The organism is Roseburia faecis, assembly GCF_001406815.1.
Lineage (GTDB): Bacteria > Bacillota > Clostridia > Lachnospirales > Lachnospiraceae > Roseburia > Roseburia faecis.
In genome coordinates, this window is the sequence record NZ_CVRR01000005.1 from 57672 (window position 1) to 115342 (window position 57671).

Below are 57671 nucleotides of genomic sequence, written 5' to 3' on the forward strand. Positions count from 1 at the left end.
TCCAGCTAAAAAATAATCTTTTGACGGGTAGCGAATATGCTCGATCACTCCGGTCTCATCGGCTCTCTTCTGCTGATATTTTTCCGGAATGCTTTGTGCATTCACATGTACCTTGCCGTTTTCCTGTGCGATCGCCTTTTGGATCATTTCCTCACTGTGTCCCATTTTCTCCTCCTTTCCCAATACCTCATTTTCGAATCATCATTTCTAATAGATCCGGTAATTTCCCGATAAAGCAAGCATCGCAAACATATACAAAAAATTGTCGTAATACCGTCTCTCACCGGTTCTAAGAGGTGTGTTCCAGAATTTGTCAACACATTGTTTCGCATAAGTTCCGTCCGCAGCCAGTGCACTTTCGGCATTGACCGCAATGATGGCTACCGGATGCAGTGCTTTCTCCTCCAGTCTGGTTCCGTCGGTCAAAAAGACGCCGTCCCAGTGATCCTTCTGATCCTCGCAGTAGAATTTCTGGAATTTCTCTGCAATCTGCACCTGCCACGGGTCCTTGTCAAACCACAGATGATCCATCGCGATATTTGCGATCGTGCGATAGGCATCACTGTAATACCAGTCGTGGCGGCCGAAGATCTCCTGATGCGCGCTGTGCGGGGTTCCGTCATAATCCGCATACTCTGCCGACAATCCGGTATCCGGATGACAGGCTTTATGCAGGTAGGCCCGGCTTGCTTCGGCAGCGCCTTTCCAGAACTTACGATCCTCCTCATCGGCATATTCCGCAAAAAGCTCGTAAAAATGCGGCAGATGATACGATGGATCACTAAAATCCAGTCCCGGGACAAATTTGATCAGTTTGTTGGAAGGCTCCCACATCGGATCGCCCGGATGTCCCGGTTCTCCCTTATGCACACACTCATGCAGGATCGCTTTTGCCTCCCTGCTGTAATTAAAAATGCCCTCTCCGTCTCCCCATCTTCTTGATGCAAAGAACAATGCCATAGCAAAATACTCTTCCCCGTCCGGTGCCGGTCCGTCCGCATTTCTTGTGCCGTCCAAAGCGCAGGACCATGCAAAATAATTCTTTCCCGGTCCTTCATCCATATACATATAAGTTCTTGTCCACTTCCACAGACGGTCAAATTCCTCTTTCTTATCCAGCTGTACACAGACCATCATGCCATACGACATGCCCTCGGTCCGCGCATCATGATTGCCGGTATCTTCCATAAATCCCATATCCTCCCCGGCTTCATGGTAAAAGCGCTCCTCTTCGCTGCCATGAAAAATCGTCTCAAATGTCTCCTGTACTCTTTTTTCGATTTCTTCTTCCGAATAACCATACTCCGCAAATACATTGCGGTACTGTTTTGTTTCATAAGCTCCTGCCATATTTTTCTCCTTCCTCTTTCGGTCAGCCCTTGCCAAATTTCCTTTCCGCAAATGGACTGACATGCTCCTCACTGTATTGATATATGATCAGCTCCTGCACCGATACGTTTCTGTCGGTCCAAGATAGGCTTCTGCCAGTTTGTTTCCATGGGGATAGATCACGATCTTCTCAAGCACAAAGCCCGGCGTGACCGGATAGACCCTGATCGTATTGATTCCCTGTTCCAATTGCACCGGTACACTCCGGCACCGGATCTGATCCAGCACACCGCGCGCCCACACAGGCTGATGATCTCCGATCTTAAAATCATCCGTAACGGCATCCAAAATCTGCATTTGAACACCGTTCACGGACACTGCATACTGCAATCGGTTCTCTGTTGTCACAGGATTTGACGGCTGCATATAAAATTCCGCTTCATAATCCCCCGCCTGCTTTGTCACGATGCTGTATTCGATATACGGTGCCCCATTCTCTGCATCTGCGTAGGAATCCGTCGGAAATGCTTTCATCGCAGATAAAGTCTTTCCGTAGCCGGCAAGACATTTCCATTGCATCGGTTGTCCTTCCCGATCAAAACCGTCCTTGCATCTGCTGTAATGTTCCGCCTCGATTGCGATCCATCCCTGTGTATCCACAAACGTATTGTTTCCATATTCATACGTTGACCGGTCGACCGGCACGCTGATCTTGCAGATACCCGCCGGCAATTCCAGCCGGATCATTCCCTGCGTCCTTCCATCGGTGAGTGCCATCGCAAGCGCACTCTCGTCCACTGTGACATCAATGGTGAGTCTCTTGTGCTCTTCACCGTCAAGCGTTCCATCCATTGCGGACAGTACGATCCATTCGGCCTTTTCGATCACCCGAAACGATGCTGGAAGTTCGCTTCTGCTGTACAGGCTGATCGAAGCACATCTGCATTCCGGATTCAGAAAATCCGAAATCGTCATTCTCTGATTCAGCCACGGACTGCCTTCCACATGCTGCACAGTACCGTCCACCGTCGCTATAATCGTCGGCTTTTGCAGCGGTAACACCTGCATCAGAAGCGGGTTCTTACACTCATCCTCATTCCAATTCGTAAACCCGATATGCTGTGACAGTCCCATTCCGTACCAGCGCGCATCATCCGACCGATGATACTGCTCTATGATCTTTTGGTCTGCATCCAGACATGCCTTTGCCTCTTTCGCATAATCATTGGCACTGAGTGCACCGATTTCTGCCAGATAATGATTCATTCCTGACAACAGCTGAAGCTTCAGCACATTCATCGTTCCCATCGCCGGATACCAGACGAGCGCAACATAAGCGGGAAGTATTTCGGGCGCATCACGCTCCAGCTCATCGTACAAATCCTGTGCGGTCTGCATCACCCGCCCGACCTCCGCAAGCACCCGTGAGCCTTCACGATAATTTGCTGCATGATAGGTTTCCGGTCTTAACGCCTCCGGTCTGCATTTGTGTATCATCCTTGTATAATCTGTCAGGATATCCGCAATCTGCGCCTGCTGCACTTCCGACAGCCTGCCAAATTGCCGCTTTACCCACAGTCTGGTATAGGCATCCGTCGTATTTGGTGCAGTCGTTCCCCAACGCTCAAAATCATACGCCAGGTCCATAAAAAACGATAACGGAAATTCCTGCGTTGCAATGTCTCCCACATTGACGATCCAGAGTTTTTGTACTCCGAAATCATATGCCTGCGTCATCTGTTCCCAGATTTTCGGAAGATAGGAACTGTTGATCCACTCATAGGAGGTCGGCCACCCATGATAATCGAAATGATAATACATACCGTATCCGCCCGGATGCTTACGCATCTCCTCCGTCGGAAGCGTTCTTAAGTTTCCGTAATTGTCATCGCAAAGCATCAGGATCACATCATAAAGCTCCTTGGATCCGATCAACCCCTGCGTCGTCTCATCCCCGTAGAAGAAAGCCTCCACCTCCTTGTACAAAGCGATCATTCTCGGAACTTTGGACAGATCTTCATTGACATTCTCCCGGATCAGCTTTCGCTGCGTTCTGAGCACGTCCCTGAGCAGTTCAATATTATCCGCAAGCGTTGCCCCTTTTCCCATGATCGCGGTGTCCGCTTCTCCACGCATACCAACCGTGATCACATTCTCAAATTTACCGCTCCGCTTCAGACCATCTTCCCAGAATCTTATGATTCCTTCCCGGTTCGTCTTGAAATTCCACGCATCTCCGTAAATACTGTCTTTTCCGCGCAGATATTTGTATTCCTCACCCTGCCGCAGACACGGCTCATGATGCGACATTCCCATGATCACGCCGTACTCATCCGCAAGTTCTGCGTTCAGAAGTCCCGGACCGTCATCCTCAAACCGTGCACTCCACATCGCCGGCCAGAGATAATTTCCTTTCAGGCGAAGAAGCAGTTCAAAGATCGGCTCGTATGCCTTCGCATTCGGTCCCCCGAAATGGTACTCACTCCAGGTACCGAAAGCAGGCCACTCATCATTGATAAAGAATCCCCTGTATTCCACCGATGGTTCCTTTGCGATACATGCCATATCCGTGCTCAGCCGGATTTCATCCCGATGCACCGGCACCACATGACACCAGTTCACAAACGGGGATACACCAAAGACCTCCGACAAATGAAACAGTCCGTATATTGTTCCCCGCTTATCGCTTCCGACAATGACAAGCAGTCTCTCCCGCAAGGTTTCATCCGGAAAAACCCAGCCATAACATTCCCGCTTGCCTTTCAACGCTTCCGTCGGGATATTTTTCTGTGCATCCAGCCACCGACTATGTCCCATCGTTGCGACAATGATCGTCAGTTCACGGGCTGCACTGCTTCTTACCTCTTCAAGATCGATCGTTTCGACAACACGGATTTCCGGCAGCGTGCCGGTCACAAGTTCCATGTCATGTGCAACTTTTCCTGCGATCTTCAAAACCCCGGAATATGCACTCTGTTCTATGATAAATTTCATGTTGCGCTCCCTTTTCCCCCTTTTCCACTATTTTTATTCTTATCCGTATAAATCGTGATTACCGGCTGTCCTTCCACAACCGTAAGGGTTCCATGCATAGATGCCGTTTCCATCCATTTCAGTGCAATACTGTCCGTATAGATGACCGGTCTGGTAATCGTTTCACCGTCATACATGATTCCGTTATTTTCGATAAATATCCGGCATCCGCGCCCCGTATGATCTATTCCCTGCACTAGATAACGAGCCGATAATTTTGATGGCTGATCCTTATAATAAATCTGCGTATCCACACCGCCCGGAAGGATCTCTCCTCTGAAATAATCTCCATCGCACCTTCCGTCAAACGAAATCATCTGTACGGTAGCGCATTCAGATTCCACCTTCTCGCAGCCATTCACATGAATATACAATTTCAGCACTTCCATTTACTTCTCCCCATCTGCCTGTCCTTTCATTGCTCAGCGTAAATAAAAATCCCCATCCGTGTACGATCAAAAATATCGCACTATGAATGAGGATTTTATTTCTATCACTTATATCACATAATTGTCGTATTATTGAAGAATCTGATCCACATGCCTCTGCAGGATATCGAAATAGTCCTGTGGATTGCATTCCTGATATGCAGCCATATATGCATCCCATGTCGATGCAAAGTCATCGCTCATGATCACCTGCGGTAACCAGCTTCTCTTGACCGCGTCTATTTCATCACGAATCATGCCGCCTTTGGATTTTGATGACAAAGACTGTGTATACGAATACATCGGATACCATGCGCCGGGCGCTTCATTTGTTCCCAGCAGCTCGACATAATTTTGTACACCATACGCTTCAAAACACTCCCGTATGTCGGGCTTTAGGCTTTTCATAAACTCCACCGGCTGATACTCCATCGAAAATGCATTGATTCCGTCGTCAAGCAGACCTTCTACTCGTGGAAAATACGAATAGGGACAAAAATGAGATTCATTCAGCACGCTGTCTCCGTGACGTTTTCCCTGTTCACTATTCATATAGAACATACCGTTTTCGTCCACCGAATAGTCCAGGTCTTTTTCTCCCCAGAATCGAAGCTTCGTAATATCGGAATCCAGCAGATCATTTACAAACTGAAGTGCCCCCTGCACATCTTCACAGGATGTGGTAATCGAAAGTCCGCTCGATGTATCCATCTCTGCATTCCGGCTTGTATGCCACTGGTTTGACGTACCTTTGTCCATTGTAATCGGAAGCGGAACATAATCGCACCCCAGATCACTCAGTCCGTTTGTCTCATAAGGCTCTGCCAGATTGTAATAGAACTGCCACCATTGGTCAACCATTCCGAGAACAGCACCGGTTCCTAATTTATCCAGATATTCTTCGTATGTACTGGTAAACGACTGCGGATCAAAAATACCCTTGCGGTACTCTTCGTTCAGCTTCTGAAAATACCGTCTGGCAGTCTCCGTCGTATTATAATCAATGACCTGATCATTCCCGGGATCAACCATACAACTTCCGTCATTGGGATATCCATCCAGAAACTGCGGCACATTCTCCAGACAGAAGAATCTCCAGTCATCGCACAACATGGTAAACGGAACATTTTTTGTTCCGCCCGGCATGACCGGATTCGCCTGCACATAAGCTTCGATCAGATCAAAATATTCATCCACCGTTGTAATCTTCGGATATCCGGCCCATTTTAAAACGCGCGTCTGTATCCAGAATGCCTCGCCCGTATGCGTCACTTCAACATTCTCTCCCTGAGACACACAAAACGGTGGAATCCAGTAAATATGTCCGTCTTCCTGCCGGAAGTGCTCCCATTGCTCATCGGAAAGATAATTTCTGAGATTCGGATAATCATCCCAGTATTCATCAATCGGGATCAAAGCATCTGCCTCCAGTAATGCTTTCTCTCCAAGAATAAAATCCGGATATTCTCCCGAAGCAATGTACGAATTGAGCACCTCTTCCTTGGATTGTCCAACCAGCCAGTTCTCCTCGCAGTCTGCTCCGATCTTGTCAGCAATGATTTCCTTTATATCGTTCTGCATTCCCAGTGGTCTGCCCGTAACACTGAAAAAAGCGGTAAAATGTTTAATTTCCGGTTTCTGCCTATATTGAACGTTGTAACTGTATCCCCCAAGTACAATAAGCAATCCAATCACAACTAAAGTTGATACGATTTTCTTTTTCATATAACTCTACCTTCTCCTCAAAAGCTTTCTTTTATTATAGCTTTTTTTCTGTCAAAGGACAAGCAATCGCATCCGCAAGCACGGTTAAAGTGATATATTCTCTCCTCTTAATCCATTAAATGCACCCTTGATGGCAGCCTCCTCATGTGCGATCAGCCACTTGTTTTTCGCGGTCATAAGTTTGTCCTCACCATCTGCTGCAAGGGTAAAATCAATCGGTGTGTTTGTACCCTTCGGCAAGATCACAACACACTTAAATCCACCGTCTGCTGCGTTGCACGGTGCATAATGAAGTGTCGTCTCATACATTTCAACGACCGTTCCTGCCGGAACCTTAAAAGCCTCGATTTTTGCTGTATCATAAGTAAATTCATCCGTTACATCCGGCAGCCATCCCAATAAAAGGATCATATCCGTTACCGCAATGTTGATTTCGGAATTTCTATGATATTCTACCGCGTTTAACTTGTGATTGTTTCCGTTGCAGTAACCAATCTGGATTGGAAGTCCGCCAAAGACACGCTCGCTGAATGTCTTTGCTTCCGGAACCGCTTCAAGCTCCTCGACTGACGGCACATAAATAACATCCTCCGGAAGCGGTGTGTGCTCCATCCCCTTTATCAGTTTTGTGCATTCGATGTTATTCCAAACCTTACCGTATTTACGGAATTTTTCATCATTAACAGAAAAAATCTCCATGATTACCTCCTCATACTCATTTTTTCTGAGTATAACAGTTTGGTAGCCATGGAGACATGCCTTTCTTTGTCTTTACAATGTCACTTTTTTGTCTTTTTCCAGCAATGCCCGATGATGGGCATATGATTCCCTCTGCTTTTTCTTAACAAGCTGCTTTCGGTATTCACTCGTCAGCATTCCATACCGCTTGCGAAACAGATTGGTAAACGCTTTACTATTGGCAAATCCATGATCAAATGCAATATCCACGATCTGCTTATCCGTATTTTCCAAATCCTTTACCGCATGTTCTAACCGGATATTTTGCAGATAATCCTTATAATTGATGCCCGCATAGCGTGCAAACATTTTTGACAGATAAGACGGCGAATATCCAAATATTCCCGCCAGTTTTCCAAGCGAAATATCTTCCATATAATGATCCTTGAGATAGGATGTAATCATACCGAGCCGGTTCAGCTGCTGATTGCTTTTGAGCAATTCATCCTGCACATCCAGCTTCCTGTATTTCTTTACCAGAATATGTAATAGTTGATAAAACATACTTAAAATTTCAAAATCATAGCCATCTGTCTGCATCCGATACACCTTATACATCCGAAAGATCAGACATGCCACCTGCTCATCGTATGTCCGTTCACTATGCGAAAACCAGATAAACTGCTCGCCCGTAAAGTACGACGCGAACTGATTCAGCGGAATCTGCAGCACAATTGTGTGATTCGGCCTGTTCGCATGGATCGCATGCACCTCGTTGCTGTTGACAATGATGAACTCGCCTTCTCCGAGATGATAATGCGTTGTGTCAAGAATAAAATCAAGTTCTCCTTCCTGCACTGCAAAAATCTCAATCGACCGGTGCCAGTGTTTCTCCCTGATATATTTTCCGCTGTGTCCCTCGAATAAAAAAAGTTTAAACGGAAAGCCTTTGTCCGGCACAATAACCTCATGTTGATACTGCTGCTCTGTCATATGCTCCCACATAACTATCACATATTTCTTGACTAGACATTAAATCTGAAAAGAATCACATCGCCGTCTTTAACCACATAATCCTTTCCTTCCATGCCAACGATTCCTTTTTCTCTGGCTGCCGCAAGGCTTCCGTTATCCAGCAGATCCTGATAGTTGACAACCTCTGCCTTGATAAATCCACGTTCAAAATCCGTATGAATCTTTCCGGCTGCCTGTGGTGCTTTGGTTCCTTTTTTGATGGTCCATGCACGGCACTCATCTTCGCCGGCTGTCAGGAAACTGATCAGTCCCAGCAGACTGTAACTTGCCGCTACCAGCTTATCCAGACCACTGGATGAAACGCCGAGGTCATCAAGATATTCCTTTTTCTCTTCATCGGAAAGTTCGGAAAGTTCCTGCTCGATCTGTGCACAGATAACAAACACTTCTGCACCTTCTTCTTTTGCCAGTTCACGCACTTTTGCCACATGCGGATTGGAAGCTCCGTCATCGACGAGATCATCCTCTGCTACGTTTGCCGCATAGATGGTAGGCTTTGCCGTGAGGAGGTTGTATCCCTTAAACCAGATCTGTGCGTCATCATCATCCGGCACCTCAAAGGTTCTCGCCATCTTTCCATCTTCCAGATGTGCCTTGACTGCCTCAACAAGTTCTAACTCCTTGGCAAGTGTCTTGTCCATTCTTGCCTGCTTGGCAATCTTTGCAATTCTTCTGTCGAGAATCTCAATATCCGAAAAGATCAGTTCCAGATTGATAGTCTCGATATCACGCGCCGGATCAATGGAACCGTCGACGTGGATAATATTGGTATCCTCGAAACAGCGCACTACATGTACAATCGCATCGACCTCCCGGATATTGGCAAGGAACTGGTTTCCGAGTCCCTCTCCCTTGCTGGCACCCTTTACAAGTCCTGCAATATCAACAAATTCGATCGTGGCAGGTGTCACCTTTTTTGTATGATAAAGTTCACCGAGCTTTACGATTCTCTCATCCGGAACCGAAACGATTCCTTCGTTTGGATCGATGGTCGCAAACGGATAGTTCGCAGACAGTGCACCTGCTTTGGTCAGTGAATTGAATAATGTACTTTTTCCCACGTTTGGGAGTCCGACAATGCCGAGTTTCATGATATATATTTCTCCTTTGAAAAGTATTGTAAGCTAATAAAAACAATATATAGTGTACCACATTAATGCTTAATTGTACAATTATTTATTCCCCAGCTGCCAGAATGCCACGGCGCTTGCCGCCGCTACATTGAGTGAATCCACGCCATGTGACATCGGAATACAGACCGTATAATCGCAGTCCGCAATCGTATGTCCTGCCAGGCCATCCCCTTCCGTGCCAAGCACAACCGCCAGCTTTTCTTCTGCAGCAAGTGCCGGATCATCAATTCCAACCGAATCTTCGGAAAGTGCCATGGCTGCCACACGAAATCCCATTCGGTGCAGATGTCCAATATCTGCTCCTGCCGCCTGACTGGGTGGATTTTTTACTCCATTTTCCGTCTGCAGGTATGTCCACGGAATCTGAAATACGGTTCCCATGCTCACCCGGATGGCGCGCCGGTACAGCGGATCACTGCAGCCCGGCGTCAGAAGCACCGCATCCATATGAAGCGCAGCCGCCGAACGGAAAATAGCACCGACGTTGGTTGGATTTACCACGTTTTCGAGTACTGCAATGCGTCTGGCTTTGGCACAAATCTGCTCCGGTTCCTGCAGTTTCGGCCGGTACATGGCACAAAGTGCCCCTCTGGTCAGGGCAAAACCGGTCAGCTTTGTCAGCACATCAAATTCTGCCGTATACACCGGAATATCCCCGCATCTTTCGATCATTTCTTTTGCTTCTCCCTGAACATGTTTTGTTTCCATAAGCAAAGACACCGGTATGCATCCCGCATCCAGTGCCCGCTCAATCACCTTTGGACTTTCGGCAATAAACATTCCTTCTTCCGGATGCGCACGGTTCAGCAGCTGATTTTCCGTCAGCCGCGCGTACACATCCAGCTCCGGTGCCAAAAAGTCCGTAATTTCTATCCTATTTTCCATATCTGCACCTGCCTTTTGTTCAACTTTTTTTATTATCCCAAAACAGCGGTGCTTTTTCAAGTCTATTCGTAGTCTTTTACATTGCTGCTGTCCACTTTTTCAAATGGAACCCATACATACAGTCCATCTTTGGTTGCTCCTTCGAGTTTTGTCACATCCGAACCGTTTACAATTGCAATTGCTGTTTCTATAGCCATTTTTCCCTGTCCGGTGCCTGACTGATACACGGTAAACGCCATATCTCCAGACTCGATTGCCGCACATCCGCCGGCTGTTGCATCAATTCCGAGAATCGGCATGCCGTTTATTCCTGCCTCTTTGCATGCATCGACAATTCCCATCGCCATGGAATCGTTGTTACATGCCACAACATCACAGGACTGTCCGGTCTTTAAGAAAAGTTCAAACATCTTCTGTGCCGTTGCCTGATCCCAGTCTGCATTATCCTCAAATACATAATTGATTTTCTTGCCGGACGCATTCAATGTATCCTTCAATGCACCCGTACGTCCTTTCGTTGCCGAATGGTTCTTTGGTCCCTTGAAGATTGCCACATTGATTTCATCCGAAGAAGAAAACTTATCAAGAATATACTCTGCCTGATACTTTCCCGCTACATTTTCATCGGAACCTACATACATATATTTTCCGGCCTCCAGATACGATGCATCCGGACAACTGTTATAAAAGATAACAGGAATTCCGTCTGCAAGTGATTCCAGTTCCAGCGCGGTATCTGCATTAACCGGTCCACATAAAATCACATCGTATTTTTCTTTTACTGCCTGTTTGATATGTTCCACCTGACTCTCCAGTGAACCATCCTCATCATAGACATCCAGTGTTGCACCTTTTTCCTGTGCTGTCTTTTTTGCCTGTTCCACAATCGTGTTACGGAAATCATCTCCCTGTGACAACGACATCATGATTTTGATTCCGTTTCCACTGCCGGATTTGCCTCCGGTACTGCCGCATCCTGCCATGCAGCCCACAAGAAGCAGGGCGCATATCATACAACTGATTCCTTTCTTCATGACCTTTTACCCTCCCTATATCTGAAACTGCTTGACCTGATCCGCCAGCTGGTCTGCAGATTCTGCCAGATTTCCGGCTTCCTCTTCGACCTGTTCACTATTCTTGGAAATACTCTTTGCCTGCTGGAGCATGGATTCCGAAGTGGCAAGAATTTCATCCGAACTTGCCGCCTGTTCTTCGGAAATTGCGGCAACATTGGTTGCCACCTGATCCACCTGGTTGATTTTTTCTACCACACCCTCTATCAGATGGCTGGTTTCCTGGATATTCTGGAAAATCTGGTCAAATGTATCCACCGCTGTATGAATCAGATCCGCACTGCTTTCGATATCGCTGGCACTGCTTCTGCCTTGTTTGACGGCATCATCCACAAGTCCGTTGATTTCATTGATGAGTGATGTAATATGCGCTACCGAATCCGCACTGTTTTTTGCAAGTACCCCAATCTGTGAGGCAACTACCGCAAATCCACGTCCGGCTTCCCCTGCACGCGCTGCTTCAATCGATGCATTTAAGGAGAGCAGGTTGGTTTCCTCCGCAATATCCCCGATCAGTTTTATAATATCTACGATTTCTCCGGAAGCCGTACCCACTTTATCAACCGCTTCTTCGAGGTTATGTATGGAAATTTCGATATTATGAAGCGCATTTCCAACACTCTCCATATCGGCTTTTCCTTTTTCTGATACTTCCACAGTGGTACGCATCTTATCTTCTACTTTATCGCTGTCCTCTTTGGTATCCGCAACAACACCGGCAAGCTGGGTTGCGTTCTGTGCGATTTCATTGACGGAAACCGACAGCTGATCAACCGTTGCATTCAGCTCCGTCATGGACTGTGACTGGATATTTGCAGCAGAATTCATTTCACCCGAAACATTCTTGCTTGATCCAGCCTGTTTTTCCAGGCGGTCGGAAACATGTCCCATCTGCCGGATCATTTCCTTCATTGATGCAATAAAATGTTCCACGCTGCGCCCCATCACAGCAATCTCATCATTTCCTTTCACCTTCATGGATACGGTAAAGTCACCGGATGCCATGCTGGTAATTACCCTTGTCATCTCCTTCACCGGACGAATCACCACATGCGTCACACGTTCGATCAGCACACATAATACAAGGATCGAAATAATGCTGAAAATGATCATAAGATTCCGCAATCCTACCAGATCCGCAAGTACAACACGCGTAGGAACATAAGAAACCAGCAGCCAGTTGGTTCCGTTTACTTCCTTAAATACTGTCATATTTCCATCAAGTGTACAGAAATCATACGATTTGCCGGAAACCTTTTTCTCCACATCTTTATAAAATGCACTCTGTCCGTCTGCCCCCAGTGTCTTGGAAATCAGATCGGAATCCCTGCTTGCAAGGATCACGCTGCTGTCCTTGTCCACAAGAAATGCCTCTGCATCGTGCATTTCGATAAAAGAATTTACAATCACGGAAATACGGTCCAATGTCATATCGGCTGCAATTACACGCACGGTATCTAAACCGTCATTCAAAAGTCCGGATGCACTGACAACATTCGTTCCGTCCGGATTCTGGTGTGCAGAACCGACTGCCATATTAACTCTTGTCATTCCTTCCTGATACCACATACTCTCTTTCGGATTTGGCTCCTGCTTTTTGGAGTCTGTACCTTTTAAAAAGCTGCCATTGGCATCTGCAAGGAAAAGACCATCCGGATAATTTTCACTGTATCCGCAGGATGCATCCAAAATAGTCTGCAGCTGCGCCTCATCCGGGTGCAATTTTTCAATCATGGTCTTTGCCATCTGCATGGAAGCCAGATTTTCCTCAAGCCATGCCTCAATTTTTGATGCCTGACTGTTTACCGAAGATTCCAGTAAATTTTTGGAATAACTCTCGATAATTCCGGATGATACATGATATGCGGTAAACACCAGAATCAGTATAATCGCAATTACTACCGGAATAATAATTCCAAGTAATTTTGCTTTAATAGAAATGTTACTCTTCTTTTTCACAAACAATTCCCTCCCTCTTTTGCTTCTGTCCCTATTATAATTTTTTACGCCTGTATCGTCAATGTTTTGCACTTTTTAAATTTTTTCTACTTTTTTCGGATACATGCACAAAATGAGAGAGACCTTACGATCTCTCTCAAATAAGAAGAAAAAATTGAAGTATGTAAAACAAAAATTTGATATTGTCAATTATAATATCCGGATACTACTTCTGTACGTTAAATGCTCCCATACCCGGATAAACAGCTGCTGCGCCAAGTTCTTCTTCGATACGGAGTAACTGGTTGTATTTTGCCACACGCTCTGTTCTGCTCGGAGCTCCAGTCTTGATCTGACAGGTATTTAATGCGACCGCCAGATCTGCGATTGTGGTATCTTCTGTCTCTCCGGAACGGTGAGAAGAAATGGCTGTATATCCGGCTTTGTGTGCCATCTTGATTGCCTCTAAAGTTTCGGAAACGGAACCGATCTGGTTTAACTTGATCAGAATGGAGTTTCCGCAGCCAAGGCTGATTCCCTTTGCCAGACGTTCGGTATTGGTAACAAAAAGGTCATCACCGACAAGCTGTACTTTGTCCCCCAGCTCGGCGGTAAGCTTCTGCCATCCTTCCCAGTCCTCTTCATCCAGTGCATCCTCTATGGAAATGATCGGATATTTCTCCACAAGCTTTTTCCAATGCTCAATCAGCTGTTCAGAAGTATATACGGTTCCGGCCTTTGGCAGTTTGTACTCGCCCTTCTTTCCTGTCTTCCACTCGGAAGAAGCGGCATCCATTGCAATCTTAAAGTCCTTCCCCGGCTCATATCCGGCTTTCTTTACCGCCTCAAGAATGGTCTCGATTGCTTCCTCATCCGATTTCAGTGCCGGTGCAAAACCACCCTCATCCCCAACGGATGTGGCAAGTCCTCTGTCCTTTAAAATAGAAGCCAGTGCATGGAATACTTCCGCACACCATCTGAGACATTCTTTAAAGGAAGGTGCTCCTACCGGCATAATCATAAATTCCTGTACATCCAGTCCGGAAGACAGTGCGTGGCATCCACCGTTTACGATATTCATCATCGGAACCGGAAGACGGTTTCCAAAAGCCCCGCCAAGAAAACGGTAAAGCGGAATATCCAGTGAAATTGCTGCCGCTCTGGCACATGCGATGGAAACGGCAAGAATTGCATTTGCTCCGAGTTTTGACTTGTCCTTTGTTCCGTCCGCATCGATCATTGCCTTGTCAATTGCATAGGTATCGGATGCATCCATTCCCTGCAGTGTCCCATTGATCACGGTGTTTATGTTTTCAACGGCTTTCTGCACGCCCTTTCCAAGGTAACGGCTCTTGTCTCCGTCGCGAAGTTCTAATGCTTCAAACTCACCGGTGGATGCACCGCTTGGTGCCATACCTCTTCCGATTGTACCATCTATCAATGTAACCTCTGCCTCAACAGTAGGGTTTCCTCTTGAATCCAAAATTTCTCTTCCAACTACTTTTTCAATCTCCAGATCATTCATTTTTCTGTTCTCCTTTCGATATGCGAAGAACTCCTTCCGGAAGCGGTAATGGCGTCGTCTGTACTTCCGTTAAACACACTCAGCAGTTATGTGTTCGCGAAGGAGTCTTCAAATGATTTACACAAGGAAGTTAGTTGTATCTAACCCAAGAAAGATTATATCTGACATATTGAAAAATAGCAAGCATTTTTTCTGATAGTTTTTATCAGCTAATTTAAGTTAGTTGTATCGTACAGTATGGCTTATATTTTCATATCGTGCCTGCATTGTCCTTTTCTTTTTAAATCTGGCGGATGAGATTTACCATCTCCACAGCACCCAGTGCACAATCATATCCCTTATTCCCGGCTTTACTTCCCGCGCGCTCAATCGCCTGCTCGATATTTTCCGTCGTGACCACGCCAAACATAACCGGAATTTCACTCTCCAGTGAAACTGCTGCCACTCCCTTGGATACTTCATTGCAGACATAATCGTAATGGCTTGTACTTCCGCGGATCACGGCACCCAGACAGATCACGGCATCGTATTTTTTGCTCATTGCCATCTTCTTTGCGATCAATGGGATTTCAAATGCCCCCGGCACCCATGCCACCGTAATGTCCTCTTCCTTCACATCATGACGCAGCAGGCCATCCATGGCACCGCCCAGCAGTTTGTTAGTGATAAATTCGTTGAACCGTGCGACGACGATTCCTACCTTCATATTGTTTGCTACTAATTTTCCTTCCAATGTACTCATAATGTTCATTCTCCTTTTCTTCATTTTAAAAGTTTAATACATGTCCCATACGATTCTGCTTCGTTTTTAAGTAAAACAGGTCATACGGTGTGGCCTGCATCTGGATCGGCACGCGCTCTGTGATGGAAATTCCAAACTCTCCGAGCTGGTATACTTTGTCGGGATTGTTGGTTAAAAGCCGCATGCTGTGCACGCCCAGATCCTTTAAGATCTGTGCGCCGATGTAATATTCGCGCTCATCCCCGGCAAATCCAAGAGCAAGATTGGCATCTAAAGTGTCCATTCCCTGTTCCTGCAGTTCATATGCACGCAGTTTGTTGATCAGTCCGATACCGCGGCCTTCCTGCCGCATGTAAAGTAAAATCCCGCGACCTTCCCTTTCAATCTGTGTCATGGCAGCGGCAAACTGCTGTCCACAGTCGCACCGCAGGGAGCCAAAGGTATCTCCGGTGAGGCACTCGGAATGTACACGGCAGAGTACATTTTCTCCGTCCCCGATTTCTCCTTTGACTAATGCCACATGATGTTCACCATTTAAACGGTTCACATAACCGTATGCCCGAAACTTTCCATACTTCGTCGGCATCTTTGTCACAGCCACACAGTCCACCAGCTTTTCATGGCATTTGCGGTATTCCTGGAGTGCGGCAATGGTAATCATTTTTATACCGTGCCTTTTTGCAAGTGCAAGCAGTTCCGTTGTGCGCATCATGGTGCCATCCTCGCGCATGATCTCACAGCAGAGCCCACATTCTTTTAAGCCTGCCAGGCGGCACAGATCCACGGTTGCTTCCGTATGCCCGTTTCTCTCCAGCACCCCGTTCTTCTTTGCCAGAAGCGGAAACATATGTCCCGGACGCCGGAAATCCTCCGGTTTTGCATCCTCTGCCACACAGCGCATGGCTGTCATGGAACGCTCGGCAGCGGAAATGCCTGTGGTTGTTTCCACATAATCCACGGAAACCGTAAACGCGGTTTCATGATTGTCCGTATTGTTTTCCACCATCTGCGGAAAATGCAGCTTTTTTACATATTCAGCGGACATTGGCATACAGATCAGCCCTTTTCCATGCATTGCCATAAAATTGATGTTTTCCGTTGTGGCAAATTCCGCAGCACATATAAAATCGCCCTCATTTTCGCGATCCTCGTCATCGGTGACAAGAATCAGTTTTCCGTTTCGTAATTCCTCAAGTGCTTCCTCAACGGTTGCAAATCCTTCCATTGTTCATTCCTCCTGTTATTTTTTCTCTTTTTATATCCATGGTGTTTTAGAATCCACAGTTTTCCAGAAATTCCCGGGTGATACGGCTTTCTTTTTTTTCTTCCTGTGGATGCAGCAGTTTTTCCACATATTTTCCTATGATATCCGTTTCTAAATTTACAATATCTCCCTCTTTTTTGTTTCCAAGCGTTGTCACCTCCGCTGTATGTGGGATCACGGACACGGAAAAGTCATGTGCCGTCACAGCGGCGACCGTAAGGCTGATTCCATCTATGGTAACCGAGCCTTTCTCCACCACATACCGAAGCACTTCCGGTGGTGCCTCCACCCGTATCCACACGGCATTGTCATCCCGTTTTTTTTCGGCGATCTGTCCGGTTCCATCCACATGTCCTGCCACAATATGCCCGCCAAACCTTCCGTTTGCCGGCATGGCACGCTCCAGATTCACGGGACTTTTCCGCTTACACTGTGCCAGTGACGACCGGTTTAATGTTTCATGCATCACATCTGCGGTAAATGTTTCACCGTCAAAGGAAGTGACCGTCAGGCAGACACCATTGACCGCAATGCTGTCTCCGATATGCACATCCTCAAGCACCTTTTGGGCTGCAATTATAAGCACTGCGGAATGTGCGCCTTTTGCGACCTCCAGAATCGTTCCCATCTCCTCTATGATTCCTGTAAACATCCCATATTCCTCCTGTTCTCCACCGGATACCCTTCGATCAGCCAGTCCGATCCCAGCGCTGTGATTTTTGTCCGGGTTAACTCCACGGCATCCGCAGGGGTGTGAAATCCCTGCCCCTCAACCGGGGTTTTTGCTTCTGTCCCCCCGAACAGCTTTGATGCCACATATGCCTGCACTTTCTGCACGATTCCTGCCTGCAGTGCCGACCAGTTCAAGGTTCCCCCGCCTTCAAGAATCACACTGTCGATTCCCAGCTGCCCAAGCTGCTGCATCAGGTCTGAAAGATCCACATGTCCGTCTTTTTCCGGTGTAACCAGAATCTTACATCCCGCCTCGATATAAGGCATATGCATGGCTTCCTGTCTGTTGCAGGTTGCAAGAATCGTTGGAATTTCTTTCGCACTGCGCACAATCTGTGATTCCAATGGTGTCCGCAGTGTGGAATCACAAATGATACGCACCGGATTTGCCCCGTTTTCTGTTCCCTTAAGCCGGCAGGTCAGCATCGGATCATCCGCAAGTACCGTTCCCACACCAACCATGATGGCACGGTAACGGTTTCTCATGCGGTGTACATGTGCACGCGCTGCCTCCCCGGTTACCCAGCGTGATGCCCCTGTGTATGTTGCGATCTTCCCATCCAGTGTCATTGCATATTTTAAAATGACAAACGGCAGTTTCGTCTGCATGTAATGGAAAAACACTTCATTTTCCGCATCACATTCCTTTTCCAGTACATGTTCGGTCACTTCCACACCATGCTCCCGCAAAATCCGAATGCCTTTTCCATGTACCAGAGGGTTTGGATCCTTCGACCCAATCACCACCCTGCGGATTCCGGCGGCAAGCAGGGCATCGGTACACGGCGGCTGTTTTCCGTGGTGACAGCACGGCTCCAATGTGACATAAATGGTTGCTCCTTTGGGAGATTTGGTACAATGTGCCAGCGCATTCCGCTCCGCATGCAGCTGTCCGTACCGTTCGTGATATCCTTCCCCGATAATTTCTTCATCTTTTACGATCACGGCTCCCACCAGAGGATTCGGGGATACCCATCCCGCTCCTTTTTCCGCCAGTTCGAGTGCTCGCCGCATATAAGTTTCATCTGTCATAAGTTCCTCCATACTACAAAAAGCCCCGGGCAATTTCTGCTCAGGGCTTCTTTCGGATGTGTTCTGCTGCTTGGGCTTCTTTTGGAAAATAAAAAAGCTCTGGAAATGAATTCCAGAGCAAATATCCCAATATCCATCACAACCGTACACGGTTTCATGTGTTTCTATCGCTTATCTTCTTTCATCCAGACTGTACTGTCGGCTTCGGAATTGCACCGAATCATGCCTTGCGGCTCGTGGGCTGTACCACCGGTAGGGAATTGCACCCTGCCCTGAAGATATCTATAAAATTGTCTATGTATAAGACTATAATCATTCTTTCCTTCTCTGTCAAGGAAAAATTATTCTTATACTGCCTCCACGGTATAACGTGCTTTCCAGATGCCGCCCGGTGCAATCAGGTTTCCCCACTCCCGGTCTTTTAAATCGCCGGTAAAATCAGCGCTGTCACAGCGTCCATACCAGGGTTCCACACATACAAACGGAACATCCGGACCTGCCGGTGACCAGATTCCAAACAGTGGTGCATCCATCGTAACGGTCAGATACGGATTTCCCTCCATATCACAGAGAGAGACTTCGTGCACATTCTGGTTTTCGATAACAAGTGCATCCGCATCAAACAGATGATCCGTGACCGTAAGATAACTGTCTTTCAGTTCATAATCCACCGTACCATTTCCGACCAGACCATCTACAATTGTTGTACTTGTGAGCGGGCCTGCCACATCAAAACGGATTTTACAATTCTTTGGACGGTTGAATGCCGGATGTCCGCCAATCGAAAACGGAAGTTCCTCTTCCGAAGGATTTTCCACCTGCCAGAGCACTTCCAGCTTATTTCCCTCTATGTGATATCCAATGCGAAGAGTAAATGCATAGGGATATTTTTCCATAGTTTCCTCATTTGACTGTAATACAAACCAGAGCGTATCCTCCGTCTTGGAATCCAGTGTAAAATCCATATCACGGGCAAATCCATGCTGCCCCATCGTGTAGGTCTGTCCCTTGGTGCGAAACTGTTTTTCTTTTACTGCCCCGACAAATGGAAACAGTACCGGAGAAGTACGCCCCCAGAATTTTGGATCTGCTTTCCACATGTACTCTTTTCCTGTATTTTTACGGACCAGGGATTTTAATTCTGCCCCATGTTCCTCCACTTCGATTGCAATGAGTTCATTCTCAAGCTTATGTCTTGCCATATGTTTTCTCTCCTCCGATTCTATAAATTACGCGTTACCGCTTCGCTTTTTCTTTTCTGCAAGCGTCCCCTTAACTGCCGATTCCGGGTCCTTTATGTCTGTTCCAAAGACAGGATTTGCGGAAGTATGTATTTCAATTATGTTTTCTCCAGCCAACAGGAAGAAGGGGGATATTTCTTTCGGAAGAACAAATTTACAACTTGCTCTGGCATTCACAAACTACAGTTAATTGCGTAAACCGAAAAACTTTACTCCATGAACCTGAAATCAACGCCAGAGCTGACTTGTAAATTTTTCTGTAGAAAGAGAATATCTCCCTTCTTCCGTCCCATCGAGAAAACCTATCTTTAAACCCCCCGCAAATCCGTCCCTTTAAACTCTCCAGGCCCCGGACCTTGCAGTTAACCAGCCATTTAAATGAGGAGTTTTCTCACCATCTCAGCATCAAAGGTAACAGATTTCAGATGATCCACCTCAATCTGATACAGCGCATTTGCAGCAATATGTTCTGCCGCCTGCTCTAAATCACGGATACCACTGGTACCCGAATACAGATCCACGATTGTATTTAATGCCTCATCTGTGATGATACATTCCTCTTCCTTTAAGCTCATGCGCTTTAATACCTTAGGCAGTGCAAATTTTGAGAAGATAATCTTCTTTTCCTCAAACGTATAATCCGGGATATCAATTACCGCAAAACGGGACAGAATCGGAGCGCTGATCTGCTCCTTATCGTTTGCTGTGGCAATCGGATAAACACCGGATGTCGGGATCATACACTCGATATAGTTATCTGTAAATCCCAGATTATCCAGAAGTGTCAGTAAGACATCTGCCGGATTTCCGTTTCCTTTTCCAGAAGCTGCCTTATCCAGCTCATTGATAATAAATACCAGGCTTGACTCTCCTGCCATGGCAAATGCATCCATGATGATCCCCGGCTTTGCATTGGCATAAATTCTCGAACTTCCGGTCAGCTGTTCCGGATCATTGATGGAACTCATATCAAGAGTTGTCCACGGAAGTTTTAAAATACGGGCAACTGCATAGGCAATCTGCGATTTTCCGGTTCCTGCCGGTCCCACCAGAAGCAGTCCGTATGCCGGAAGTGTATGTGTGCGGTTGATCTGAATGATCGTCTCGATGATTCTTTGCTTTACACGCTCCATGCCATACAGTTCCTCATCTAAAATCCGACGGGCTTCCTTGGGATCAATGGCCTCGAAATAATTGTTTTTCCACTGGATATTCATCATGATGGAAAGTGCACGCTGTGCATGACGCCGCTCTTCCGGAGACACTTCATTGGAACGTGCCACTGCTAAATTCCGGCGTGCCCACAACCGGATGTTATCCGGCATGGTCCGTCCTGCGCAGGTCATAAAATCGGTGATGCTCTGAATACTGGTGAGCTTCATATCATCGCCGTCTTCCTCCTGCTCCTCATCCACCGCTTCCTCACTCGGTGCACTGCTGGCAAACAGACGCTCCATCATAAACTGTAAAAAGCCATCTTCCGCGGAAAGCTTTTTTCCACCGCCAAAGGCAATTTCACGGATCTTATACACGGCATATCCATCCGGTGTGTTCTCTCCAGACAGCCGGACATTAATGTGGTTTTCCCCCAGCCAGCGAAGCAGATTGACAAAACGGGCATCCACCCGCAAAATATCCGCACATACAGTTCCGTCTTCCTGGGTAAACTCAAATGCTGTGCGCTTTGTCTGGTTCGTGAACACTCCGCAGGAATGATATTTCCACTGCTTTGCCGTATTATCTAAAACCAGAATCGGATATTTTGCACTTGCAGTGTTTTCATTCGACTGAAATGTTGTATAGGTACACTCACAGGCTTTCTTTTCTTCCGTTGTATTGCTGAAATCAAATACAGGCATATCTATCTCCCTTCTACATGATTTAAGGGTCAAAAACAGTTTTGACCCTTATCATGCATAAACAATTCTGTTATTTTCTACGAAAGCAGTGCTTTATCACTTGCAAATTCCTCACCGCTTACTTTTTCAAACTGATGCAGCAGATCTCCGACCGTAAGTTTCTTTTTGTCTTCACCTGCGATATTTAAAATAACTTTTCCTTCATGCATCATAATCAGACGGTTTCCATGGGCAATCGCATCCTTCATATTGTGTGTTACCATCATGGCCGTCAGATGATTCTCTGAAATGATCTGATCCGAAATCTCAAGTACCTTTGCGGCAGTCTTTGGATCCAGCGCAGCCGTATGCTCATCGAGAAGCAGAAGCTTCGGTTTCTGGATGGAAGCCATCAGAAGCGTGATTGCCTGACGCTGTCCACCGGATAACAGACCGACTTTTGATGTCAGGCGATCTTCCAGTCCAAGATGCAGGGTGGAAAGCATTTGGCGGTATTTCTCGCGTTCCGCTTTGGTAATTCCCCATCGCAATCCCCTGGATTTTCCACGTCTTGCTGCAATTGCCATATTTTCCTCAATGGACATTGTGGTAGCCGTACCGGTCATCGGGTCCTGGAACACACGTCCCAGATATTGTGCCCTGCGATGCTCGGATAACTTTGTCACATCCTCGCCGCCGATATAGATTTTTCCGGAATCTACCGGCCATACACCGGCTACGGCATTCAGTGTTGTCGATTTTCCTGCACCGTTTCCACCGATCACTGTGACAAATTCGCCTTCCTCAAGTGTCAGGTTGACACCGTCCAGAGCCACTTTTTCATTTATCGTACCCGGATTGAATACTTTCCGGATATTTTCAATTTTTAACATCTCACTCATCGGTTACAGCCCCCTTGTTGCTTTTTTCTTATTCTTCAGATATGGAATCGCAAGGAAAATTGCTACCACGATTGCTGAGAACAGTTTCAGATCATCCGATGGGAATTTCAGCCACAAAATGATGCTCAGCACAAGGTAGTAAATGATCGCTCCAACGATCACGGAAAACAGCGTATATGCAAATGCCAGTTTCTTTCCTGCACACAGTTTTCCAAACAGTACATCTCCGATAATAACGGCAGCCAGACCGATAACGATTGCGCCTCGTCCCATATTGACATCCGCTGCACCCTGATACTGTGCATAAAGTGCACCGGACAGACCAACGAGTCCGTTGGAAATCATCAGTGCCAGTACCTTACAGAAGCTGGTATTGATTCCCTGTGCACGCGCCATCTGCGGGTTACATCCGGTTGCCCGGATGGCATGCCCCTGCTCGGTTCCGAAATACCAGTAAAGAATCGCCACGATCACTACCCCAAACAGGATACAGGTGGTAAATACTTTAATTTTTGCTGCTGTATCACCGGATACATAACGAAGCGATACCGCAAGGGAATATTTATCCACACTGATCGCCTGATTGGACTGTCCCATAATATTCAGATTGATGGAGTACAGTGCAATCTGCGTTAAAATTCCGGCAAGAATTGGAGGAATTCCCAGTTTGGTGTGCAGAAGACCTGTGACCATTCCCGCAAGCATTCCTGCAGCAAATGCAAAAATAAGGGAAACCCACGGATTCATATCACTGCGGATCAGCATAACCGCCACAGCTCCGCCGGTTGCAAAAGAACCGTCCACCGACAGATCCGCAAAATCCAGAAGTTTGTATGTAATATATACTCCCAATGCCAGAAGGCCCCAGATCAGACCCTGTGCAATGGAGCCCGGCAGCGCACGAAACAGCGCCAGCGGACTTAAGGAAGCAAAATAAGCAGATATTAACACGATACCCATCCCCCTTAATTATTCAGCCTCGATAGCCTTGTAATCATCCGGAATTTTAACGCCCAGCTGATCACAGATATCTTTGTTGTATTCTTTGGTTACGTTCGGTGCAGTCTCAATCTTCATGGTTGTAATATCCGCACCGTTTACTAAAATGTCATATGCCATTTCACCGGCCTTTTTTCCGATGTCATAATAACTGATGGAAAGCGTTGCCACTCCGCATCCTTTACAGATACCTTCCTCTCCGGCAATAATCGGAGTTCCTGCCGGAAGTGCGATATTGTTGATTGCTTCTGTGTTCTGTGCCATGGTATTGTCTGTCGGAATGTAAATAACATCTGCATACTCGGTTGCACTCTGTACCACAGAACCGATATCATTGGAATCGGAAGCGGTAAACTCTTTGTAGCTGATACCGTCCTCATCCAGGTATTTTTCAAACTCGGTTGCCTGATATTTGGAGTTTGCCTCTGCAGAGCAGTAAAGTATTGCGACATGCTTTGCATCCGGATAGAGCTCTACGAGCATATCCTCCTGCTGATCAAGCGGAGCCAGATCGGATGTACCGGAGATATTTCTTCCGGTTGTACCACTCCAGTCACTGATCTCCAAAGCCGTTGCATAATCGGTAACGGAAGTTCCCAGAATCGGAATATCGGTTGTCGCTGCTGCACATGCCTGTAAAGCAGTGGTTGCATTTGCAAGAATCAGATCCACATTGGCAGATACGAAATTATTTGCAATTGTAGAAGCATTTGCCTGCTCGTTCTGTGCATTCTGGAGATCAAATTTTACATTGTCTCCCAGCTTTTCCTTTAAGACATCCTCAAATCCCTGTGTTGCCTGATCCAGTGCCGGATGCTCCAGCTGCTGGCAGATTCCGATGTTATATACTTTACCGGATGCACCTGCACTCTGTGTCCCGTCTTTTGCTGCATCTGCGGAATTTCCACAGGCGCCCAGGGATACCATCATGGCTGCTGCCACAGCAACCGACATTGCCTTGTTTAATTTTTTCATAGTTGTTCCTCCATTTATATTTTATATAGTCAGATAGACTTTAAGCCGCTTCCCGTCCTACTGGAAAGCGGCTCGTCCACTGCGTAATTACAGGAAAATATATTTGCAGATAAAAAGTACTGCAAGGATATACATCAGTGGAGTAATCTTCTTACGCTTGCCACAGATCAGATTGATCAGTACAAAAGAGATTACACCAATGGCAATACCCTCTGCGATACTGTACATTAAAGGCATCGCAATGAGGCACAGATATGCAGGAACTGCATCTGTCAGATCCTCGAAATCAACCTTTACAATTGCGGATACCATCAGGAACCCGACAAAGATCAGCGCCGGTGCTGTTGCAAAGCCCGGAATTGCCGTAAAGATTGGTGCAAAGAAAATTGCAAGCAGGAATAATAATCCTGTAACGATGGATGCAAGACCTGTTCTGGCACCTGCCCCGACACCTGCAGAACTCTCTACGAATGTTGTCGTTGTAGAGGTACCAAGGATCGCACCAGCAGAAGTAGCAATGGCATCTGCCATCAGTGCCTGCTTTACGTTCGGAAGTTTTCCATCTTCATCTAACATGCCAGCCTTATCCGATACACCGATCAGTGTTCCGATCGTATCAAACATATCTACAAACAGGAAAGACAACATGACTACGATGAAGTTCATAATTCCGACTCCATGGAAATCTGCCGTAAAACACTGTCCGAACGTCTCACCAATCTTTGAAAAATCTGTCATGGCAAATGCCGGATACAGGGAATAAAATCCTGCGTCTGCATCAATATGATAGATTCCTGCTGCCTGACAGATCATTCCGAGAATCCAGGTAGCCAGAATACCAATCAGGATCGATCCCTTGACTTTTTTGATGTATAAAATTGCAGTAAGAAGCAGACCGATCAGTGCAAGTACTGCACAGATTCCTTCGGTATGCCAGTTATCCCTGAAATTTACATAAGATAACAATGTGGAATCGTTGTTTACAACAATATGTCCACCCTGCAATCCGATAAACGCGATGAACAGACCAATGCCGGCGCTCACACCTTTCTTTAATGTGGTCGGAATGGCATTGAAAATTGCCTCACGCACATTGGTAAGAGAAAGGATAATAAAGATAATACCTTCGAAGAATACTGCCATCAGGGCTACTTTCCAGGAATATCCCATATTTCCGCATACGGTAAATGCAAAATATGCATTCAGTCCCATACCCGGTGCAAGTGCAAACGGATAATTTGCAAGGAGTGCCATTGCAAACGTACCGATAAAGGATGCCAGACAGGTTGCAATCAGCACTGCTGTCGGATCCATTCCTGCCCGTGAAAGCAGGTTCGGGTTTACAGCCAGGATATACGCCATGGTCATAAACGTCGTAATACCGGCGATCACTTCTGTTTTCGCTGTGGTATTGTTCTCTTTGAGCTTAAACATTTTCTCTAACATGTTCTCTCCTCCATATTTTATTGTTGTGTAAAAGCACCCTACTATTTTATCATAAAATAATTGAGAAATCCATTCAATTATTTATGTCTCCAGGTACTTCTTGAAAAGAGAACAAGCATCGGGAAAATTTCCAGTCTTCCGGCCAGCATGTCAAAAATCAGCACAAGTTTGGAAAACCAGGAATACACCGAAAAATTACAGGTAGGTCCCACCACATCAAATCCCGGTCCGATATTGTTAAAGCACGCAGCAACCGCAGACACATTTGTTGTCATGGACAGTCCATCAATAGAAATCAAAAGAAAACTTCCGACTAAAATCACACCGTAAGCCGCCAGATAGGTATTTGTATTATTTAATACATCCTCCCCGATCCGGTTTCCATTCATGCGCACAACTTCCACACGCTGCGGGCTTAAAATTCTGCGGATATTTCTGCGCAGGTTTTTCAGAATCAGAAGAAGCCTTCCCATCTTAAGCCCTCCTGCCGTACTGCCTGCACAGGCACCGACAAACATCAGGCACAGCAACAGTGCCTTCGAAAATCCGGGCCACAAATCAAAGTCCGTGCTTGCAAACCCGGTCGTCGTCATGATAGAGGAAACCTGAAATGCCGCATGGCGGATGGTCTCTTCCCAGGAGCCGTACAGTCCCCGGACATTGAACGTAATTAAAAGAATACTGACTACAAATATGATGATATACAGCCGCAGTTCCTGATCTTTGAGCACTTCCTTTACATGCCGGACTAAAAGCAGATAATAACAGCTGAAGTTGATTCCAAACAAAAACATGAAGACCGTACATACATTCTGTATATATGGGCTGTATCCTGCAATACTGTCATTCCGAATTCCGAATCCACCTGTGCCGGCCGTTCCAAAAGCGGTACATACGGCATCAAAAACCGGCATTTTTCCCAACAGGAGAAACAGGAAATTGATGAATGTCAGCACCATGTATATGACATACAAAATTCTTGCTGTTGTACGCATTTTCGGCACCAGCTTGTTCACATTCGGTCCCGGACTCTCCGCACGCAGCAGATGCATGGTATACCCTTTGCCTCTCTCTCCGTTCGGAGAAAGTGCCAGAAGAAATACAAGTACCCCCATGCCACCCAGCCAGTGGCTGAAACTCCGCCAGTACATAATTCCGGGAGAAAGTGCTTCCACATCTCCCAGAATCGAAGAACCTGTGGTTGTAAATCCCGATACAATTTCAAACAGGGCATCGACAAAGTTTGGAATTTCCCTGGAAAAAACAAATGGCAGACACCCGAAAAAACTGATTGCAATCCAGCTTCCGGCTACGCAGACCATCCCTTCCCTCGCAAAAAAACGACGGGTGGAATTTCTGCAAAAATAATACATTAAGGCACCGACTCCGGCAGTGATCAGAATGGACAGCCCAAACCCGTAAACTGCTGCCCGGCTTCCGGTATACAGACTGATCAAAAGTGCCGGAACCATAAACCCTGCTTCCACAATTAAGATCTGGGAAAGAAATTTTCCCATCATTTTATAATTCATAGCATCCTCATTCGAAAATATCATTCAGCTGCAAAAGTGTCATCCCGCCCTTTGCAACGATAATCACGGAATTTCCAGCCTCATACATGGAATCTCCGTTTGGAATCTCCGTTTTACTTCCATGGCTGATACATGCGATCAGTATATTGCGTTTCAGGCGGATATTACGCAATGGTTCCCCGATATGTTTTGTGTCGGCATCTACGACAAACTCCAATGCCTCTGCCTGTCCTTCTGCAATATTGTGCAGTGTCAGTGCTGCACCTGTTGTATTCTGCATGGCACGGACATAACGGACAATCGTATTGCAGCAGAGTTCTTTCGGGCAGATCACACTGCCAAGTCCCAGACTGTCCTGCATACTGTTATTTTCCATATGACCGACTTTCGTGATCACCTGTGGCACTCCACAGGTCTGCGCATACAGCGAAATAATCATATTCATTTCATCCATGCCGGTCATGGTTACAACGGCGTCACAATCATGGATGCCTTCACTTTCAAGCAGAAACTGACTGCTGGCATCCCCGTGTATGATACATACTTCCGGTGGAAGTTTGCCGGATAATTCTTCACAGCGCGCTTCATCCTGCTCAATCAGCAGCACACTGACACCTTCTTTTGCCAGCCAGGTCGACAGATAATAACCGATTCTTCCGCCACCGCAGATAATTACACGCTTTGCCTTGTGCGTGATAATGCCAAGATTGCGCAGAAGCTGTGTCAGCATCTCAGCAGTTGCCGTAATAAACAGATGATCCCCCTCCCGGAGAATAAAATGTCCGGATGGAATCTCCACAACCCCTCCGCGGCTCACTGCGCAGACAAGCACCTTGCATTTGACAACATTTTCCAGATTCATCAGTGCCACATCGCAGAGTTTACTGCCTTTTTGAATCCGCAGCTCCACGATTTCCACACGGCTTTTTGCAAATGTTTCCCTCTGCAGGAAGCCCGGATAGCGAATCAGCCGTTCAATCTCGCGCGCCGCCTGTTTTTCCGGATTCACCATAAGCGAAAGGGAATAGACATCCCGCATGGTAAAAATCTGCTTGCCGTATTCGGGATTGCGGATTCTTGCAATGGTGTGAATTCTCGGATTCAGACCATGGGCAGTCATACCACAGAGCAGATTGACTTCATCCGAACTGGTGGCTGCAATGAGCAGATCCGCCTTTTTCACATCCGCACTCTCCAACACGCGCATGGAGGCACAGTTTCCCTGTACCCCCATAACATCGTAACGCTCCACACTCGAATCCAGCACACGCTGGTTCGAATCGATCAAAGTCAGGTCATGTCCTGCCGCAGAAAGCTTCTGCGTCAGCGTGAGTCCGACCTTGCCATCACCGGCGATTATTATTTTCACAGATTTGTCCTCCGTTTATATTCTGTATTTAGACGTCCCACATTATAGCACATGGCATATAGAAATACAACCGAGGAGTTTTTGGTCTTTACTGCTTCTTATCCTCCTGATATTCCTCAAAACTGAGAATTACTTTAAACAGATCGCCGTCCATCTGCACCGCAAGATTTCCATGCATCAGCTCGGTCAGGCTTTTTGCGATAGAAAGCCCCAGTCCGTGTCCTTCCGTATTCCGGGAACTGTCTCCACGGACAAATCTTCCGAAAAGTTCCTCGCTGGTCATTTTCAGTCGATCCTTCGAAATATTGCGGAAGGTCATAATCACCATTCCGTGAAATTTTTCCAGCGTAACATACACACGTGTTCCCGGCTGTGCATACTTACATATATTTCCCATCAGGTTGTCAATGATCCGCCACAAATGTCTGCCATCCACATAGATTTCAACGGGTGGTTGCGGACATTCTACAACCATCTCCAGCTGATTTGCCTCTGCCTTTTCTGAAAATTCCCCGACAATCTGTGTCAGAACGACCGTTGCATCACATACTTCCGGATTCACCGGAAGATTTCCGGTAGATGCTTTGGATGCCTCCATCAGATCCTCAATCAGTTTTTTCAGACGGTTGGACTGTCGGTCAAGCACCTCAATGTACTCCCGCATTGTTTCACTCTCTGTCGGCTCCTTTTTGATCAGATCCACATAGTTGATAATGGAAGTAAGCGGTGTTTTAATATCATGGGAGACATTGGTGATCAGTTCGGTACGAAACCGCTCACTCTTCATTTTTTCTTCTACCGCCGCTGCAACTCCGGTCTGTACATTATTTAAATTTTCCGCATGTGTGCGCAGCTCATACATCATTTTTTCTGTATGGATCGGATGCGAATAATCACCTTTTGCAATCCGTTCCCCTCCGTCGAATATCTGTCGAAACTGCACCACAATCTTTAACAGTACGCCGTATTCCACAACTTTCCAGAGGAGATAGACCATGATAATTCCGCCATCCGCTCCGGCACACAGTAAAAGAAATGCTTCTATGAGGAAGACCACAAGAAATACAGCTGTGACTTTTACCGTCATAGACAGATTGGCCAAAAGCGCCAGTCTGATTTCATGCAGTTCTCTTTTTATCCGGCGAAACGGGTTTAAAAGCAGACGCAACAGCGTATAATGCCAGAATTTTCCTGCGCGGATTCTTGCAATGATACTGATCACATATTCATACACAATCAGTTCTGCCAATGCAAATGCAATTGTAAAAAATGAAATACAGAATACGATTCCTGCATTCTGCATAAGCAGATCTCCCATATAAAGGCATACCATACCGCAGCCCAAAAACGCAAGTCCTGAGATTCCTGTATAAATACCAAATGGTATATGGTCAATCCATCGAATCTGTACCGTATCGGAACCACGTTTCCATCCTGCCGATGCAAACAGAATGCCAAGAGAAAACACCCACACAAGAACACTCAAAAACAACCACAATCCCGAAATTTTCCGCACCTGTACCACAACGCCTGCAAGCGTATGTGCTTTCTGGAAAAACTGTGTTTTCCCGGAATCAATCACGATATGGGTTTCACCACCGACTTCCGGTGAAAACAAAGAGGATACCGTAGCTATGCTTCCCTTCAGGGAATCCGCTACCGTAAGATAAAGCGTATATTCCGTCGCCTCTTTCTCCTGATGTGGATTATAATAAATGCGACCCTGTTGATCTTCGTATGCAAATGAAAAATCCTGCCACTGGAATACCTTTGTCTTCGCATAGGTATCCGCAATGGATTCCTGCCGGATCGGATAAATTCCATCCTTTTTTGACCATAAGTAACCTGCCTCTAACCCATCAAAATCAAACCGCAGTTCGGATGATTTTAAATACGGTTCGAGCTTACCTTTTTTCAGCTGTTCTCCATTTTCCGCGCAATATCTGCCACCATCGTCCGATTCCCGGTAAGTATATTCCACATACGGTTCAAGATCCGACTCCTCTGGAACCGCGTAAAAAGAAAAGGAATTGATCCGAAACAGGGTATCGCCCGCATAACAATAAATCACACCATTATCATAGATAAAATGATCCACCTGCGTATAATGCTTGACTTTTTGCATGTACTGTCCCCTGTTTCTTCCAAGCAGCATATCCCAGAAAGAACGATCATTGGTATGAAACTCATTTTCATCTGTAAATTTCAGCCAGGCAAGTGCGGTTTCCTTATTTAAAGAGGTACCCGTGTAATTTCCACAGACAAGTTCGGTTTCTTTTCCATTCGGCTTGTTTTTTACAAGTGAATAAACGATATTTCCGTCATCAAATTTTTTCAGGGCATCTGCTTCGTCCTGTTCTTTTGAAATGCCGGTAACCGCATCCCCCATCCAATACGCATAGCTTCTAAGCAGCTCCGTATCCAGTGTTTTTTCAATGTCTTTCTGTGAGCCCTGCAAATCACTGTTCATGCCTAATGTAACTGTCACCACACTGGTCACGCCCACCAAAAATCCACTTACAATCGCAAGTACCATAGCCAGTAATCTGATGCCCTGCGATGATTTCCAGTTTTTGGACACATATTCCGGCTTTTTGGATTTTTTATCCTTTTTCTCATTCATTTTCTACATCCTCCATCTTGTATCCCCGTCCCCATACGACTTTTAAATAGCGTGGCTCCGCAGGATTATATTCGAGTTTTTCCCGAAGGTGCCGGATATGTACGGCTACCGTGTTTTCGACGCCGCACGGGCTGCCCTTCCACACGGCCTCATAAATCTGTTTCGGTGAATATACTTCCCCCGGATGTTCCATCAGAAGTTTTAAAATATCGTACTCTGTTCTGGTCAGACTGACAGGTTCTCCGTCCAGAGTGACTTCCTTTAATTTATCATCCAGCTCGATGCCGCCGGCGGACAGTTTTGTCCTCACCTTCTGTCCGCTTCCAAGCAGCATATACCGCCGGATCTGGGATTTCACTCTCGCCTGCAGTTCCACCGGATTGAATGGTTTCGTCACATAATCGTCCGCGCCCACGGTAAGTCCGAGTACCTTATCGGTATCCTCACTTTTGGCCGTCAGTAAGATCACCGGAACATTGGAAATTTCACGGATTTTGCACATCGCTTCTATCCCGTCCATTTCCGGCATCATAATATCCATCAGAACCAGCTGGATATCCTCCCGGTTTATAATTTTTAAGGCTTCCTTTCCGTTATAAGCCGAAAACACCTGGTATCCTTCACTTTTTAAATAAATCTGCAAAGCAGAAACAATATCCTTTTCATCGTCACAAACTAAAACATTATACATAAAAAAACCGCCACCTCGTATTCATGATTAATCATAGATACATTGTAGCGGTTTTTTTCTTAATTTCCAATGGGGCAAACCTTTAAGGTTTGCTTAAAATCAGGAATTATTCTTATTTTGATATCTTTTCTTCTTTTAGCCATGCATCAACGCTCTCATACAGACGCTGCATTCCATCTTCAACAACCAGCTTGGAGGTAGCCACATTCACGCGCAAAAATCCTTCGCCTCCCCTGCCATACTGATTGCCTCCGCTGACATACAGACCGCTGGTTTTGCGGATAAATTTTACAAACTGCCGGCCACTCTCCGTGATTTTGCGGCAGTCCAGCCACATGAGGTAAGTAGCATCTCCTGCAACCGGATGGATGAGTGGAATTTTCTCCTGCAGAAATTCCGTCACATACTGCTTGTTCTTTTCCACATATTCCCGCAGTTCATCAAGCCATTCTTCCCCATATTGGAAAGCGGCAATCGTTGCCTGAATTGCAAAAGCGTTCGGTTCTGCTACTTCGTCGGTGTTGAGCTGTCTCCACATTCTGTGATGCAGAATCGAGTTTTCTGCATAGACGGCAGCCGTCTGCAGCCCTGCCAGATTAAATGTCTTCGTCGGCGCAATGCAGGTAACACTGATGTCCCTGCAGGTATCATCCACAGAGGCAAACGGAATGTATTCTGTACCGGGTTTTGTCAGATCACAGTGAATTTCATCCGAGACAACAATGACATCATACTGCTTACATAATGCCCCGATCCGCGCCAGCGTCTCACAATCCCAGATGTTTCCTGCCGGATTCTGCGGATTACACAAAATCATAAGCGTCGTCTGCGGATCTGCCAGCTGCTGTTCAAGTTTTTCCCAGTCTACACGATATTCTTTTCCATCATAAAGCAGTTCGTTTTCCACGACATTTCTTCCGTTATTACGAATGGAATTGAAGAAATTATTATAGACAGGTGTCTGAATCAGCACATTTTCTGCCGGAGTCGTCAGTTTTCGGACAGCAGAAGAAAGTGCAGGGATTACTCCCGTTGTAAAGATCAGCTTCTTTGGGTCCATCCGAAAATGATGACGCTTTTCCCACCAGTTTACATAGCTGTCCGCCCATTCGTCCGGGATGACAGAATATCCATATACCCCGTGCGCCACGCGCTGTACCAGTGCCTCCTGTACTTCCGGCACCGTCTCAAAATCCATATCTGCCACCCACATCGGGAGTTCTTTGCGATCCACATCCCACTTGAGGGAATTTGTGCCTCTGCGGTTTGGTATTTTATCAAAATTATATTTCATAATCATCAGGTCTCCTTTTTCTGTCTCTCTATAATGCCTTATCATACCACTTCTGCATCATTTCTTCAATCATTGCAGTACCATCAGAAACGGAAAAAGAAGGGAAAAAATACCTCTTTTTCCGGTATTTTTTCCCTTCTTTTGTAAACAATCACCGGGCTGCAGCAGTCTGTTTTCAGCCTTCGGTCTTTGTTGTGCTCTCTTTGGACTTATAATAATCCTCAAACTTCTGATTTGCAGCATCCAATGTCTTCTGGCAGATGTCCGGAAGGTCTTTGCCCCATGCACCGGTTGCCTGCTTGAATCCCTTCTGCATGGCAGTCTGCATCTTCTTCATCTTTTCCACATCATCTCCAGCAAGGGCACTTGCAAAATCAAATAATCTCTCTGATGTCTGCTTTACTCCGTAATAGCCATCTTCGGAGATATCCTTCTGCGCCTGTGCCTTTGTTGCTGCATCAACCGTGAAATCTCCTTTTGCAAGGAACTTCCATATATCATCGCTGTTTGTTCCGTTTGCAACAGAAGAAGTAGCTGCCTGACCGGTCATCATTTTCTGCACGATGCTGATCAGCTGCTGCTGTCTGGACTGTGTATCCGCTTTCATCTGCTGTACGAGTGCCGCACGATCCTCAGCGCTCATCTTATTAATCGAATAGGTTGCTTTCTTATTGTCCTTGCTGCTGTCTGATTTATCATAGACTACACCGCTCTCATTTTTTTCTTCCGTCTTTGCCGTGGAGTCCTTCTTTGCAGCCGTCTCATTTTTGGTCACCGCATCGTTTTTATAGGATGCGTATACCTCTGTCTGCGTGTTTAACAAACCTGTTGTGTTTACACCCATACTCTCATCCTCCTTGAATTCTACCGGTCAATTCCATTTGTTTCCGGTTAAACTATGTTGGTATCTACTATAGATATCGGTTCTTTTCACAGAATCTTTATAGTTTGCTTTATTTTTGTTTCACAGTGACACGATAGGTCTTTCCAACGGCAGATTTTGTTCTGGCCTTCACCATCACATAGAGTTTCTGCCCCTTTGCAGCTTTTACGGTAAACTTCTGTCCGGTCTGTGCATAATCTTCCTGTTTGACCAGCTTCTTTTTCTGATTATATACACACACATTCCAGTATCCGCTGTCAGGAAGGCTTACTTGTATGGTCACCTTTCCCTTCTTTGCAGCCTTATATACAAAATAATCTTTATCCTTTACCGCATAATTATTCGCACTACAGGTCTTATTCTTTTTTACAGTTGTAGCTGTGGCAAAAGAATCATTGTATTCCTGTTCCCAGTTATCAGCCTTGTACTGATTGACTGTCACCGTGTATTCGTGTCCGCACGCATAATCATTGATATTCCGTTCTACCTTCAGGTAAATCTCTTTGCCTTTCCGGAAACTGAGCTTTGCAGTGGAAATCTGCAGATCATCCTCTGTTTCCACGGTCTGAAGCAGCTTCTTTTTCTCATCATATACGGAAAGTTTCCAGTACTGATTGTTTCCACCGTCCGCATTTATAAATTTGAAATTGAAATATCCACTGCCCGTGGCAACGTAGCGGTAGTAATCCACATCTTTTTTGCTGTTGATACTTCCATGCAGTGTCTTTCCGGCGGTAAGATCCGTGGCAAGCGCCATGGTATCGTTGGATTCCTTTTCCCAGCCTTCCGTTGCATAGTAATTGGAACGGATCTTGTACTGGTTTCCAACGCCGTAGCAGGTAACTTTCACATACACTTTTGCTCCCACCGGAAGGACATATTTACCGGAGGATACGGTTCTTGTATTGGTATCTTTCTGCAGTTCATTCATATTTTCATCATACAGATACAGATTCCAGAGTGCGGAAGATCCCTCCCCCTGAAAATCATATGTGAAATATCCGTTTTCCGGAATGGTATACTCATACCAGTCCACATCCGATGCTTTGTAGGAACTTCCATTGATCCAGCTGCCGTTCTGCAGGCTTGTCGCTGCCACCTGCGTATCGTTGTCTTCCTGTTCCCACTGTGCACTCTCCGTTGTTTTCACCTGAAGGGAATACTGATAATCCTGTGTCAGCTGATAATCTAAAATGGTAATATCCGTAGATTTCACACGCTCAACTTTGATATATACACTTCTGCCCGGTCTGAGATTATAAATTCTTGAAGTATAATTGGACGCCAGAGATTTTGTTTCCAGTTCCTGATTTCCATTGTCCGCATCATATACGGAAAAATTCCACTTTCCTTTTCCGCTTGTCTGTGCAAGATTTACAGTAAAATATCCGGCTTTTTCCGCAGTATACTTATAAAAGTGAACATTATTGGAAGTAGACAGCGTATCATACACCACCGTATCTGTCTTCAGCACCTCTGCTTTGGTATAGCTGCTGTATGTGCCGGTCGGTGTCTGATTGGTGGAAATGGATACATTGTCCGCTTTTACCGCCACCGGTGCCGCTGTAAAAACACAGCAGCATGCCAGCAGCAATGCCAGACCGCTTTTTTTCATGTTATGATTCATACGCATATTCCCTCTTTTACAGAGCTTTGATACGCTCCAGTGCCTTTACGGTGTTTTCATAATTTCCAAATGCCGTCAGTCGGAAATATCCTTCTCCGCTCGGTCCGAAACCGGATCCCGGAGTACCAACAACATTTGCATTCTCCAGCAGATAATCAAAGAACTCCCAGGAAGTCATCTGATCCGGAGTCTTTAACCAGATGTATGGTGCATTTACACCACCAAATACGGTATATCCGGCATCCTTTAATCCTTCCTTAATTGTCTTTGCATTCTTCATATAGTAAGCAACCTGCTCCTTTAACTGTGCTTTTCCTTCCTCAGAATATACAGCCTCACCGGCACGCTGCACAATGTACGGAGCACCGTTGAATTTGGTTCCGTGACGTCTTGCCCACATGTCGTGCAAAGAAACTTCCCCGCACTTTAAATCCTTCGGAACTACAGTATATCCCAGACGAACACCGGTAAATCCTGCATTCTTTGAAAAACTGTGCAGCTCAATAGCGCAGGTTCTTGCACCCTTGCACTCATAAATGGAATGTGCCACATTGTCCTCACTGATATAAGCTTCATAAGCGGCATCATAAATGATTACGGCGCCAACTTTATTGGCATAGTCCACCCATTCCTGCAGCTGATCCTTTGTAAGCGTTGTTCCGGTCGGGTTATTCGGCAGACACAGATAGATCATGTCCGGTGTCTTCTTTGGGAACTCCGGTACGAAATGATTTTCTGCTGTACATGGCATGTAAATGACATCGCTCCATGTGCCGGTCTCCTTGTCGTAAGTACCGGTTCTTCCAGCCATAACGTTGGAATCCACATAAACCGGGTATACCGGATCACAGACCGCAATCTTGTTGTCCTGTCCGAAAATCTCCTGAATATTTCCGGAATCGCTCTTTGCTCCGTCAGACACAAAAATTTCATCTGCTGCAACCTCACAGCCTCTTGCTGCATAATCGTTCTCTGCGATTGCCTTGCGCAAAAATTCATATCCCAGATCCGGTGCATAGCCGTGGAATGTCTCGGCATGTCCCATCTCATCTACCGCTTTATGCATAGCCTCAATGATTGCAGGAGCCAGTGGCTGTGTAACATCACCGATTCCCAGACGGATAATGTTCTTGTCCGGATTTGCCTCCTGATATGCATTTACTTTTTTTGCAATTGTGCTGAATAAATAGCTGCCCGGCAGCTTCTGATAATTCTCATTTACATGAAACATAATTTCGTTCTCCTTCTCTAATTTTCCATCAGTATCACTTTAACATTTTCTTCTTTTAATGTAAAGACCAGCCAAAAAAGCCAGATAAGATCCCTACCCTTCCTGCAGAAGACTTAAGATCATCTGCGCCACCTCGACCAGACCGGTTCCGTTGTCCATACTTCTTTTCTGAATATATTTATGTGCTTCCTCTTCCGTAAAAGAGTTTCGTGCCATAAGGAGTTCCTTTGCCTTGCGAATGATCTGCTGATCCTCCTGCGAACGGTGTTTCGGCTGCTGCCGCATTCTCCTTCTGCGCCTCTGGATATCTCCCTCCATCATTTCAATTGTCTGCAACAGTTCATGCACTTTCATCGGCATGGAAAGACAGACCAGATTGCTTACCTCTCTCTCCTGAATGGAAGACGGAGAAGCGATCAGAAGCATCTGAAACTCCGGTGGCAGATAATCGTGAATTTCCATATACATCATATCCATAAACCGGCATCCGCAGATCAGTATTCCACACTCCAGATTGTTTACGCTTGCCAGTGCCTGCGCACCGGTAGTACAGACTGCCTGCACGGAATACCCGCTCTGTGTCAATATTTTTTTTATGCCCGCTGCCACTTCCGGTTTCGAAAAGGCAATTACAATGTTACTCACGATCCGATCTCCCGTTAAATCTTATACAGATACTCTTCGATCTCCCAGCCGGTTACCTGTGTACGGTACTGCATCCATTCTGCCTCTTTTGCCTCGATCAGTTTGCTGCTGATATGTTCTCCAAGCACTTCTTTTATAAAAGCATCTTTCTGCAATTCACAGATGGCCGCATGAAGATCGGCCGGAAGCGACTCGATTCCTCTGCTTGCTTTTTCTTCCTCCTTCAGTTCATAGACATTTTCCGGCACTTCTTCCGGTGGCTCAATTTTATTTCTGATACCGTCAATTCCGGCTGCAAGACATACCGCAAGGGCCAGATACGGATTGGCTGCCGGGTCCGGGCTGCGCAGTTCCACACGGGTTTCCTCTCCCCGGGAAGCAGGAATACGGATGAGCGGGCTGCGGTTTGTCGCAGACCATGCAATATAACATGGTGCCTCATATCCAGGTACCAGCCGCTTATAGGAATTTACCAGCGGATTCATGATAGGAGTCACACCTTTCATGTGCTTCATGATACCGCCAATAAAATAATAGGCTTCTTTACTCAGGCCCATTTTTCCATCCGGATCGTGGAAAATATTATGTCCGTCTTTGGACAGGGACATATTGATATGCATTCCGGAACCATTAATCCCGTATTTCGGCTTCGGCATAAAGCTTGCAAACAGACCGTGCCGCTTGGCAATTGTCTTAACCGCCAGTTTGAATGTCATGATATTATCTGCCGTCTGCAGTGCCTCATCATACTTAAAGTCAATCTCATGCTGTGCGGGTGCTACCTCATGGTGGGAAGCTTCGATCTCATACCCCATATCTTCAAGTGTCAGCACCATATCACGTCTGGCATTTTCTCCCAGGTCTACCGGACCGAGATCAAAATATCCGGCTTTTTCGTGGGAAAGTGTTGTCGGCTGGCCATTCTCATCCTGATGGAACAGGAAAAACTCGCACTCCGGTCCCACATTAAATGTATATCCAAGGTTTTTTGCTTCCTCAATCTGACGCTTTAAGATATAACGGGAGTCCCCCGTAAACGGTGTTTTGTCTGCACAGTAAATATCACAGATAATACGTGCTACTTTTCCCTGCTGCGGGCGCCATGGGAAAATGGTAAATGTGTCCAGATCCGGATACAGATACATGTCTGACTCCTCAATCCGTACAAATCCCTCAATGGAAGAACCGTCAAACATACACTTGTTATTCAATGCTTTCTCCAGCTGACTGGATGTAATTGCTACATTCTTTAATGTTCCGAAAATATCCGTAAACTGCAGACGGATGAATTCCACATCCTCTTCTTCCACAATTCTGAAAATATCTTCCTTGGTATATCTGCTCATATATTTTTCTCCTTTTCTGCGTTACATTTGCTGATATATGTTAATACCTGTTCATAAGACATCGGACCGCCAAACAGATCCAGCGCACTTCCAATGGTGACGTTCAGCCGGTTTCTTCCAAGCTGTGAAATTTCTTCCAGATCTTTAAAACTGTGAACGCCTCCGGCATAGGTGATCGGAATTTTTCCCCAGTCTCCCAGAAACTGTGCCAGGGGTTTTTCAATTCCACCGGATTTTCCTTCCACATCCACGGCATGCACCAGAAACTCGCTGCACCGGGAACTCAGTTTTTCCAGAAGTTCATTCGTCACACGCTCTGTGGTAAATTTCTGCCACCGGTCGGTTACAATATAATAGCCCGGTTCTTCTGCATCTGCCCGGTATCTGCACGACAGATCAAGTACCAGATGTTCCTTTCCCACAGCCTGTTCCAGCCGGTTCAGACAATCATAGTCAATCCGTCCGTCCCGGAAAACAAACGAAGTCACAATCACTGCAGATGCGCCAGCTTCCAGAAATTCGGACGCATTGGCATCGGTAATTCCTCCGCCGACCTGCAATCCCCCCGGATAGGCACGCAGAGCCGCCAGCGCCTGATTTTTGGTTTCCTCATAATAAGGGCTGTCTTTTGCATTCAGTAAAATGATATGTCCGCCGCGAATTCCCCGGCTCTGATACATCCGTGCATAAAACGGTGCATCCTGCCCGGAGACAAAATTTTCACTTGCCTGATCTCCGGCATCCCGCAGACTGCTTCCGACAATCTGTTTTACCTTTCCGTTGTGAATATCAATACATGGTCTGAATTCCATCCGATTTTGTCCTCTTTTCAAAAAATGGGCATAGAAAGACCCTGTCCGGACTCCCTTGCCCTTATTAAAATAATACATCTTCACTTTTTATGCTGTTTCTCCGCTATCATAACATAATTTTTACTTGACAGCAATCCATTATTTTGCTATCATCATTAAAATTGTTATTGTACATAATAGGTGTTTTGGACGATAACAGACGTTACACAAAATTACATACAAACTACATATAATAGAAGAAAGCGAGGATTTTAGAAAATGGGAACTATTATCGGCGAAGGAATTACATTTGATGACGTTCTTCTGGTTCCTCAGTATTCTGAGGTTACCCCAAACCTGATCGATCTGAAGACACATCTGACAAAGAAGATCGTACTGAACATTCCTATGATGAGTGCAGCCATGGATACCGTTACGGAGTCAAAAATGGCGATTGCAATGGCAAGACAGGGTGGTATCGGAATCATTCATAAAAACATGTCCATTGAAGCACAGGCAGATGAGGTCGATAAGGTAAAGCGTTCAGAAAACGGTGTTATCACAGACCCATTTTTCTTATCTCCAGACAATACATTACAGGATGCTGACAACCTGATGGCAAAGTTCCGTATCTCCGGTGTTCCGATCACAGAGAACGGTCGTCTGGTCGGCATCATCACGAACCGTGACTTAAAGTTCGAAACCGATTTCACAAAGAAAATCAGTGAATCAATGACCTCCGAAGGTCTGATCACCGCTCCGGAAGGAATTACCTTAGAAGAAGCCAAAAAGATTCTTGCAAAAGCCAGAAAAGAAAAACTTCCGATTGTTGACAAGGATTTCAACTTAAAAGGTCTGATCACCATCAAAGATATTGAAAAACAGATCAAGTATCCGCTTTCTGCAAAGGATGATCAGGGACGTCTTCTCTGCGGTGCCGGTGTCGGTATCACCGGAAACATGATGGAGCGTGTCGATGCCCTGGTTGCTGCCCATGTCGATGTCATCGTTGTCGATTCCGCACACGGTCATTCCAAAAACATTCTGGAAGCCGTAAAGAAGATCAAGGCAAAATACCCGGATCTGCAGGTTATCGCCGGAAACATTGCAACCGGTGCTGCTGCACAGGCACTGATTGATGCCGGAGCTGATGCAGTTAAAGTTGGTATCGGACCTGGTTCTATCTGTACCACACGTATCGTTGCCGGTATCGGTGTTCCACAGATCTCCGCAATCATGGACTGCTATGAAGTTGCAAAGCAAAGTGGCATCCCTGTCATCGCCGATGGTGGTATCAAATACTCCGGCGATATGACAAAGGCTATCGCAGCCGGTGCAAACGTATGTATGATGGGTTCCATGTTTGCAGGATGTGACGAAGCACCTGGTACATTTGAGCTCTTCCAGGGAAGAAAATACAAAGTATACCGTGGTATGGGTTCCATCGCTGCCATGGAAAACGGAAGCAAAGACCGTTACTTCCAGGAAGGTGCAAAGAAACTTGTTCCGGAAGGCGTAGAAGGCCGTGTTGCTTACAAGGGAACACTTGAAGATACCGTCTTCCAGCTGATCGGTGGTATCCGTTCCGGTATGGGTTACTGCGGATGTCCTACCATTGAGGATCTCAAGGAAAGAGGTAAATTTGTCAAGATTTCCGCTGCTTCCCTGCGTGAGAGCCATCCACACGATATTCATATTACAAAAGAAGCTCCAAACTACAGTACCGATGACAATAAATAAATCATAATAAATATAATTTGAGGTGAATTTTATTGGGCCCCAGTGAGACAGGTCAATTAATTACAGTGATTATCCTGCTGTGTCTGTCGGCGTTTTTTTCGTCGTCAGAGACAGCTCTTACAACCGTAAACCAGATTCGTATGCGTACCCTTGCAGACAATGGCGATAAACGCGCTGCACGGGTATTGCGTGTAACCGGAAATCCGGGAAAAATGTTATCTGCCATTCTGATCGGAAACAACATTGTGAACCTTTCGGCATCTTCCATTTCAACCTCCCTTGCCATCCATCTTTTTGGAAACACGGGTGCGGGAATTGCCACAGGTATTCTTACGTTTTTAATACTGATCTTTGGTGAAGTAACACCAAAAACCATGGCAACCATCAAAGCAGATTCTATGTCTTTGACAGCGGCCGCTCCGATTGGATTTCTGATGAAAATACTTACTCCTGTTATTTTTATCATCAACAAGCTCTCTCTCGGACTGATGTTTCTGCTGCATGTCAATATTAAAGATGCACAGAAAAAGATGACAGAAGAAGAACTCCGCACTATCGTGGACGTAAGTCAGGAAAATGGTGTCATCGAACATGAAGAACGGGATATGATTCATAACCTCTTTGATTTCGGTGATGCAGAAGCCAAGGAGATCATGGTTCCGCGAATCGATATGACCTTTGTTCAGGCAGATGCCACCTATCAGGAAGTACTTGATATCTTCCGTCAGGATATGTTTACACGCCTTCCTGTTTATGAAGACTCGACCGACAATGTAATCGGAATCATCAACATGAAAGACTTCCTGTTACAGAATGATACCCCGGAATTTTCCGTACGAAACCTTCTGCGGGAGCCATATTTTACATATGAGCACAAAAATACTGCAGATCTGTTTCTGGAAATGCGTAAATCCTCCATTTCTCTTGCGATTGTGCTGGACGAATACGGAGTAACCGCAGGACTCATTACTTTAGAAGACCTGTTGGAAGAAATTGTAGGGGAAATCCGCGATGAATATGATGCCGATGAAGAAGACGATATCACCCGGATCAGTGATCGCGAATTCTATGTACTTGGTTCCGCCAATCTCAACGATGTCAGTGAAGCGCTTTCCCTGCACTTTACTTCGGATGATTATGACACCATAGGAGGATATTGTCTGGGTCTTCTCGATCATCTGCCGGAAAAAAACGAAATCATTTTAACAGATAATAATATTCTTCTCCGTATTGACCGGATGGAAAAAAACAGAATCGAACGGATTTATATCCGGCTTCCGGAGCCGCTGGAGGAAACAAGTTCCGAACAAAAGTCTGAAGAATAATCCGTAAATTCTGAGGGCTGCTTTGGCAGCCCTCATTTTTTATGCCAGCAGCTGTCGAAGCCACACACGAAGAGAATCCTCCGTGATCCATTTCGAATCTCCGGCAAGACCTCCCCTTTCTTTTGGAATCAGATTCTGTCCGGCATCCTCAAAATATTTTTTGCTGATAAACCGGCAATGAAACGAAATAATCTTTCCCCTCGGAAAATCTTCATCCAGATCTTTCGGTTTTACCGGATCGGGATCTCCGGAATCCGGTTTCGGATCTTCCCTGTCAGTCCCCGGAGTTTCCGGATCAGGGTCTGTTGGATCAGGTCCTGCCGGATCAGGGTCTGTCGGGTCAGGTCCTGTCGGATCAGGGTCTGTCGGGTCAGGGTCTGTCAGATCATCTGTGTTCTCCGTCTTCCACACTCCATAAAGATCAATTTTCGGACTGTATCTGATTATCCAGCTGTCCTTTACCACTGCCCCACATTTTAAGTCTGCTTTTTTTGCATCCGGCTTCATTGCCCATCCAACCAGTTTTTTTCCTTTCGTTTTCCACCCGATATTTTCCAAAGGCACTTTTCCATAACCATACGTCATTGTCTGCACATCCATTTCCGTATCATCTTTTGAACTGTTCCGGTGAAAGAAAATCTGCAGTTTCTTTTTCTGTCCATAGGCCACACACCGCACATCATTTGTCACATAAAATTCCTGTTTCTCTCTATCCCCGTAACAATCTCCTCTCCATTCTGCAAAATCATATCCTTTCTTTGCTTTTGCCTTTAAACATGCCGTGTATCCATAACAATACTCTCCACCACCGGAAACCGATGCAATCCCTTCTCCTGCAATCGCATCCACCCAGAAAAACAATCCCTGAATTTCTTTGTGGAAATAATTGTGAAAGGAAGTGTATGACTCTCTGCTCCAGCTTTCCGCACCGGAAATTCCCTGATAAGTCGTATATACTTTTCCAGAAACCGGCCCCTGATCATTCATGGTTCCCTGCGCTTTTCCTTTCCTTACCACAATCATACAGGCATCCATCACCATAGACGCTTTGCCTTTATTTAATGCCTGACTTGCCTTTGCATTCAACCGGTCCTTCAGGTCTCCCAGTGTCAGCGCATACAGATTATATTCTGCACCACCTTTTCTGACACGATGCACCGCATACATATAGTTTCCGCCTAGTTTAAAATACATCGTCTGCAGTTTTTTCCCGGAAGAATCCTTTACCGACAACTTCCATCCGATTGTCCGGTAGCGGATATCCGAACTTGCCAGATTTGCTTTGGTTGCATAATAGATCATCCCATCGGTTTCCGAGAACGGGAAAAAGCATACATTATTTCCATACTCCTGATAATAACTGTATGCATTTTCTGATATTCCAGCATAAATTTCCGTCTGTCTGAACGGAAGAAATGTCACCAGCAATGCCACGACCATCCCGAACACCACAATTTTTATCTTTTTTTCCATTAACCGATTGCCACCTCCCAATATTCACATAATAATCTTCCGTTTTCATCCTGCTGTCCCCCGGTATATACCCCGATAAACTGATATATCTTCTCTCTTTTTGCAAGTGTTTTTGTATAATCCGGAAGTTCCTTTTCCGACGGAAATACACACACCGCTTTCTCCTGCATAGTAATTTTCCTGACCGGACAGTCCTTCTTTTGTAAAAAATCTTTTATCAGCCTGTCCAATTCCTTTCCCCCGAGCTTTCCCTTGGTCCACTTACGCATCAGAACATCCATTTCCTTTTTGATATTACGGTCAGTAACGCTTCCATCGCTCTGGTAATACAGCCATTGCGGTGTCAACAGATCCGTATCCTGTCTCTGTTTTCCTGTTATGAGGGCCGGATGTGAAATATCTCCTGCATGCGCTGCAGAAGATACATATTTTCCGTCACACAGCACAGATAATAACAGGGAAAACAGCATTGCGGTCACACATGCTGCAATTGTCAGTGCAAGGATCAACGCATGTTTTCCTTTGGTTGTCAGTCTCCCTTTTCTGCTCATACCTCCTCCTCTTGCGGCCATATTTCTTCCGTCTCTGTTTCCTCTTCGATTACTTCCGTCTCTACCAGTATCGTTTTATCGCATGCTATGGACTTATGAAATCCTCCCGGAAGTACAAAATCCTCTGTTACCCGTACTGAAATAACACCCGAAACCATATCACAGCTTTTTACATCAATGGAAACCCTTGATGCCGTATGTAACTGCTGCCGGATTTCCTGCCGGACAAATGCTTCAACCTCCGTGTCCGACACTCCAGTCGCATAATACCGGTTCAGATGATATTTAAGTACCTGCGAAATACAGTTTTCCATTTCATTTTTTCTTGTGGAAATACTGTAGATACTCAGACAGGAAACGATCGTATAAACTGCGATCATACAGCCTAGTATTCCTAATATTATGTTTTTCATCGACTCCTCCAGTACCCTTCAAACGCTCCCGTGTCTGTTTCACACAGTGCGCGGCTCTTTGGAATTCCCTTTTCCACAACCACGCTGATTTCCGACACCAGCGCAATCAATACCAGTGCCGTCACAACCGCGATTGCCGTGCCTGCGTATTGTCTGATCAGTTCTTTCATCAACAGCCTCCGTTTCCCCAAACCTCGATCATCTGCATAATCAATCCCTGTCTGGACAGCAAAAACTGTCCCAGCGTGCCCAGAAAAACAACTCCTCCCACCGCAGCCAGTACCGCACCGCCGTATTCTTTTACCACTGCTGCCATATCCTATACCCCCGCAATCAATTGCAGAACTTTTCCGAGTCCTGCCACAACCCCTGTACCAATCACAAATAAAATTCCGCCAATTCCATATTCTTCTATGATCTGTTCCATCTTATTTTTCTCCTTTACTTTGCATAGCTTACAAATGTATGCTGTCTGTTAATTCCCAGGAAGGCAACCTGAAACGGAAACTGCATTTCGACTTTTGCCATATCAACCCCATCCATTCCATAAGGTATCTGACTGACCTGCGAAACGGTTGCCACCGTGGAATTTTCATTAAAAAATGTTACTTTCAGCTGATATCCGGCTTCCTCACTCTGCAAAAAACACTGTCGTACCACACCGGTATTAAAATCACTGTTTTCGATCTCATCAACAATTCGTGCCTGCATATCCTGTGCATTCATTACTTCCATATAGGCTGCCAGAATTCCCATTGCTGTCACCGCCATAAAAAGAGTCAGGAATACTCCCATGAATGCCTTTATGATCTGGCTCATTTTGTATCCTCCTCCCTTTTATCCAAGTCCTGCCCCTGACAGAAATGTCATCATAAACACTGCCATATCCACAAGAAGTTTTAATGACGCTGTCAATACCGGTGCAAGAAACAACAGATACATTCCACTGCTCAGATTTTTAAGCCGTCCCTTTTCTGCGACATCCAGCATCTCCAGATTCCGGTCAATCAGTTCCCCGATCTGCCGGTCTGCCCTGCCACTGTTTCCCATGGAAACGGAAAAGAGCATACTCATGGCAGAATGTACTTCCGGTATCTGAAAGCTTTTCAAAAACCGATGGTAGGGAAGCACGGACTCCGGTTCCATTTCCAGCTGGCCAACCAGTATATCCAGATCCCGTCGCAACACCGGCGGAACATGCTCCTGTGATTTCTGCAAAGCAACCTGAACATTTTCACTCTGCAAAAGCAGTACAATATCCATCAGCCATCCCGGAAATGCACACTTGATACTGCGTACCAGCGTTTTTCTGGCAACCGCCCGTCCTACCCGGTGCTGATTTGCCATCAGAGCAACCAGAAGCAGTGCCGCCGCTGTCATCAGCTGATACCCAAAATAATATGCAGCTGCTGCACCTGCCGCCGTCACAACAGCCAGAACCACCGACAAACGTTTCTCTTTCCGCTCATCATACCGGTAATATTCTTCTATTTTCTTTGCATCTGCCTCATCGGTATGTCCATCCAGGGCCAGCCAGTCGATGGCGAGATATTTCTGCGCTCTTGTAAAAATCAGATCATCAAGGATCACAACTACAATCGTAAGCACCTGAGAAATCAAATTTTTACTGATATCAATTTCCATAACCGGCAGATATAAAATCATCCCGCATATCAACAATGACGCAGCAATTGACATTACAATATCCACAAACATTTTCCTGCGTTCCTTCATAGAACCACAAATCCGCTGCTCCCATCTCTTTTTATCCGCCAGAAGCAATTCCACCGGTCTTTCTATTGCTCCTCCGTAAATCTCTACATGTACAATAAAATCATGTACATTTTTTATCCGGCTGCAGGCATATTCCCGTTCGATCATCTGCAGGGAATCCCGCATTACGTCAGTTTCATCAAATGTCATATGCATATGATCAATGGCTTTTTGGAGAACTCCGCGCATCGGACCATCCACCATCGCCGCATCTACATTCACCAGTGCTCTCTCCACTTTTTCTTCTTTGACGAAAGCATACAACAGCATATCCAGGTACTCGGATACCTCCTCAAATTTTCTCTCGTATACGATCTTTTTTTTGTACCATTTCCGGTGTCCGGAAATCCGAAGCAGCAGAAAACCGCCAATGACAACCGTCGTAATCCAGTGAAGTTTTAAGAGCAGATGCAGCGCATACAGAGCCGACAGTACAACCAGATAAATCATGTTTCCACCTCCCTGTCTGCATCCTTTCCAAGCTGCTGGTCCAAAAGGCTGCAAAGCAGCGGGTTGTCAACTCCCTCTCTTTTAAACCGCCGCAACAGCGATTCCGGAAATTCTTTCAGCACCAGTTTTCCATCGGTCACTGCCATAATAATTTTGTTTTTTTGGCCTTCTCTGTCAAAAAAACATACCTGGTCAATATAACGGTACACCTGACCGGCCCCGTTCTTTTTCTTTCGGATCAAAACCCCGACATCCATTGCCTGATAGATATCGTTTTCCAGACGGTCCGCATCCACACGCGTTTCAAGCATATTTAAAATCCGGTCCGGGATATTCCGGACATCGTCCGTATGCAGGGTGGTCATTCCCCGTACTCCCGTTGACCACCCTTCCAAAAGGTATTTCACCTCTTTGGAACGTGCCTCCGAGAGCATGATCCATTTGGGATTTAACCGCAGGCTTGCCTTGATCGCATCCGCATAATCAAACCGGTCATTGACCCGCATCTCAATACAGTCTTTCCCCGGATTCGTTGCGGAATACCGGATCTCCATGGTATCTTCGATTGTGATGACACGCTCATTTCCCGGAACATATTGGGAAAAAAATTTTACACACTCCGTCTTTCCAATTCCCGGCATCCCGCAAAAAATCAGATTCATTTTCGTCAGCACGCAATTAACCAATACTGCAAGAATATCCCTGCTGCAATACTGTTCCTGCAGTGCCTTTTCTGCTGTCAGCCGAATGACCGGCGGTGTTTTCCGGATGCTGATACTGCGCCCGGAACGTGCGATCGACTCATGCAGAACTGTCACCCGCAGCTCACTGGTTTCTGCCTCCAGCTCCGGATTCTGCTTGTTAAACTGCTGACTGACCACATTTGCAATCCGCTGGGTAAACTGTTCTACAAATGCTAAAGTCATATTCTCATCCACATACGCCTGATTCACCCGGTAACGTTCGTTATAGATATTGGTCAGCCAGATCTCCCGCCCATTGTAATCGACATCTGTGATCTCTTCGTTCGCAATATATTTCCACAATGGACCGAAATACTCTTTTCCAAGTTCCATACAGCCTCCTTAGGGTGTCGGCAGACCGGTATTTTTGTTCGCCTGGTCAATAAAATTTTTCACCAGTGTCTGAAACGCACTCCCGATGGGTCCGCTTGTGTCCGTTCCCACAACTGCTGTAATGACAAGGATCACTGCAAGAATCGCTACCACGGTAATTAAAATACCGCCATATTCCTGAAATATTTCTTTCATATTTTCATTTTCCTCCTGTATGAAGGACGTTCTTATGGGAAACCACAGAAGAATATCTGTGGGCACAAAAAATGCGGCGATTGCATCACATGCATTGCCGTACTGAAAAAAGATATTTTTACTATACCGTTTTTTGGGTTTTTGTAAATAGTTCTTTGGTACTAAAAAAGGACTTCCGCACCGGGAAGCCCTTCTTTTTGCTTTTACCTTAGTCATTCACTCTATTTTTCTGCCAGAAATTTTTCTGCTGCAACCATGCGTACCACAACAACAAATACATTTGCTGCCTGCTCAAGTTCGGCAAGCGACGGATACGTCGGTGCAATACGGATGACAGAATCCTTCGGATCTTTTTTGTAAGGGAACGGGGAACCCGCACCAGTCAGTACCACCCCTGCCTCTTTACACTTTGAAACAATCTCCTTTGCGCATCCTTCCGGTGCCTCGAAGGAAATAAAATATCCTCCAAGCGGATGCATCCATGTACCGATTCCGCGGGATGCCAGTTCATCGGAAAAGATCTTCTCAACAAGCTCAAATTTCGGACGAATCAGATCTGCCTGTTTTTCCATATGTGCCTTGATGCCATCAACATTCTTAAAAAACTTCACATGACGCAGCTGGTTAATCTTATCATGGCCAATGGTCTGAATCGTCAGACGCTTCTTGATATCTGCAATGTTTGTCTCTGAGGAAGCGATTGCTGCAATACCGGAGCCCGGGAAGCTGACTTTGCTGGTAGAACAGAATTCAAATACCATATCCGGATTTCCTGCCTTTTTGCACTCCTCTAAAATATCCAGAATCTGTGCCTGGTCCTCTTTGTAGAGATGATGTACCACATAGGCATTATCCCAGAAAATACGGAAATCTGCGGCTGCCGGCTTTAAGGCTGCAAATCTGCGGACCGTCTCATCCGAATAGACCACACCCTGTGGATTGGAATATTTCGGCACACACCAGATTCCTTTTACCGTCTCATCGTTATTCACATATTTTTCTACCAGATCCATATCCGGTCCATTCTCTGTCATTGGGATGTTGATCATCTCGATACCAAATGTCTCTGTGATGGCAAAATGTCTGTCATATCCCGGAACCGGGCAGAGGAATTTTACCTTATCGAGCTTACACCATGGAGTGTTGCCACAAATACCAAACATTTCTGCACGGGCAACCTGATCATACATGATATTCAGGCTGGAGTTACCATATATAATCACATTTTCCGGTTTCGTTCCGATCACATCTGCTATCAGTTTTTTAGCTTCCGGAATACCATCAAGGACACCATAGTTTCGCAGATCGGTGCCGTTTTCACTCTTTAATGCAGTCTTGGAATCAAGCACATCAAGCATTCCCATGCTTAAATCAAGCTGGTCTGCTCCCGGCTTTCCTCTGGACATATCCAGTGCAAGACCCATGCCTTTTATTTTTTCATATTCGGCTTTGAGTGCGGTCAGCTCCTGTGTGAGTTCCTCTTTGCTCATCTCCTGATAGGTTTTCATGGTAAGTTTTCCTCCTTATTATTCCTCTGGATTTTCTTTGATTTTTTTATAATAGGCGCGAATCTGCTGCTCATATCCGTTTTCCGACGGCTCATAAAAAACCTCACCGGTCAGTCCGTCCGGCAGATACTGCTGCTTCACGTAGTGGTTTTTATAATCATGGGCATATTTGTAACCTTTTCCGTGCCCAAGCTTTCCTGCCGATTTGTAGTGGGCATCCTGCAAATGCACCGGTACCGGCGGTGTCTTTGTCTCCTGCACTACACGCATGGCCTTATCAATGGCATTGATCGCGGAATTACTCTTTGGCGCACTTGCCATATAAGTAACTGCCTGTGCCAGTACAATCCGTGCTTCCGGCATTCCGAGCCGCTCCACCGCCTGTGCCGCAGCTACTGCAACCTGCAATGCCTGCGGATCCGCATTCCCGATATCCTCAGATGCCAGAATCATGATTCTTCTGGCAATAAATTTCACATCTTCCCCCGCATAAAGCATCCGTGCCAGATAATACACCGCGGCATCCGGATCTGATCCACGCATGCTCTTGATAAAAGCAGAGATCGTATCATAGTGATTATCTCCCGTCTTATCGTAGTTGATGACCCGCTTCTGAATGCACTCACTGGCCACATCCAGTGTAATGTGAATGATCCCATCCTCACTCCGGTCCGTGGTCAGAATTCCAAGTTCAATGGCGGTCAGCGCTGCACGCGCATCTCCGTTTGCCATGTCAGCTAAAAACTCCAGCGCATCATCATCCATCTGTGCATGGTAAGAACCCATGCCCTTTTCCGTATCATTGACCGCCCGAAGCAGCAATGTACGGATATCCTCCGTGGAAAGTTTCTTTAACTCAAAAATGACGGAGCGCGACAAAAGCGCAGGATTCACTTCGAAATACGGATTTTCCGTTGTGGCTCCGATCAGAATGATCGTGCCGTCCTCGACAAACGGAAGCAAATAGTCCTGCTGTCCCTTGTTGAAACGATGAATCTCATCGATAAACAGGATCGTTTTCTTTCCATACATGCCCTGATTGTTTTTTGCCGCGGCAACCACTTCCTCCATGTCTTTCTTGCCCGCCGAAGTCGCATTGATCTGCATGAACTCTGCACTTGTGGTATTGGCAATCACTTTCGCCAGCGTCGTCTTTCCCGTACCGGGCGGTCCGTAAAAGATGATGGAGCTGAGTTTATCCGCTTTGATCGCACGGTACAGCAGTTTGTCTTTCCCGACGATGTGCTGCTGCCCGACAACCTCATCAAGTGTGGTCGGACGCAGCCGTGAGGCAAGCGGTGACTCATCCTTCATATTCTGTTGTCTCATATACTCAAATAAATCCATTCGTATCCAATCCCCATATGAATATCATTCAAGATCTTTTTGAATAATTTTTGTGTGTATCCTGCATTTTTATTCTTTGCAGGAATTTTTCCACAAACTTCTTTACGCTTTGTTCTTTGCGATATTTCTATGTAATTTCTATTATTCTTTCATTTCCCGCTTATCTCATTTTGAAAGAAAAAGCGTCAGGAAATTCATTTCATCCTTATAAGGATACATGATTTCCTGACGCTTGACAAGTTATTATTGAGATTTTTTTACATAAATATTGCTTTTATTTTTGTACAGATGCTGTAAGTGCACCATCCTTCACGTCAATGAGGATCGTATCTCCCTGCCGTACCTGATCTTCGAGAATCAGTTTTGCAGAGAGGGTCTCTACATGCTTTTGCAGGAACCGCTTCAATGGTCTTGCACCATAAACCGGATCGTAACCATGTTCAACCACAAAGTGTTCCGCTTCCGGTGACAATGCCACCTTGATCTCACGATCAGAAAGACGTTTGTTCAGATCATCCATCAGCAGACGGATGATGCCACCAATATTTTCTTTTGACAGTGGCTTAAACATAATAATCTCATCCAGACGGTTCAAAAATTCCGGTCGGAAATGTCCCTGCAGATCTTCCATGACTTCTTTTTCTGCCTCCGGCGAAATGTTGCCGTCTGCATCAATGCCATCCAGCAGATACTGCGATCCAAGGTTACTGGTCATAATAATGATCGTGTTCTTGAAATCTACGGTACGTCCCTGTGAATCTGTGATCCGCCCGTCATCAAGTACCTGTAACAGTACGTTAAAGACATCCGGATGTGCCTTTTCCACCTCATCAAACAGGACAACAGAATACGGTTTTCTCCGCACGGCTTCTGTCAGCTGGCCGCCTTCATCGTATCCGACATATCCTGGAGGCGCTCCGATCAGACGAGACACGGAGTATTTCTCCATGTATTCACTCATATCAAGACGCACCATGTTGGATTCATCGTCAAACAGACTGGCAGCAAGTGCTTTTGCAAGCTCGGTCTTGCCGACACCGGTTGGTCCCAAAAACAGGAACGAACCAATTGGTTTGGTCGGATCTTTGATTCCGGCTTTGGAACGGATAATCGCCTCGGTCACTTTGGTAACACCATCGTCCTGGCCTACCACACGTTTGTGGAGTTCCTCATCCAGGTGCAGTGTCTTATTCCGCTCGCTTTCGCTTAACTTCGCAACCGGGATTCCCGTCCAGCGGGAAATGATCTTTGCAATCTCTTCATCGGTGACATTTTCGTGTACCAGAGACAGATCACGGTCTTTGAGTTTATCTTCCTCAATTTCCAGTTCTTTCTGTAATCCAGGCAGTTTACTGTACTGCAATTCCGCAGCTTTTTCATAATCTGCGTCACGCTGTGCTGCCTCAATCTCCTTCTTTGTGCTCTCAATCTGCTCTCTGACCTTGCTGACATTGTCAACTGCATCCTTTTCGGTGCTCCACTGCGCTTTTCTGGTATTAAACTCATCACGCAATTCTGCAAGTTCTTTCTGCAGATCTGCCAGACGCTCCTGACTCAGATGATCGGTTTCTTTCTTTAATGCCGTCTCCTCGATCTGCATCTGCATGATCTTCCGGTTCATCTCATCAAGTTCTGCCGGCATGGAATCCAGCTCCGTCTTGATCATCGCACAGGCCTCGTCGACCAGATCGATTGCTTTATCCGGCAGGAACCGGTCTGTAATATAACGGTTGGAAAGAACTGCTGCTGTAACAAGTGCAGAGTCCGTAATCTTAACGCCGTGGAATACTTCGTAGCGCTCCTTTAAGCCACGCAGGATGGAAATGGTATCTTCCACCGTTGGCTCATCTACCATAACCGGCTGGAAACGCCGCTCCAGGGCAGCATCTTTTTCGATATACTCCCGGTATTCGTTTAAGGTTGTGGCACCGACACAGTGCAGCTCCCCTCTGGCAAGCATTGGTTTTAACAACTGTCCGGCATCCATGGCACCATCGGTTTTTCCGGCACCGACGATTGTGTGCAGTTCATCGATAAACAGAATGATCTGTCCATCCGAATTTTTGACATCGTCAAGAACCGCTTTCAAACGTTCCTCAAATTCACCACGATACTTTGCACCGGCAACCAGGGCACCCATATCCAGGGCAAACAGTTTCTTGTCTTTTAAGCCTTCCGGTACATCGCCTTTTACGATACGTTGTGCCAGGCCCTCGACAACGGCAGTCTTACCTACACCGGGTTCACCGATCAGCACCGGGTTATTTTTGGTCTTACGGGAAAGAATCCGAACCACATTCCGGATCTCCTCGTCACGGCCGATCACCGGATCAAGTTTCTGCTGTCTTGCACGCTCCACCATATCATAACCGTACTTTTCCAGTGTATCATATGTTGCTTCCGGATTATCGGAAGTGACACGCTGATTGCCGCGGACGGTAGACAGTGCCTGCAGAAACCGTTCCCTTGTCAGCCCATATTCTTTCATCAGTGCTTTCATCGCTGGATTTGGATATTTGAGCATTGCAAGGAAAATATGCTCGACAGAGACATATTCATCTCCCATTGCCTTTGCCTCATCCTCTGCATGGATCAGCACATTGTTTAAATCTTTTCCGACATAGACATTGCTGTTGCTGCCGGATACTTTGACGCGCGCATCCAGTTTGCTGATCGCATTCTGGGTGAAATGCTGTACGTCAATTTCCATTTTCTCTATCAGTTTCGGGATCAGTCCCTCTTCCTGCTGTAACAGGGCAACTAACAGGTGCTCCTGCTCAATCTCCTGATTTCCATAGTCGTAGGCAAGCTTTTCGCAGTTATTGATCGCTTCTACCGACTTTTGTGTAAATTTCTGTATGTTCATAGCAAGCCCTCCTCTTAACTATCATCATGTAACTGTGCTGTTTTTTGCATCCCAGTTACTATTTTTCTCGATTACGATATTGTTATACACCCGTTTTTAGCACTCGTCAAGTAGGAGTGCTAACAAAAATTCTAAAGTTTTTATAAACATTGGAATATATTGTCGAATTGTCTGAAAATTGTTTTAGACATAAGTTTTTTCGATATGACGAAAGAAGGGGAATATTCTCTTTCTCCAGAAACATCCGTTATTAATTGTAACGGATGTTTTGCCGATATAATAGACAACACAAACGATGATCTATTACAGAAAGGAACTTTTCATGCAGATTTATTTATCACTGATGTCCCAGAAGAATCCCTCATCCGATTCCTCATCTTATGATCTTTCTTCTCCTCAGGGACGCATGCTCTATGTGAGAGAAACAACCAATGCCGCATTTTCTTCCTGGACTTCTCCCCTGCAAAGACAGGACCCTGATACGCAGGAAGAAAAAAAACAGGAAATGCTCTCCCGCATTATGGGAAAATTAAAAAGTGGGAAGAAACTTTCTGCCAAAGAACTGGATTTTCTGCGGCGTACCGATCCAATTCTTTATGCCCACGCCCTGCGCGTCCAACGAATGGCGGAGGCTTTAAAACAGCAGCTCTCCCATGCAAAAAGCAAGCAGGAAGCAAATGATATGATTACATCCGCGATTGCCGGGGTCTCGGACAAAGATCCGGACAAAGAATATCTGCTGGCTGCTTACAATGAGGTTTCCAAAAATTTTCATAAATCACCGGCTTATCAGCGTCTGCCAAACACTCCGGAAGATGCCAAAAAAAGAAAAACGAACAATCCGAATGCTCATTTTTCCGATGATGAGGACACGAATGACGATACGGATGATCTCCTGTCATGGACCCCGCTTCAGGAAATTATTGATGCGGCTCCAACACTAGAATGTCAGGGCTAGGCTTATATAGCTGGAACATTATTATTTCAAGTAGTGTTCCAGCTTTTCATTTACACACAGACGGATTTCCTCTGCAACACGTTCACAGTATGTCTTTTTCATACCCGCCTGCACACCAACTGCTACTAATTCCTTTTTCCCCGGATTTTTGCCATTTCCATCTACAGTGGTTGTGTGCTCACTATAATACGTATTACTGTATGTGAGATCATAGGCAGGACTTAAACGCCACATATCATCCTTTTCATTATAAATGTAGGTAAAGTTTTTAGAATGATCATCACGATTATGTGCGAATACATTAAAACACATACGACGATACATATTTTCCACATCCTCTGTACAATCCCTTGTCAGAATTTTTGTCAACTTCATCAATTCATGATAGTCCAGACTTGGTTGATTAAAATCTAACTCCAATAAGGCAGCCGCAGTTAACATATGTGCCCTTTTTATTTCATTCTTTTCTATTCTTCGATCAAATCTCTTTGTTCCAAAATATCCCGGACATATATCTGATGAAAAAAGCCGTGTTTCACTCATTACAATTCCACAGGCTTTTGCACACAGAGAATAATCGTATTCCATTTTTCCCACATCTTTTTTGTCCACATGTGCCGGAAATTTAATAATCCAGTTTTCTCCATCTATTTCCGTCATAATCTTAGGTCTTGCACCACCACTGGTTCCTCCCAGCCGGTACAATTCATCTAATTTCTCCGAATATTGCGTGCTTAATATTTTCTGGCAATGCACAGATAGTTCGTCCAGATCATCCATCTGTTGTCCCATCCCAATCTCCTTCTGCGGATGATAGGTCAAAGCTCCCATTCCAGATTTTCCCACGATGGCAAGACGATCCAATACCGAATATTGTGCTTCCTTTTTTCCACGTTCTTTCAGCAAACGCTCCAATAAAAGCTGTCCCCATGCATCCGGTAAACTATCTGCAAATACTCCGAACAATCCGTCAAAATAATCTTTTTTGGGCACAAACACTTCATTTTTTAGCGGAAGCGAAAATGGACTGACTGAAAATCCATGCTCCAGCCATTCTTCACTATAAGAAAATGCCACCTTATGATTCGCGGTCAATGCAAGCGTTCCCACAAGCCGGTCATCCATCCGAACCTCAAGACTTTCCCTTTGACTCATTGATTACCTCCTGAATATTTCGATATGGTACCTGTGTAAAAAGGTTCCGCAGTTCATCTGCAAGTTCCAACGCCATAGCAAGTTTTGTCAGTGACAAAAGCGAAATCTGTCCTGTTGTCTCAAATCGTTTAATAGAACCGTAACTTACTCCGCTCATATCCGAAAGTTTCTGTTGCGAAACTTTCCGCCGTCTGCGAATACGGCGCATACGTTCTGCCAGTTTTTTATCCAGTTCTTCTGCTGTTTCCCATACCAGTGCTTCCATATCATGCCCCATCTTGTCAGATAATATTTTATCTATTTCACGCGATTTTACTTATTTTTATATAATATATTATCTAATATTTTAGCATATCTCTTCGGGTACCGCAACGTCTCCCTGACTATTTTTCCTATCATACAGTTTTTCCAAAACTGCTCCAATATCCGCTTCCACGCAAATGGATTTCTTTCGGATTTCCTCCGGCGCACAGGCTTCCTTCTTAATTTATGCAGGCATAAACTGCATCCGGCCAGGTTGCATATGGATATATCGGCTCCAGTACGCCCAATATTCTTCCAATGTTTTATAAGGGAAAAAGCCCCCGGAATACATATCCGAAAATCCATGCACCTGTCGGAAATCGCCAAACCACTTTTCAAAACGTTCCCCGGAATAGGTAAATCCTGCAGAAGTGGATAATCCCGCACCCGCGCCAATGATCACGGCCTCCGCTTTCTGCAGTGCCTGTTTCAGACGCTCTGTTTGTACACTTTTGCAGTTTGATGTTTTTATACTGCAAAATGGTGGATTATTGCCCCTACACTTTGCTCCCATACATGGGCACCACGATACACTTTTCGGCATATTTACTTC

General features: G+C 45.7%; 51 protein-coding genes and 1 riboswitch (2 of these 52 cut by a window edge). Of the genes, 3 read left to right on the plus strand and 48 right to left on the minus strand.

The features are described from left to right. From M72_RS01255 to hisA, 33 genes are all read right to left on the minus strand, one after another. A protein-coding gene (locus M72_RS01255) for an alpha/beta hydrolase (RefSeq protein WP_022046032.1) crosses the window boundary here: on the minus strand, positions 1 to 165 show its beginning. Its footprint begins 717 nt before the window's first position; the window shows 165 of its 882 coding nt (coding positions 1-165); the start codon lies at positions 163 to 165; its stop codon lies beyond the left edge, outside the window. Between the two features lie 42 nt (positions 166 to 207). Next, positions 208 to 1350, minus strand: a complete 1143-nt coding sequence (locus tag M72_RS01260; protein WP_022046031.1) for a family 8 glycosyl hydrolase — start codon at positions 1348 to 1350, stop codon at positions 208 to 210. A gap of 87 nt (positions 1351 to 1437) precedes the next feature. Beyond that, on the minus strand, positions 1438 to 4323 hold the full coding sequence (locus M72_RS01265) for a glycosyl hydrolase 115 family protein (RefSeq protein WP_022046030.1): 2886 nt from the start codon (positions 4321 to 4323) through the stop codon (positions 1438 to 1440). Continuing rightward, positions 4320 to 4751, minus strand: coding sequence for a DUF3237 family protein (locus M72_RS01270; RefSeq protein ID WP_022046029.1), 432 nt, complete (start codon positions 4749 to 4751; stop codon positions 4320 to 4322). Before M72_RS01270 ends, M72_RS01265 begins: the two co-directional genes overlap by 4 nt. Before the next feature lie 129 nt (positions 4752 to 4880). After that, entirely contained in the window at positions 4881 to 6515 is a 1635-nt protein-coding gene (locus tag M72_RS01275) for a type 2 periplasmic-binding domain-containing protein (protein WP_022046028.1), read from the minus strand. An 84-nt stretch (positions 6516 to 6599) separates the two neighbouring features. Further along, positions 6600 to 7214, minus strand: a complete 615-nt coding sequence (locus M72_RS01280) for a DUF4867 family protein (protein WP_022046027.1) — start codon at positions 7212 to 7214, stop codon at positions 6600 to 6602. Between the two features lie 72 nt (positions 7215 to 7286). Continuing rightward, positions 7287 to 8186: a helix-turn-helix transcriptional regulator gene (locus M72_RS01285; protein ID WP_022046026.1), complete on the minus strand. Its 900-nt coding sequence runs from the start codon at positions 8184 to 8186 to the stop codon at positions 7287 to 7289. A 32-nt stretch (positions 8187 to 8218) separates the two neighbouring features. Continuing rightward, positions 8219 to 9319, minus strand: a complete 1101-nt coding sequence (gene ychF, locus M72_RS01290; protein ID WP_055066881.1) for a redox-regulated ATPase YchF — start codon at positions 9317 to 9319, stop codon at positions 8219 to 8221. Positions 9320 to 9400: 81 nt separating this feature from the next. After that, a complete protein-coding gene (locus M72_RS01295) occupies positions 9401 to 10246 on the minus strand; it encodes a TrmH family RNA methyltransferase (RefSeq protein WP_055067119.1) in 846 nt (281 codons plus the stop codon). 62 nt (positions 10247 to 10308) lie between these two features. Then, a complete protein-coding gene (locus M72_RS01300) occupies positions 10309 to 11280 on the minus strand; it encodes a sugar ABC transporter substrate-binding protein (protein WP_055066882.1) in 972 nt (323 codons plus the stop codon). A gap of 15 nt (positions 11281 to 11295) precedes the next feature. Then, positions 11296 to 13278, minus strand: a complete 1983-nt coding sequence (locus tag M72_RS01305; RefSeq protein WP_055067120.1) for a methyl-accepting chemotaxis protein — start codon at positions 13276 to 13278, stop codon at positions 11296 to 11298. A 205-nt stretch (positions 13279 to 13483) separates the two neighbouring features. Further along, positions 13484 to 14782, minus strand: coding sequence for a phosphopyruvate hydratase (eno, locus tag M72_RS01310; RefSeq protein WP_055066883.1), 1299 nt, complete (start codon positions 14780 to 14782; stop codon positions 13484 to 13486). A 280-nt stretch (positions 14783 to 15062) separates the two neighbouring features. Next, complete coding sequence (gene ribH, locus M72_RS01315) at positions 15063 to 15524, minus strand: 6,7-dimethyl-8-ribityllumazine synthase (RefSeq protein ID WP_055066884.1); 462 nt, start codon at positions 15522 to 15524, stop codon at positions 15063 to 15065. 25 nt (positions 15525 to 15549) lie between these two features. After that, the gene (locus M72_RS01320) at positions 15550 to 16749 is read right to left on the minus strand and encodes a bifunctional 3,4-dihydroxy-2-butanone-4-phosphate synthase/GTP cyclohydrolase II (protein ID WP_055066885.1); all 1200 of its coding nucleotides are present in this window, start codon (positions 16747 to 16749) and stop codon (positions 15550 to 15552) included. Positions 16750 to 16795: 46 nt separating this feature from the next. Further along, complete coding sequence (locus M72_RS01325; protein ID WP_055066886.1) at positions 16796 to 17440, minus strand: riboflavin synthase; 645 nt, start codon at positions 17438 to 17440, stop codon at positions 16796 to 16798. Continuing rightward, positions 17422 to 18552, minus strand: a complete 1131-nt coding sequence (gene ribD / locus M72_RS01330; RefSeq protein ID WP_055066887.1) for a bifunctional diaminohydroxyphosphoribosylaminopyrimidine deaminase/5-amino-6-(5-phosphoribosylamino)uracil reductase RibD — start codon at positions 18550 to 18552, stop codon at positions 17422 to 17424. Before ribD ends, M72_RS01325 begins: the two co-directional genes overlap by 19 nt. Positions 18553 to 18721: 169 nt before the next feature. Further along, positions 18722 to 18836: riboswitch (FMN riboswitch) on the minus strand. Positions 18837 to 18899: 63 nt separating this feature from the next. Continuing rightward, positions 18900 to 19754, minus strand: coding sequence for an aldose 1-epimerase family protein (locus tag M72_RS01335; protein ID WP_022046016.1), 855 nt, complete (start codon positions 19752 to 19754; stop codon positions 18900 to 18902). 413 nt (positions 19755 to 20167) lie between these two features. Then, positions 20168 to 21652: an AAA family ATPase gene (locus M72_RS01340; protein WP_055066888.1), complete on the minus strand. Its 1485-nt coding sequence runs from the start codon at positions 21650 to 21652 to the stop codon at positions 20168 to 20170. A gap of 77 nt (positions 21653 to 21729) precedes the next feature. Beyond that, positions 21730 to 22524, minus strand: coding sequence for an ABC transporter ATP-binding protein (locus tag M72_RS01345; protein WP_172679172.1), 795 nt, complete (start codon positions 22522 to 22524; stop codon positions 21730 to 21732). Between the two features lie 12 nt (positions 22525 to 22536). After that, positions 22537 to 23478 (minus strand): ABC transporter permease, encoded by a 942-nt coding sequence (locus M72_RS01350; RefSeq protein ID WP_242853338.1) that lies wholly within the window; start codon positions 23476 to 23478, stop codon positions 22537 to 22539. Between the two features lie 24 nt (positions 23479 to 23502). Continuing rightward, positions 23503 to 24507, minus strand: a complete 1005-nt coding sequence (locus M72_RS01355; RefSeq protein ID WP_055066891.1) for an ABC transporter substrate-binding protein — start codon at positions 24505 to 24507, stop codon at positions 23503 to 23505. 87 nt (positions 24508 to 24594) lie between these two features. Continuing rightward, positions 24595 to 25953, minus strand: a complete 1359-nt coding sequence (locus M72_RS01360) for an NCS2 family permease (protein WP_055066892.1) — start codon at positions 25951 to 25953, stop codon at positions 24595 to 24597. Between the two features lie 77 nt (positions 25954 to 26030). Next, complete coding sequence (locus M72_RS01365) at positions 26031 to 27485, minus strand: TrkH family potassium uptake protein (protein WP_055066893.1); 1455 nt, start codon at positions 27483 to 27485, stop codon at positions 26031 to 26033. A 7-nt stretch (positions 27486 to 27492) separates the two neighbouring features. After that, on the minus strand, positions 27493 to 28854 hold the full coding sequence (gene trkA, locus M72_RS01370; RefSeq protein ID WP_055066894.1) for a Trk system potassium transporter TrkA: 1362 nt from the start codon (positions 28852 to 28854) through the stop codon (positions 27493 to 27495). Positions 28855 to 28942: 88 nt separating this feature from the next. After that, positions 28943 to 31477 (minus strand): sensor histidine kinase, encoded by a 2535-nt coding sequence (locus M72_RS01375; protein ID WP_055066895.1) that lies wholly within the window; start codon positions 31475 to 31477, stop codon positions 28943 to 28945. Next, positions 31470 to 32168 carry a response regulator transcription factor gene (locus M72_RS01380; protein WP_055066896.1) on the minus strand — a complete coding sequence of 233 codons (699 nt, stop codon included), beginning with the start codon at positions 32166 to 32168 and terminating at the stop codon, positions 31470 to 31472. Before M72_RS01380 ends, M72_RS01375 begins: the two co-directional genes overlap by 8 nt. Before the next feature lie 112 nt (positions 32169 to 32280). After that, positions 32281 to 33462, minus strand: coding sequence for a MalY/PatB family protein (locus tag M72_RS01385; protein ID WP_055067121.1), 1182 nt, complete (start codon positions 33460 to 33462; stop codon positions 32281 to 32283). 175 nt (positions 33463 to 33637) lie between these two features. Further along, positions 33638 to 34306, minus strand: a complete 669-nt coding sequence (locus tag M72_RS01390; protein WP_022045678.1) for a hypothetical protein — start codon at positions 34304 to 34306, stop codon at positions 33638 to 33640. Positions 34307 to 34415: 109 nt separating this feature from the next. Beyond that, on the minus strand, positions 34416 to 35972 hold the full coding sequence (locus M72_RS01395; protein WP_055066897.1) for a hypothetical protein: 1557 nt from the start codon (positions 35970 to 35972) through the stop codon (positions 34416 to 34418). Between the two features lie 16 nt (positions 35973 to 35988). Beyond that, positions 35989 to 37203: an LL-diaminopimelate aminotransferase gene (locus M72_RS01400; RefSeq protein WP_055066898.1), complete on the minus strand. Its 1215-nt coding sequence runs from the start codon at positions 37201 to 37203 to the stop codon at positions 35989 to 35991. A gap of 93 nt (positions 37204 to 37296) precedes the next feature. After that, on the minus strand, positions 37297 to 37848 hold the full coding sequence (locus M72_RS01405) for an ANTAR domain-containing response regulator (RefSeq protein WP_055066899.1): 552 nt from the start codon (positions 37846 to 37848) through the stop codon (positions 37297 to 37299). 14 nt (positions 37849 to 37862) lie between these two features. After that, positions 37863 to 39194 (minus strand): type I glutamate--ammonia ligase, encoded by a 1332-nt coding sequence (glnA, locus tag M72_RS01410; protein WP_055066900.1) that lies wholly within the window; start codon positions 39192 to 39194, stop codon positions 37863 to 37865. Further along, complete coding sequence (gene hisA / locus M72_RS01415; protein ID WP_055066901.1) at positions 39191 to 40006, minus strand: phosphoribosylformimino-5-aminoimidazole carboxamide ribotide isomerase; 816 nt, start codon at positions 40004 to 40006, stop codon at positions 39191 to 39193. Before hisA ends, glnA begins: the two co-directional genes overlap by 4 nt. A gap of 258 nt (positions 40007 to 40264) precedes the next feature. On the opposite strand from hisA, the gene guaB reads away from it, so the two are divergent. Together guaB and M72_RS01425 are read left to right on the plus strand one after the other, a co-directional pair. Continuing rightward, positions 40265 to 41725, plus strand: a complete 1461-nt coding sequence (gene guaB, locus M72_RS01420) for an IMP dehydrogenase (protein WP_022045684.1) — start codon at positions 40265 to 40267, stop codon at positions 41723 to 41725. 32 nt (positions 41726 to 41757) lie between these two features. Further along, a complete protein-coding gene (locus tag M72_RS01425) occupies positions 41758 to 43050 on the plus strand; it encodes an HlyC/CorC family transporter (protein WP_055066902.1) in 1293 nt (430 codons plus the stop codon). A 39-nt stretch (positions 43051 to 43089) separates the two neighbouring features. Here the strand turns inward: M72_RS01425 and M72_RS01430 are convergent, their stop codons facing one another. The 12 genes from M72_RS01430 to clpB form a co-directional block, all read right to left on the minus strand. After that, entirely contained in the window at positions 43090 to 44523 is a 1434-nt protein-coding gene (locus M72_RS01430) for an InlB B-repeat-containing protein (RefSeq protein WP_055066903.1), read from the minus strand. After that, positions 44523 to 45074, minus strand: a complete 552-nt coding sequence (locus tag M72_RS01435) for a hypothetical protein (protein WP_055066904.1) — start codon at positions 45072 to 45074, stop codon at positions 44523 to 44525. Before M72_RS01435 ends, M72_RS01430 begins: the two co-directional genes overlap by 1 nt. Then, positions 45071 to 45487, minus strand: a complete 417-nt coding sequence (locus tag M72_RS01440) for a hypothetical protein (RefSeq protein ID WP_055066905.1) — start codon at positions 45485 to 45487, stop codon at positions 45071 to 45073. The genes M72_RS01435 and M72_RS01440 overlap by 4 nt, the downstream gene beginning before the upstream one ends. After that, positions 45484 to 45657 (minus strand): hypothetical protein, encoded by a 174-nt coding sequence (locus tag M72_RS17010; protein WP_176694754.1) that lies wholly within the window; start codon positions 45655 to 45657, stop codon positions 45484 to 45486. Before M72_RS17010 ends, M72_RS01440 begins: the two co-directional genes overlap by 4 nt. Then, the gene (locus tag M72_RS17015; protein WP_176694755.1) at positions 45657 to 45803 is read right to left on the minus strand and encodes a hypothetical protein; all 147 of its coding nucleotides are present in this window, start codon (positions 45801 to 45803) and stop codon (positions 45657 to 45659) included. The genes M72_RS17010 and M72_RS17015 overlap by 1 nt, the downstream gene beginning before the upstream one ends. Before the next feature lie 125 nt (positions 45804 to 45928). Then, positions 45929 to 46306, minus strand: a complete 378-nt coding sequence (locus M72_RS01445) for a hypothetical protein (protein ID WP_055066906.1) — start codon at positions 46304 to 46306, stop codon at positions 45929 to 45931. Positions 46307 to 46324: 18 nt separating this feature from the next. Continuing rightward, positions 46325 to 47710 carry a hypothetical protein gene (locus tag M72_RS01450; protein ID WP_055066907.1) on the minus strand — a complete coding sequence of 462 codons (1386 nt, stop codon included), beginning with the start codon at positions 47708 to 47710 and terminating at the stop codon, positions 46325 to 46327. Then, positions 47707 to 48786, minus strand: a complete 1080-nt coding sequence (locus tag M72_RS01455; RefSeq protein WP_022045694.1) for an ATPase, T2SS/T4P/T4SS family — start codon at positions 48784 to 48786, stop codon at positions 47707 to 47709. The genes M72_RS01450 and M72_RS01455 overlap by 4 nt, the downstream gene beginning before the upstream one ends. A gap of 9 nt (positions 48787 to 48795) precedes the next feature. Beyond that, a complete protein-coding gene (locus tag M72_RS01460) occupies positions 48796 to 48981 on the minus strand; it encodes a hypothetical protein (RefSeq protein ID WP_055067122.1) in 186 nt (61 codons plus the stop codon). A gap of 221 nt (positions 48982 to 49202) precedes the next feature. Continuing rightward, positions 49203 to 50489, minus strand: a complete 1287-nt coding sequence (locus M72_RS01465; protein WP_055066908.1) for an aspartate aminotransferase type Ic — start codon at positions 50487 to 50489, stop codon at positions 49203 to 49205. Positions 50490 to 50507: 18 nt separating this feature from the next. Continuing rightward, positions 50508 to 51836 (minus strand): replication-associated recombination protein A, encoded by a 1329-nt coding sequence (locus M72_RS01470; RefSeq protein ID WP_022045697.1) that lies wholly within the window; start codon positions 51834 to 51836, stop codon positions 50508 to 50510. A gap of 274 nt (positions 51837 to 52110) precedes the next feature. Continuing rightward, on the minus strand, positions 52111 to 54702 hold the full coding sequence (gene clpB / locus M72_RS01475) for an ATP-dependent chaperone ClpB (RefSeq protein WP_022045698.1): 2592 nt from the start codon (positions 54700 to 54702) through the stop codon (positions 52111 to 52113). Between the two features lie 322 nt (positions 54703 to 55024). Between clpB and M72_RS01480 the strand changes: the two genes are divergently transcribed. Beyond that, positions 55025 to 55660, plus strand: a complete 636-nt coding sequence (locus M72_RS01480; RefSeq protein ID WP_055263390.1) for a hypothetical protein — start codon at positions 55025 to 55027, stop codon at positions 55658 to 55660. 21 nt (positions 55661 to 55681) lie between these two features. On the opposite strand, the gene M72_RS01485 is transcribed toward M72_RS01480, so the two are convergent. The 3 genes from M72_RS01485 to M72_RS17290 all read right to left on the minus strand — a co-directional run. Further along, positions 55682 to 56815, minus strand: a complete 1134-nt coding sequence (locus M72_RS01485) for a type II toxin-antitoxin system HipA family toxin (protein ID WP_055066910.1) — start codon at positions 56813 to 56815, stop codon at positions 55682 to 55684. Further along, positions 56793 to 57080 (minus strand): helix-turn-helix domain-containing protein, encoded by a 288-nt coding sequence (locus tag M72_RS01490; protein WP_055066911.1) that lies wholly within the window; start codon positions 57078 to 57080, stop codon positions 56793 to 56795. The genes M72_RS01485 and M72_RS01490 overlap by 23 nt, the downstream gene beginning before the upstream one ends. A 222-nt stretch (positions 57081 to 57302) precedes the next feature. Then, a protein-coding gene (locus M72_RS17290; RefSeq protein ID WP_055066912.1) for an SIR2 family NAD-dependent protein deacylase crosses the window boundary here: on the minus strand, positions 57303 to 57671 show its 3' portion. Its footprint extends 24 nt past the window's final position; the window shows 369 of its 393 coding nt (coding positions 25-393); its start codon lies beyond the right edge, outside the window; the stop codon is at positions 57303 to 57305.

What these genes read in the sequence shown, in the direction of transcription:
- M72_RS01260 (WP_022046031.1), bottom strand. Translation starts at nt 1,350, where the DNA reads ATGGCAGGAGCTTATGAAACAAAACAGTACCGCAATGTATTTGCGGAG.
- M72_RS01265 (WP_022046030.1), bottom strand. Translation starts at nt 4,323, where the DNA reads ATGAAATTTATCATAGAACAGAGTGCATATTCCGGGGTTTTGAAGATC.
- M72_RS01270 (WP_022046029.1), bottom strand. Translation starts at nt 4,751, where the DNA reads ATGGAAGTGCTGAAATTGTATATTCATGTGAATGGCTGCGAGAAGGTG.
- M72_RS01275 (WP_022046028.1), bottom strand. Translation starts at nt 6,515, where the DNA reads ATGAAAAAGAAAATCGTATCAACTTTAGTTGTGATTGGATTGCTTATT.
- M72_RS01280 (WP_022046027.1), bottom strand. Translation starts at nt 7,214, where the DNA reads ATGGAGATTTTTTCTGTTAATGATGAAAAATTCCGTAAATACGGTAAG.
- M72_RS01285 (WP_022046026.1), bottom strand. Translation starts at nt 8,186, where the DNA reads ATGACAGAGCAGCAGTATCAACATGAGGTTATTGTGCCGGACAAAGGC.
- ychF (WP_055066881.1), bottom strand. Translation starts at nt 9,319, where the DNA reads ATGAAACTCGGCATTGTCGGACTCCCAAACGTGGGAAAAAGTACATTA.
- M72_RS01295 (WP_055067119.1), bottom strand. Translation starts at nt 10,246, where the DNA reads ATGGAAAATAGGATAGAAATTACGGACTTTTTGGCACCGGAGCTGGAT.
- M72_RS01300 (WP_055066882.1), bottom strand. Translation starts at nt 11,280, where the DNA reads ATGAAGAAAGGAATCAGTTGTATGATATGCGCCCTGCTTCTTGTGGGC.
- eno (WP_055066883.1), bottom strand. Translation starts at nt 14,782, where the DNA reads ATGAATGATCTGGAGATTGAAAAAGTAGTTGGAAGAGAAATTTTGGAT.
- ribH (WP_055066884.1), bottom strand. Translation starts at nt 15,524, where the DNA reads ATGAGTACATTGGAAGGAAAATTAGTAGCAAACAATATGAAGGTAGGA.
- M72_RS01320 (WP_055066885.1), bottom strand. Translation starts at nt 16,749, where the DNA reads ATGGAAGGATTTGCAACCGTTGAGGAAGCACTTGAGGAATTACGAAAC.
- M72_RS01325 (WP_055066886.1), bottom strand. Translation starts at nt 17,440, where the DNA reads ATGTTTACAGGAATCATAGAGGAGATGGGAACGATTCTGGAGGTCGCA.
- ribD (WP_055066887.1), bottom strand. Translation starts at nt 18,552, where the DNA reads ATGACAGATGAAACTTATATGCGGCGAGCACTCGAACTGGCGGAAAAA.
- M72_RS01335 (WP_022046016.1), bottom strand. Translation starts at nt 19,754, where the DNA reads ATGGCAAGACATAAGCTTGAGAATGAACTCATTGCAATCGAAGTGGAG.
- M72_RS01340 (WP_055066888.1), bottom strand. Translation starts at nt 21,652, where the DNA reads ATGCCTGTATTTGATTTCAGCAATACAACGGAAGAAAAGAAAGCCTGT.
- M72_RS01345 (WP_172679172.1), bottom strand. Translation starts at nt 22,524, where the DNA reads ATGTTAAAAATTGAAAATATCCGGAAAGTATTCAATCCGGGTACGATA.
- M72_RS01355 (WP_055066891.1), bottom strand. Translation starts at nt 24,507, where the DNA reads ATGAAAAAATTAAACAAGGCAATGTCGGTTGCTGTGGCAGCAGCCATG.
- M72_RS01360 (WP_055066892.1), bottom strand. Translation starts at nt 25,953, where the DNA reads ATGTTAGAGAAAATGTTTAAGCTCAAAGAGAACAATACCACAGCGAAA.
- M72_RS01365 (WP_055066893.1), bottom strand. Translation starts at nt 27,485, where the DNA reads ATGAATTATAAAATGATGGGAAAATTTCTTTCCCAGATCTTAATTGTG.
- M72_RS01375 (WP_055066895.1), bottom strand. Translation starts at nt 31,477, where the DNA reads ATGAATGAGAAAAAGGATAAAAAATCCAAAAAGCCGGAATATGTGTCC.
- M72_RS01380 (WP_055066896.1), bottom strand. Translation starts at nt 32,168, where the DNA reads ATGTATAATGTTTTAGTTTGTGACGATGAAAAGGATATTGTTTCTGCT.
- M72_RS01385 (WP_055067121.1), bottom strand. Translation starts at nt 33,462, where the DNA reads ATGAAATATAATTTTGATAAAATACCAAACCGCAGAGGCACAAATTCC.
- M72_RS01390 (WP_022045678.1), bottom strand. Translation starts at nt 34,306, where the DNA reads ATGGGTGTAAACACAACAGGTTTGTTAAACACGCAGACAGAGGTATAC.
- M72_RS01395 (WP_055066897.1), bottom strand. Translation starts at nt 35,972, where the DNA reads ATGAATCATAACATGAAAAAAAGCGGTCTGGCATTGCTGCTGGCATGC.
- M72_RS01400 (WP_055066898.1), bottom strand. Translation starts at nt 37,203, where the DNA reads ATGTTTCATGTAAATGAGAATTATCAGAAGCTGCCGGGCAGCTATTTA.
- glnA (WP_055066900.1), bottom strand. Translation starts at nt 39,194, where the DNA reads ATGAGCAGATATACCAAGGAAGATATTTTCAGAATTGTGGAAGAAGAG.
- hisA (WP_055066901.1), bottom strand. Translation starts at nt 40,006, where the DNA reads ATGGAATTCAGACCATGTATTGATATTCACAACGGAAAGGTAAAACAG.
- guaB (WP_022045684.1), top strand. Translation starts at nt 40,265, where the DNA reads ATGGGAACTATTATCGGCGAAGGAATTACATTTGATGACGTTCTTCTG.
- M72_RS01430 (WP_055066903.1), bottom strand. Translation starts at nt 44,523, where the DNA reads ATGGAAAAAAAGATAAAAATTGTGGTGTTCGGGATGGTCGTGGCATTG.
- M72_RS01435 (WP_055066904.1), bottom strand. Translation starts at nt 45,074, where the DNA reads ATGAGCAGAAAAGGGAGACTGACAACCAAAGGAAAACATGCGTTGATC.
- M72_RS01440 (WP_055066905.1), bottom strand. Translation starts at nt 45,487, where the DNA reads ATGAAAAACATAATATTAGGAATACTAGGCTGTATGATCGCAGTTTAT.
- M72_RS17010 (WP_176694754.1), bottom strand. Translation starts at nt 45,657, where the DNA reads ATGAAAGAACTGATCAGACAATACGCAGGCACGGCAATCGCGGTTGTG.
- M72_RS17015 (WP_176694755.1), bottom strand. Translation starts at nt 45,803, where the DNA reads ATGGCAGCAGTGGTAAAAGAATACGGCGGTGCGGTACTGGCTGCGGTG.
- M72_RS01445 (WP_055066906.1), bottom strand. Translation starts at nt 46,306, where the DNA reads ATGAGCCAGATCATAAAGGCATTCATGGGAGTATTCCTGACTCTTTTT.
- M72_RS01450 (WP_055066907.1), bottom strand. Translation starts at nt 47,710, where the DNA reads ATGATTTATCTGGTTGTACTGTCGGCTCTGTATGCGCTGCATCTGCTC.
- M72_RS01455 (WP_022045694.1), bottom strand. Translation starts at nt 48,786, where the DNA reads ATGGAACTTGGAAAAGAGTATTTCGGTCCATTGTGGAAATATATTGCG.
- M72_RS01460 (WP_055067122.1), bottom strand. Translation starts at nt 48,981, where the DNA reads ATGAAAGAAATATTTCAGGAATATGGCGGTATTTTAATTACCGTGGTA.
- M72_RS01465 (WP_055066908.1), bottom strand. Translation starts at nt 50,489, where the DNA reads ATGAAAACCTATCAGGAGATGAGCAAAGAGGAACTCACACAGGAGCTG.
- M72_RS01470 (WP_022045697.1), bottom strand. Translation starts at nt 51,836, where the DNA reads ATGGATTTATTTGAGTATATGAGACAACAGAATATGAAGGATGAGTCA.
- clpB (WP_022045698.1), bottom strand. Translation starts at nt 54,702, where the DNA reads ATGAACATACAGAAATTTACACAAAAGTCGGTAGAAGCGATCAATAAC.
- M72_RS01480 (WP_055263390.1), top strand. Translation starts at nt 55,025, where the DNA reads ATGCAGATTTATTTATCACTGATGTCCCAGAAGAATCCCTCATCCGAT.
- M72_RS01485 (WP_055066910.1), bottom strand. Translation starts at nt 56,815, where the DNA reads ATGAGTCAAAGGGAAAGTCTTGAGGTTCGGATGGATGACCGGCTTGTG.
- M72_RS01490 (WP_055066911.1), bottom strand. Translation starts at nt 57,080, where the DNA reads ATGGAAGCACTGGTATGGGAAACAGCAGAAGAACTGGATAAAAAACTG.